Origin of the sequence: Streptomyces sp. NBC_01317 (genome assembly GCF_035961655.1) — a bacterium.
In the GTDB taxonomy this organism is placed as follows: Bacteria; Actinomycetota; Actinomycetes; order Streptomycetales; family Streptomycetaceae; genus Streptomyces.
Genome location: NZ_CP108393.1, coordinates 1,895,853 through 1,952,776, shown reverse-complemented (window position 1 = coordinate 1,952,776; position 56,924 = coordinate 1,895,853). Strand labels below are relative to the sequence as shown.

Here is a 56,924-nt window from a genome sequence, read left to right as displayed (position 1 = left end):
CGGTGGTGTTGGCCGCGAACGGCAGCACGGGCCGCCGCAGGGTGATCCCCGCGAGTGCGGCGGACAGCGGGGCGAGCGCGGGCTCGACCAGCGCCGAGTGAAAAGCGTGGCTCGTCCGCAGCCGCTTGGTGGGTACGTCCTCACCCAGCCAGGTACGGAACGCCTCGACGGCGTCCTCGGCGCCCGCCACGACACAGCTCTCCGGGGCGTTGTGCGCAGCGAGTTCAAGCTTCTGCCCGCTCTCCGCGAGCAGCGTACGGAGCGACGCCTCGTCGCAGCCCACCGCGAGCATCGCGCCCGGCGGGCAGTCGGCCATGGCCCGGCCGCGTACCGTCACCAGACGGGCCGCGTCGGCCAGGTCGAGCGCGCCGGCGACACAGGCCGCCGTGATCTCGCCGAGGCTGTGACCCGCCACGGCCGCCGGGGTGACACCGAGGGCGCGCAGCGCGGCCGAGGCCGCGTACTCCACGGCGAACAGGGCGGGTTGGGCCAGCTCGGTGGCCTCCAGTTCCGCCGTGGGGAACGACTCGTCCAGCAGCGCGCGGCGTACGACACAGGCCGTCGCGGGGTCGAACGCGGCGAGGCAGTCCCGCAGGGCGTCCTCGAAGCCGGGCAGCGCCTCGGCGAACGGCCGTGCCATGCCGGGGTATTGGGACCCCTGCCCGGGGAAGAGGAAGAGCGCCGGGGCCGGCAGGCCACCCGTGGTGGCCTCGTCCCGGACGACCCCCGCGCCGGACGCGAGGCGGTCGGCGATCTCCGCGCCGGTGCGCCCCGCCACGGCCAGTCGTACGGGCAGCTCGGCGCGCGCGGCGGCGAGGGTGAACGCCGCATCGGCCAGGGCCGGTTCCTCGCGTCGCAGATGCGCGCCGAGGCGCTGGGCGGAGCGCGCGAGGGCCTCGGGATCGGCGGCGGACAGCAGGACCAGACGACCCGTGTCCTCCTCGCCGCCGGTGTCAGCGGCCCGTACCGGCGGCGCCTGCTCGATCACCACATGCGCGTTCGTCCCGCCGACGCCGAACGAGCTGATCCCGGCCCTGCGCGGCAGCGGCCCCCGCCACTCCCGCGCCTCGGCGGGCACGTACAGCGGTGAATCCTCCGTCTCCAGCAGCGGGTTGAGCCGGGTGAAGCCCGCGACCGGCGGGACCACCCCCTCCTTGACGACCAGCAGGGCCTTGATGAGCGAGGCGACCCCGGCCGCGTTGTCCAGGTGGCCGGTGTTGGCCTTGAGGGCGCCGACCGCGATCGTGCCCGGGCCCGCCCCCGTACCACCGAGTGCCGCCGACGCGGCGGTCCACTCGATCGGGTCGCCCACACGCGTACCGGTGGCGTGTGCCTCCAGGTAGCCGAGCGATCCGCCGTCCACGTCCGCCGCAGCCAACGCCGCCCGGATGACGGCCTCCTGGCCGTCCACGGACGGCGCGTAGTAACCGGCCTTCGAGGCGCCGTCGTTGTTGATCGCCGTGCCGAGCACGACGCCGTACGGCTCCGGCCCGTCCTCCAGCGCGTCGGCCAGACGCCGCAGGACCACACAGGCGACCCCGGACCCGGCGACCACTCCGTCGGCGCTCTCGTCGAAGGGGCGGCACGCGCCGGTGGCCGAGTGGATGCCGCCCGGCACGTGGAGATGCCCGCCCTGCGGGTGCGCGATGCCCGCGCCGACGACGAGCGCCTGGTCGCAGTCCCCGTTCAACAGGGCCTGCACGGCCAGGTGGACGGCGACCAGCGAGGAGGAGCAGGCGGTCTGCACGGCCACCGCGGGCCCGGTCAGGCCGAGTTTGTACGAGAGGAGGCTTGCCATGAAGTCGGGCTCGGTGCCGTGCAGCGCGTCTTCGAGGGTGAGCGGGTCGAGCGCGCCTCCCGCCACCATGGCGCGCAGGTAGCCGCTGCTGCTCGCGGACGCGAAGACCCCGGTGACCGAGGTGTCCCCGGGCCGGCACCCGGCGTCCTCCAGCGCCCCCCACGCGACCTCCAGCATCAGGCGGTGCTGCGGGTCCATCATCTCCGCCTCACGGGGACTGACCCGGAAGAGCGTGTTCTCAAAGCGGTCCGCGTCGTCCAAGTGGCCATGGACGGGGACGAAGTCGGGGTCGTCCAGGAGGCTTCGCGGCATCCCGGCGTCGAGCAGTTCATCGCGGGTGTGACGCCGTGTCAGGACGCGCCCCGCCACCAGGGCGGACCACCACTCCGCGAGGTCCGTCGCGCCGGGAAACCGTGCGGCGAGGCCGGTGACGGCGATGTCGAGAGAACGGTCACGGGACATGCTTCCCCTTCGGTCGCTGGGCGGTGCCGTCCGCGCCGGGGCGTGTCCTGACAGCACTCTGTTGGCAACAGATTGCCTTGACTGTGACTCGTGTGGCAACCTATTGCCTCACATTGGACCGTACGTACCACGCGTCCCCAGGAGCCCTGTCATGACGGTCACCGTTGGCCTGAGGCCAGAACAGCTCGTGCCGGAGCAGCTCGTCGACCCCGGACTGCACGCCACCGGCGACCCCCACGAGGTGTGGCGCTGGATGCGGGCACACGCGCCCGTGCACCACCACGAGCCGGGGGACCTGCCCGCGTTCTGGTCGCTGACGCGGTACACCGACATCAGGTCCGTCTACCGCGATCCCGGTACGTTCAGCTCCGCGCGCGGCGTCCTGCTGCGGCCCGTGGCCATGGGCGAGGACCCGGGCGGCGGTACGACCCTGGCTCTCACCGACCCGCCGCGTCACAAGGCGCTGCGCGGACTCATGGCCGACTGGTTCAGCACGCGGGCCGTCCGCGAGCTGGAGGGGTACATGCGGGACGCGATCCGCGCGGTCCTGGCCCGCGCGGTCGAACAGGGCACCTGCGACTTCGTCCACGATGTCGCGGGACGCGTCTCGCTGTACGTCATCGGCCGCATCCTCGGCGTCCCCCCGGAGGACCACGAGGACCTGTTCCAATGGACCAACGAGGCCTTCCTCGCCCATACGTCCCTGGCGGCGCACCATCGCTTCATGGCGTACTTCGTCGACCTGATGGACCAGCGGTTGGAACACCCCACCGACGACCTGGTCACCTCCCTGGTCCACGGCACGATCGACGGCGAGCCGCTGACCGAGGAGGAGATCCTGCTCAACTGCGAGAACCTGGTCGGCGCCACGGAGAACGGCCGGCTGGCGCTCGCGGGCGGCATGCTCGCCCTCCTCGAACACCCCGGCGAGCTGCGGAGGTTGCGCGAGGACCGGAGCCTGCTGCCGGGCGCGGGGGAGGAGATCCTCCGCTGGACCTCCAGCGCGACCCACAGCATGCGTACCGTCACTACGCCCACCGTCATCCGGGGGCAGCGGATCGAGGCGGGCGAGCGGGTCGTCGTCTGGGTGCCGTCCGGCAACCGGGACGAGGAGATCTTCGACCACGCGGACCGCTTCGACATCGGCCGCGCCCCGAACCGGCACATCGCCCTCGCCGCCGGCGAACACTTCTGCATCGGCAGCACGCTGGCCCGCGCCGAGATGCGCATCCTGCTCACCGAGATCCTCGACAGCGTGGGCCGTATCGAACTGAACGGCCCGGTCGTACGGCTGCGTTCGATCCACGTCGCCGGTCCCGAGAGCATCCCGCTCTACATCGCCGCGCGCTGAACACCCGCATCCCTCATCCCGCATGGCGTCACGATCACCCGCAGATCTGCAGACCCGCAGACCCTCAACCCTCCCCAGGAGAAGCCCAGATGGCCCACCCGCACGTACTCCTGATCGGCTGGCGGCCCGACGCGGTGACCGCCCTCCACCGCCTGGGCGCCGAGGTGACCTGTGTCCTCGCGGCGAGCGAAGCCGACCGGCCCGGAGACCTGTTGGACGACGCGCACACCGTCGCCGTGCACGACCCGTCCGACACCGAGTCGACGCTGGCGGGACTGGTCCGCCACGGGCTGGACGCCCAGCGGTTCGACATTGTCACCAGCCAGTTCGAGTTCACCCTGGTGAACGCGGCGGTGCTCGGCGGCGACCGCAGCCCCATGACACCCGTGGACGCGCTGGCCCTGCGCGACAAGGACCTCCAGAAGCGCCGCATCCGGGCCGCCGGCATCCCCGTCGCCGACTCGCGGGTGATCGTCCGCCCGCGCGACCTGGCCGGCTTCCCCTCCGTGCGCGGGGTGCTCAAACCGCTGGCCGACTCCTCCACCCGGGGCGTACGGACCTGGAACAGCCGCCCGGAACGCGAGGAGATCGCCCGGCAGTTGGAGCAGGACAGCGTCGGCGCGCCCTGGCTCGCCGAGGAGTGGGTGGACGGCGGCGAACTGCACATCGACGGGGTCGTGCGCGGTGGCGAGGTCGTCTTCACTTCCGTGGGGCGCTACCTCCAGAACGTCATCGCGATCCGCGAGGGCGGGATCGTGGCGTCCGTGATGCAGCACCCCGAGGAGTGCCCCGACCTCTACGCCCGCGCGCACGCGGTCGCCGGTCGGGTGATGGCGGCGCTGGGACACCACGACGGGGTGTTCCATCTGGAGGTCTTCGAGCAGGGCGACACACTCGTCTTCGGTGAGTGCGGGGGCCGGATTCCGGGCGGGTCCTTCGACGAGATGATCCGTCTCCAGCACGGCGTCGACCTGCACGACGAGTGGGCCAGGTCGGTCCTCGGCCTCCCGTCCGCCGCGACTCCGACGACCGCCGCCACCTGGTTCGGTGACGTCTTCCTCGCCACCGCCCCCGGCCGGCTCGTGTCGCGCCCGGCCGATGACGAGGTGGCCGCACGGGACGGCGTACGGTACGTGTCGCTCCAGGCCCGGCCCGGGGACCTGCTGGCGGACGCGGCGCAGGCGTCGAGCGTCTTCGCCGGGACGGCGGTGGTGGAGGGCAAGGACGAGACGCACACGGCCGACCGTATCCGGCGGCTGGCGAGCTGGTTCGCGGAACAGAGCGTGCTCACCTCGCCCTGAGACCCCCGACTCCCCTTCCGCTCAACGGACTTGACTTCCGCCCGGCCCTCATTCAGGAGCACCTATGACCCCTCTCCCTCCCCACCTGCTCTTCGTCGGCGGGGCGAGCCCGCTGGCGTCCAGCCTGGACATCGTCACCGCCGCGCTGACCCAGGCGCGCGCCCGGGGGATCCGTACCCATGTGACCGGCAGGAGTGAGGTCCTGGCCGCGACCCCCGCCGTCACCGAACTGGCCGACGAGGTCTCCCCGGTCGACCCGGACGATCCGGTGCTGTCCGAGGCCTGGGCCCGTCAACGCCTCGCGGACGGGGACTCCTTCGACCTGGTCCTCGGGCTGCGGGACCCCGTACAGCTCAGTGTGGCGCGGTGTGCGGCGGTCGCCGGGGCCCCCGGCAACACACCGGAGGCTGTCCGGCGCGTACGGGACAAGGACGCCTGCCGGGCCGCCCTGGCCGCCGCCGGGTTCCGGCAGCCACGGGTGCGGTTGTGCGCCGGCCTCGGCCAGGCGGAGGCCTTCCTCGCGGAGTCGTACGGCCCCTGGGTGGTGAAGCCACGGGACGGCATGGGCAGTGTCGGGGTACGGAAGGTGACCGGCCCCGCCGACCTGCCGCGCGCCGTGGAGGAACTGCCCACCAGCGAGCCGTTCCTCGTGGAGGAGTTCGTGGAGGGACCGGAGTTCAGCGTGGAGGGCGTGCTCCTCAAGGACGGGCCCAAGGTGCTCGCGATCACCGCGAAGGAGAAGCTGCCGCCCCCGTACTTCGTCGAGATCGGCCACGTACTCCCCGCCGAACTGCCCGCCGCCGTACGGCGGGAGGTGGAGGACGAAGTCGTCCGGGCGCTGACGGCGCTGGACCTCCGCTTCGGTGTCTTCCACGCCGAACTGTGGGTGACGGACGCCGGGATCGTCCTCGGCGAGGTGCACACGCGCCCCGGCGGCGACTGGCTCCACCTGCTGCTGTCCCACGCCATCCCCGGGCTGGAACTGTTCGGCCTGCTCTACGACGACGCGCTGGGACGCGACCACGCCCAGGACCTCACCCCCACCCGCGCCGCCGCCGTCGCCTTCCTCGCCCCGGAGCCGGGGCGGCTGGTCGAGGTGACCGGCTGGGAGCGGGTCCTGGCCCATCCGGCCGTCCTGCGAGCGGAGTTGGGCGTGGTGCCGGGGGACGTCATCACTCCGGTACGGAACTCCGGCGACCGGGCCGGATTTGTGGTGGTCGGCGCGGCCACACCCCGGGAGGCACGGGAGCTGGCGGCGGAGGTGACGGCGTTGCTGTCGTTCGAGGTGGAGCCGGCCGCGGTGGCGGTGCCGGGCTGAGACCGGCGGGACCCTGCCTCAACCGCCGTGTGCGCGAACGCCCCGGGCGGTGCGCCGGTCCGTATTCCGTACGGAGGCGCACCGCCCGGGGCGGTGCGTTGCGGCGGAGGGCCTCCGGGTCAGCCCGCCTCCCGGCGGCCCGTCGCCGCCCGGGCCGCGTCGAATTCCACGTACTGCCGGCTCAGCGTCGCGGCCAGGTCCGCCCAGCCGGCGTAGTCCCCGTAGGCCAACGCGCAGCGCTGGAGGCCCAGTCGGGGATCGTCCACCACCAGACGGCCGTTGTTGGCCGCCACATGGTCCAGGAACGCCCGCGACTCATCGATGATCTTCGCGTTGTTGATGTGCCACTCCCCGGAGGAGTACGCGGCGACCCGCTTGGCCAGCCGCTCGCGCGCCGAGGCGGTCCACTTGAAGTGGTGCACCTGCGCGTACACACTCGCTGCCGGGGCGCCCCGGCCGGTCCAGCTGTTGTGCTGCCCGTACCCCAGCTCCACCCGGCCACGGGCCAGCGGCACCTTCGTCGGCCGCGCGCCCATGAGCCGCAGGGTCACCAGCCCGGCGAGCGGGTACTGCCGCCACAGCGGCGCCGAGCCGAACGGTTCGGGGTCGGGGAAGGAGCCGTCGGCGGCCACCCGGTCGAGGAACGCCCCTTCCACGTAGTCGAATCCGTGCCGCTCGCAGTGGGCGACCGTCTCCTTCAGGGAGTCCGGGTAGACCTGGAACTCGTCCAGGTCGGCCACCACCCACCAGTCGTCGGGGTGTTCGGCCATCGTCTCGCGGATCAGCCGCGGGTTGAGATGTTCGTGCCACGGCCCGACGCTGATCCGGGTGAAGTCGTGTCCCGCGCTCCGGGCGACGTCGACGGACGACGGGAGGGTGGGGTCCGCCCTGCTCTCCACATGGCGGATCACATGGAACGCCTCGATGCCGAGCCCTTCGTAGTGGGCCAGCATGTGGGGCAGGAGGGAGGTGTCCCCGCCGACGACGGACACCAGGCGGACGGTCACGAGGAACCGGTCAGGGCGAGCACGGAGGAGTACTCCTCGTACAGCCGGCGCAGCGCGTTGTCGGGGAACACGTCACCCCACGGCTTGTCACCGCCGATGAAGTGGATGATCCCCTCACGGCGCGTCAGGTAGTCGAGACGGCCGCTGCCGAAACGCCCGTGGACCGGGTGCTCGATGAGCTTGTTCCACTTGTCGGGCACGGGTGTCCAGCGTTCCGCGTAAAGGTAGTTGAGGATGTCCTGGTCGAGCGTCGGGATGTCCTTCCCGTACGTCCGGTAGATGTCCAGGGACCGTTCCGTGGTGTTCTCGGCCCGCCACCGGTCCATGTCGATCAGCAGCACTCCCGCGTTGAAGTAGCCGGGCGGCTTGGCGCCGGTCTGGCTCAGGCTCGCCCGGTCGCCCAGGGTCAGCACCCGGGCCGGTGCCACCTCGTTGATCACGGCGCCGATGGTGTTGCCCGCCAGGTCGTACCGGTAAAGCTCCGTCAGGTCGTCCAGGACCAGGGTGTCGACGTCGAGGTAGATGACCCGGCCGATGTCCCGGGGCACGACGTCACCGATGTGCAGCCGGTGCAGGGTGGCGGCCGTCCAGTGTTTGCGCGGGGTGGCCATCTCCAGGCGGTCGGGGACGGTGTAGAGGTCCACGTCCCCCACCCGGCCCAGGGCGTCGGCGAGGAACCGCCGGCCGTCGGCCCCGAGTCCCGAGTCGATGACGTGGAAGGCGGGGCGGCTGCTCGTGTCGCGCAGTCCGGCCCCGATCGAGTGGGCCACCACGGCGGCCGCGTCGACGTAGTTCTGGTCCACCGCGAACACCACGTGGAGATCCTGCTGTCCCATGACCGCTCCTCGGCTTCTCGGGGGTTCGTGATCGCCACTCTACGAGCCGCGTCATGTGCTGGCAATATTCTGCCTCAACTTGGCACAATGGGATCACTTCAGCGGCTCGATACCGTTGCCACGTTAGGCAATGGCTGGCAAACTTGCCGTCGGGCACCCCGCCCGCCCTTCCCGAAACCCGTTCAGAAAGGCGTGCACCGTGACCATGACCCAACTGCCCTTGACCGACGTGGGGATCGTCCCCCTGGCCGGTGGTATCGGCGCCGAACTCACCGGTGTGGACGCGGCAGGACCGCTCGCGGACGAGACAGCCGCGCAGGTGCGCCGCGCCCTCCTCGCCCACAAGGTGGTGTTCCTCCGCGGCCAGCGGCTCGACTACGACAGCCAGGCGGCGTTCGCCCGCCGGTTCGGCGACCTGACGCTGGGCCACCCCGTCTACAGTGCCCCCAAGGACCGCCCCGCCGTACGGGAGATCGACTCCCGCGCGGGCACCCGGGCCAACCACTGGCACACCGACCTCACCTTCGTCGAACGGCCGCCTGCCCTGGCCTTCCTCCACAACAAGGTCATCCCGCCGGTGGGCGGTGACACGATGTGGGCGAACACCGTCGCCGCGTACGAGAGCCTGCCCGAGCCCCTCCGCGCGCTGGCCGACCGCCTGCGGATCGTGCACAGCAACGACTCCGACTACACCGACGAGACGGTCGCGGCCCGCGCGGAGTACATCTCCACGCTGTACGAGACCGAGCACCCCGCCGTTCACGTGCACCCGGAGACCGGCGAACGGTCGCTGCTCCTCGGGGGCTTCGCGCGCCGCGCGGTGGGCTTCGGCCCGCAGGCCTCCCGCGACCTGATGCGGATCCTCCAGGAGTACGTGGTCCGGCCCGAGCACACCGTCCGGTGGACCTGGCGCGTCGGCGACCTGGCCATCTGGGACAACCGCGCGACCCAGCACTACGCGATCCACGACTACGGCACCGAGGCCCGCCGCGCCGAGCGCTGCACGGTCGTCGGCTCCGTCCCGGTCGGGATCGACGGCCGCCCGAGCGTGACCGTGAGCGGGGACGCCTCCACGTACAGCGCCGGTGTCGCCTGAGCCTCCGCCCGTCGAACCGAGAGGGTCCCATGACCACGACGATCCGCAGGGCTGTCATTCCCGCCGCCGGCCTGGGCTCGCGCCTGCTGCCGCTGACGAAGTCGACACCGAAGGAGATGCTGCCGATCGGTGACAAGCCCGTCATCGAACACACCGTCAGAGAGTTGGTGTCGTCCGGCATCACGGACATCACCATCGTGGTCTCCGGGGGCAAGGGGATGATCCAGGAGCACTTCCGGCCCAACCCCGCCCTGGCCGAACAGCTGCGTATCGACGGCAAGTCGGCCTACGCGGACGCGGTGGAGGACGTCGCCGAGCTGTCCCGGCTCGGGCACATCACGTACCTCGACCAGCACGGCCCGTACGGCAACGGCACCCCCGTCCTGAACGCGGCCCGCAACTTCGACGACGAGCCGATGCTCGTCCTGTGGCCCGACGACGTGTTCGTGGCGGAGGTCCCACGCGCCCAACAGCTCATCAGGGCCTACGAGATGACCAACAGCCCCGTCCTGGCCCTCATCCCGATGGACCCCGCCGACTCCCGCCGCTACGGCGTCCCGGTGGTCGCGGAGGACCTGGACGACGGGCTGCTGCGCATCACGGGCCTGGTCGAGAAGCCCAAGCCCGAGGACGCGCCCTCCGCGTACGCCGCCATCGGCGGGTACGTCATCACCCCCGCCATCATCGACGAACTGCGCGAACAGACGCGGTGCTGGCACGAACACCGCACCGGCGAGATCTACTTGACCGACGCCATCAACGCGTACGCGCGGCGTCACGCGGCGTACGGGCAGGTGATGCGCGGGACGTGGTACGACACCGGCAACCCGCTCGCGTACCTCACCGCGCAGTTCGCGGTGGCGCTCGCCGACCCCGAGTACGGCCCGCACCTGCGCCGGCTCGCGCGGGACCTGGGCGAGCCCGAGGGCGCAGTCTAGGCGCCTGTGCGTTCCGGGCGGCGGCGCACCGGGATTGGCCGGTTCCGGCCCGGCGCGTTCGGCCCCGTTGACCGTCCGAATCGGCACATGTCAGCTTGGGTGCCGCCCGGGGACGCACCCCGGGCACGACGTGTCGAGGGAGAACGATGAAGGCGGAGAGATCCCGTTCTGTGTCCGCTGTCACACTGGTCGCCGTCCTGGCGACGCTGTCCGTCGGTACGGCGGTCACGGCGCAGGCACACCCGTCGGCGTCCGGGGCCGCCGTGTCGGCCGTCGCCTTCGGGGCCGAGAGCGAGCCGACGCCCGAGGAGCAGGCGCACCTGCGGGAGGTGGCCGGGACGATCTGGACGCCCGAGCTGGCCGCCGGGTGGAACATGAACAGTGAGGTCGAGGCCGTGCTCTCGACCGTGACCAACGAGATCCTCGAATGCTCCCGCGCGTTCGCGCTGGTGCCGAGGCCTCCCGCGTTCTTCCCCGGTCCGAGCTACCTGCGGCAGTACTGGAAGCAGGTCAAGGACTACTTCCTGGCGGTGCGGGACAACCGCACGTACCGGGCGTGTGTGGTCACCGGGGCGGCGAACTACCGGTCCGCGATCGAGATGGCGTCCCAGGGCATCTGACAGCCGCTGACCTGAGGAAACATGCGCGTCGGCCCCTGTGCGGCACCCGCCGCCCAGGGGCCTCCGTACACCCCTTCCGTACAGCCGGCTACGCGACCGTGTCCGCCAGCGCGCCCGCGAGGCCGTCGACCACCGCGCGGGCGCCCTCGTCGTCGATCACCAGCGGGGGTACGGCCATGACGGACGGGCCCGCCTGCCGCAGCAGCAGCCCCTGTTCCCTGGCCCGGACCACCACGCTCGCGGCGGTCTCCGCCGACGAGGTCTCCACGACGAGGATGAGCCCGAGCCCCCGGACGTCGACCACCTGCTCGTGGCCGGCCAGCGGGGCCAGCCGGTCGAGCATGACACCCCCGAGGTGCTCGGCCCGCTCGACCAGACCGCCCTTCTCCACCACGTCCAGTGTGGCGAGGGCGGCCGCGCAGGCCACCGAGTGCCCGGAGGTGGTGTGGCCGTAGCGCAGGCCGCCGATGACCGGGTCCTGGCCGAACGTGTCATGGATGCGCTGCTGGACGTTGACCGCCGCGATCGGTACGTACCCGCCGCTCAGGCCCTTGCTCGACACGAGGATGTCCGGCGCGACGTCCTCGCGCAGCGAGGCGAACATCCGCCCGGAGCGGCCGTACGCCGTGAACACCTCGTCCACGATCAGCAACGTGCCGGTGGCGTCGCACAGTTCGTGCAGGCCCCGCAGGAAGCCGGGCGGCAGGACGATGGCGCCGCCGACGTTCAGGAACGGCTCGACCACCACGGCGGCGGGCGGGTCCTCCGGGTTCTCGTACAGGGCCCGCTCGAAGGCGGCGAGCAGCAGCGGCGCGGACTCCGGGCGACGCAACTCCTTCGGCGGCAAGGGCAGTTCGACCAGGGTGGCGTCCACGGGCGACCGGAGGAGGTGGCGGCTGCGCGGCAGGGTCGACATGCTGCGCGTGAGCAGGGTGGAGCCCTGGTAGCCGCGCGCGAACCCCACGACCCTCGATCGGGGGCGGCCGAGGTGGGACCAGTAGGCGGAGGCGATCATGAGGGCCGCCTCGAAGCCCTCGGAGCCGCTGTTGACGAACAGGGTCTTCGGCAACTCCGGGGGCAGGTAGGAGGCGAGGCGTTCGGCGAGCAGTCCCGCCGGCTCCTGGCTGGCGAGCGAGAGGTCGAAGTGGTGCAACCGGGCGGCCTGTTCTCCGATGGCCCTGATCACCTCGGGATGCGCGTACCCACAGGTGGAGTTGAGGGACGCGGCGTCGAGGTACTCCTTCCCGTCGACGTCCCACACGCGGTGGCCGGCGCCGTGCGAGATCATCAGCGCCGTACGGTCGGCCGCCAGGGGCGACCAGGTGTGCCACACGTGCCGCCGGTCCCGCGCCCGGGCCTGTTCGAGCCGGGATTCGGCGGTGAGGTGCGGACGGGGTGCGGGGGTGGTCCGGGTTGCGTCCATGGCGTTGCTGACTCCAAGGGATGTGGGGGCGTGTGGGGGAGTTCCTTCTGGGGCCGGGGTCCGGGATGCGGTCGGAGGAGCGGATCGGAGGGGGGCTACCAGGCCACGGGGCCCTGGTCGTCGAAGAATCCGCCCGTCGGTCCGTCGTCGGGCAGGGTGGCCAGGTCCACGATGACGCGCGCGCCCTCTTCGGCGGAGCGTGGCGCCTGGAAGTCGTTCATGCCCGTCGCGGTGTAGCCGGGCGACGCCGAGTTGATCTTGAGGTGGGCGAGGCCGGGATCGTGGGCGAAGGCCCTCGCGTACTGGAGGGTCAGCATGTTGAGCGCGGCCTTGGAGCTGGTGTAGGCGAAGCGCCGGTCCGCGTTGCCGGGCAGCTCGGCCCCGTCGCCCGTCAGGGTCAGCGAGGCCGTGGTGCTGGAGACGTTGACGATCCGGGGCGCGGGGGAGCGGCGTAACAGAGGCAGCGAGGCGTGGGTGACGGTCACGACGCCGAAGACGTTCACGTCGAACATGTCGCGCATCCGGTCGGGGGTCGTCTCCACCGCCGCCGAACCGACGAACAGACCCGCGTTGTTGACCAGGACGTCGAGCCGTCCGTGTTCGTTCCGTACGCGCTCCGCCGCCGCCTCCACCCCGGCGGGATCGGTGACGTCGAGCTGAAGAGCCGTCACTGGCAATCCCTCCCAGGCCAGTTCGCGTGCGGCCTCCTCGCCCCGGCCGAGACTGCGGCTGCCGAGCAGGACCGTCACGCCCCGCCGCGCCAGCGCACGCGCCGTCGCCTTGCCGATCCCCTTGTTCGCCCCCGTCACCAGGGCCACACGACCGGGACTCCTCATCGGTGAGGTCCTTTCGCGAGACGACATTGCCAGAGATGGCAACTATAGGGCAAGGTGTTGTCATCCTGACAGGCTTTCAAGTGCCGTAAGCCGCCCGTGCTTCGGCTGACAGTGAGGTGGGCCCGCGATGACCGTGCCTGAGGACGTGGTACCCGACCGGGCCACTTCGGTGAGCGAGGCGGACCGGGTGGAACAAGCGGCCCCGAGCGGAGGGGTGGTTCCGCCGAGCCGCGCCCGCTGGGCGGCGCCCGCGCCGTTCCTGATCGCCGGGCTGCTCTTCGCCAACTACTACCTGCGAATGCCGTCGTTGAAGACGGAATACGCGCTCTCCAACGGCCAGCTCGGCCTCTTCCTCCTCCTGCCGGTCGTCACCGGCCTGGTCACGCTCCAGACGGCCGGGGCGCTGGTCGCGCGCTTCGGCAGCGGCCCGATCGCACGGACCACCATGGTCGCGCTGCCCCTCTCCCTGGCCGGGATCGCGCTCGCCGGCGACCGGGTCCAGTTCGGTGCGGCCCTGCTGGTGTTCGGCGCGGTCAACGGCCTGGTGGACGTCTCCATGAACGCCCACGCCATCGCCGTCGAACGGGCCCTGGAACGCCCCATCATGAACAGCTGTCACGCGGCCTGGAGCATCGGGACGATGGTCGGCGCCGTCCTCGGCGGCATCGCCGTGAAGACCGGCCTCTCCTTCACCCAGCACTTCCTGCTGGTCAGCGTGGTGCTGGCGGTCATCGGGGCGGTGGCTGGCCGGTCGATGCTGCCGGGCTCCGCCGACCAGGGCAAGAAGGAGGCGGACGGCAAGCGCGAGCGCGTGGGCTGGCGGGACGGCTGGACACCCCGTGTGGTGGTGCTCGGGCTCACCGGGACCGTCGTGCTGGTGTCCGAGTCGGCGGTGGGGGACTGGAGCGGGATCTTCCTGCGCGACGAACTCGGCGCGACCCTGGCCACGGCGTCACTGGCGTACATCGCCTTCAGCTTCTGCCAGACCGGCGGCCGGCTGGTCGGGGACCGGCTGAACCAGAAATACGGTCCCTCCGTCCTGGTCCGGTGGGGGGGCGCGATCGCGGTGGCCGGCCTCACGGTCGTGGTGTTCAGCCCCACGCCCGCGGTCGCGGTGGCAGGGTTCGGGCTGCACGGCGCGGGGCTGTCGGTGATCGTGCCGATCATCTTCAGCGCGGTGGGACACGGCGCCGCCGACGGCGAGACCGGCAGCGCGACCGCCGCGCTGGCGAAGGTCAACACCCTGACGTACGGCGGGTTCCTCGCCGGTCCCATGCTGGTCGGCCTGTTCGCGGACGGGTTCGGGCTGACCATGACACTCGCCGGGCTGCTGGTGGTGCTGGCCGTGACGGTGAGTACGGGGCTGCGGCGCGTGTAGCCGGCCCGCGGGCGCCCGGAGTTGCCAAAAATGTGCCTGAGGTGCCCCTTTCCGATGCATGACGGACGACGGACGACGAGCCGTGGACGAACGAACGACGACCGAACGACGACCCGCTGAGGAGTTCTGATGTCGGATTCACTTGGAACGGACCTGCTGCCCAGCCGGACGGAGACCCGGGCGAGGGACCGGGAGGCCTTGACGGCGCTCGGACGGGGCGCCTCCCTGCCGCTGTCCGGGCGCACCCCGGTGCACGAACTCGTGGCGCACTACGCCCGTACGGAACCGGCCCGTACCGCCGTGCACAGCGGCGACACCGCCCTCAGCTACCGCGCCCTGGACGCGTGGGCCGGACGGATCGCGGCCCGACTCGCCGCGCGGGGAGTCGGCCTGGGCTCCCGGGTCGGTGTGGTCGCCGAGCCGTCGACGGCCATGGTGGCCTCCGTACTCGGCATCCTGCGCTCAGGGGCGGCGTACGTCCCCGTGGACCCGTCCCACCCCGAACGGCGTGTCGCCGACATCCTGGCCGACGCCCGGGTGAGCGCCGTCGTGGTCACCTCCGGGGTCGGGGCGCGCCTGGCCGGGATCGGGCTGCCGCTCGTGGACGCGGAGGGCGAGGCCGCCCGGCCCGGGGCCCACGCGGCGGACCCGCCCGCCCACCGGGTCGGCCCGCAGGACCCGGCGTATCTCATCTACACCTCCGGCAGCACGGGCGAGCCCAAGGGCGTCCTGGTCGAGCACGGCCAGCTGGCGGCCTCGACCCTCGCCCGCCGTACGGTCTACCCGGGCGAGCCCGTCTTCCTCCTGGTCTCGCCGCTGGCCTTCGACTCCTCCGTGGCCGGCCTGTGGGGCACCCTCACGGCGGGCGGACGCCTGGTGGTGGCCACGGCGGACGAGGTCCGTGACCCCGAGCGGCTCGTGAAGCTGGTCGAACGGCACCAGGTGACACAGATGTTGTGCGTCCCCTCGCTGTACCGGGTGGTGCTCGACGCCGCCGAGCGGCTGGGCGCGGAACGGCTGCGCTCGCTCCGCACCGTGATCGTGGCGGGCGAGCCGCTCCCCGCGGAACTGGTCACGCGCCACTTCGCGTCACACGGCGACCCGGTGTCCCTCGTCAACGAGTACGGCCCCACCGAGGCGACCGTGTGGGCCAGTTACCACCGCTTCGACAGCGCGGGCCCGGTGTCCGTCGGACGCCCGGTGCCGGGGGCCCGGCTCTACGTACTGGACGAGCTGATGCGGCCGGTGCCGCACGGCGCCGAGGGGGAGCTGTACGTCGGCGGCGCCGGCGTGGCCCGTGGCTACTTCGGCCGTCCCGACGCCACCGCCCGCGCCTTTGTCGGCGATCCGTTCGCGGGCGCGCCGGGCGCCCGCATGTACCGTACGGGCGACTTCGTCCGCTGGAACGACACCGGGACGCTCGACTTCGTCGGCCGCCGCGACCATCAGGTGAAGATACGGGGCCAACGCGTCGAACTCGGCTTTGTCGAGGCCCAGTTGTGCGCGCTTCCCGGAGTCCGCGAGGCGGTGGTCGTACCGGTCGGCGGGGACACCGGACTGGCCGCGTTCGTGCTCGCGCCGTCAGGTCCCGACGGCGGGGCGCTGCGGGAAGAGCTGGCGCTGCGGCTGCCTGCCGTGATGGTCCCGGCCCGGGTCACGGTGCTGGACGACCTTCCCCGTACGGTCAACGGCAAGGCGGACCGGGCGGCACTCGCCACGCGCGCGGCGGAAAACACCCACACCGCTGCCGCCGGCCCACATCACACCGACGCCATCCAGCACACCGACACCGACACCGACACCGACACGGGCACCGGCACCGACACCGGCACCGATCTGGCCACCCGCGTCTCGGCCGCCTGGGCCGAAGTGCTCCAGAGCGCCTCCGTCCCCACGGACGTCAACTTCTTCGACATGGGCGGCCACTCCCTCGCCATGTTCCAGCTCCAGGAGGCCCTGGAGCGCCACACCGGAAAGCGCCCCTCGGTCGTCGCGCTCTTCCGGCACACCACCGTCCTGGCCCAGGTCGCGCTGATCCGCGACAGCGGTACGGAGTCGGACGCGGTCCTCACGGCCTCCCGGCAGGCCACCGCCCGGCGCGCCCGCGTCCTGCGGGCCCAGCGGCAGCGTACGGAACAGGAGACAGCGAAGTGAGCGAAGCGACGCACCATCCCTCGACCTGGTTGCAGTGCGCGGTCCCGGTGGCGGACCCCCGGTGGCAGCTCATCTGCTTCCCCCACGCGGGCGGTTCGGCCTCCTTCTTCCGCGACTGGGGCCACCACCTGCCCGGCGTCCGCGTCCACGCCGTCCGCTACCCGGGGCGCGCCGAGCGCCTCGCCGAGCCCGTCCCCACCGACCTGCGGGACCTCGCCCGCGCGACCGCCGACGCCGTGGCGGCCCTCCCGGGCGTGCCCGACCTGCCGCTCGCGCTGTTCGGACACAGCATGGGCGCCGCCGTGGCCCTGGAGACGGCACGCGCGCTGGAGGCCCGTGGCATCACCCCCGCGCACCTCATCGCCTCCGGCTCCCGCGACGCCCCCTACCCGCCCCCCGAGCCCGCCGCCGAGATCGACGAGGACGACGCCGAGGTCGTCACCCGGCTGATCACCCTCGGCGGCACCGACCCCGAACTGGCCGCCGACCCCGTCTTCCAGGAGCTGGTCCTGCCGTACATCCGCGGCGACAGCCACATGTTCCACTCCTACATCCCGCGCCCGGAACCGCTCCTGCGCTGCCCGGTCACCACGATCGTCGGCGACGCCGACCCCGACGCCGACCGGCGCCCGTGGAGCGAACTGACCGGCGGCGGCTTCCGTGAACAGCGCGTGCCCGGCGACCACTTCTACCTGGTCCCCGAGCCCCCGTACGCCCTGGTCCTCAACTCCGTCGCAGCCCCCGCCGAGCACTGAGCGGCCCCATCCCGGAGGGCACCATGACCGCCGACGAACGGAACCCCGACCGGCCCCACGACCACCTCATCAGCATCGTCCTGCCCTGCTACAACGAGGAGGAGGTGCTCGACCGGACCCACCGACGTGTGACCGAGGCCGTACGGGACCTGCCGCACGAGATCATCTACGTGGACGACGGCAGCTCCGACTCCACCTGGTCCCTCATCGAGGCGTACGCCGCCCAGGACACCACCGTGCGGGCCGTCCGGTTCAGCCGGAACTTCGGACACCAGGCCGCGTGCCTGGCCGGCCTCGCGGAGTCCGCCGGGGACGCGGTGGTCCTGATGGACGCCGACCTCCAGGACCCGCCCGAACTCATCCCGCGCATGGCACGCGCGTGGCTCGACGGCTGGTCCGTGGTCTCCGCGCGCAGGACCGCCCGACACGGCGAGAGCCACCTCAAGAAGGCCACGGCGTACGCGTACTACCGGATCCTCGCCGGGCTCTCCGACCGCCCCGTCGCCCTGGACACCGGGGACTTCCGGCTGCTCGACCGGCAGGTGGTCGACTTCCTGACCGGCCTGTCGGGCGAGCGCGCCCTGTTCCTGCGCGGGGCGATCAGCTGGTCGGGCTTCGCCGAGACCAGCATCGAGTACGAACGTGACGCCCGGCTCGCCGGCGGGACCAAGTACACCCCGCGCAAGATGCTCGCGCTCTCCCGCAGCGGTCTGCTCGCCAGCGGGAGCGCGCTGCCCCTGCGCCTGCCCACCTACATCGGCGCCGCCTCGCTCCTCGGCGCGGTGGGAGTGGCGGCGGCCCGCCGGAGCGTCCGGCGGGCCGTGCCCCTGGGGGTGTTCGGGCTCCGGTCCCTGGCGAGCGGAGTGCTCGGCGAGTACCTCCTCGCGGCCTTCCAGCAGGTCCAGGGCCGGCCGCCCTATCTGGTCGCCCGGCGGACCCCCGAGGCGCGTACGGCGAACGGCAGCGAACCACGACGACCCATCAAGGAGTTCGTGTGAACGGCGAGTTGAGGAACCCCGCACACATCCAGGACGCCGGCCCGGACGCCACCGCGGACGTCATCGTCGTCGGCGCGGGCTTCACCGGCCTGTCCGCCGCCCTCGAACTGGCCACGAAGGGCCACCGGGTACGGATCGTCGAGCGGGACCCCGAGATCGGCGGACTGGCCGGCAGCTTCGACGTCGGCGGCGGCCGGCGCATCGAGCGCTTCTACCACCACTGGTTCGCCTCCGACGAGGAAATCCTGCACCTGTGCGCGGAGTTGGGGGTGTCCGACGCCGTCGAGGCGCACGTCACCCGTACCGGCATGTTCTACGCCAACTCCATCTACCGCCTCTCCCGGCCCACCGACCTGCTGCGCTTCGCCCCGCTGCCGCTCCGCGACCGGCTGCGGCTCGGCCTCCTGGCGCTGCGCGCCCAGCGCGTCAAGGACTGGCGCGAGCTGGAGCACCGTACCGCCGAGGAATGGCTCGTCTCGCTGGGCGGGCGCCGGGTGTACGACGTGGTGTGGCGCCCGCTCCTCGAAGGGAAGTTCGGCCACTACGCGGACCAGGTCGGCGCCACCTGGATGTGGACCAAGCTGCGCCTGCGCGGCGGCAGCCGCACCAAGTCGGGCAGCGAGACCCTCTACTACCTGCGCGGCGGCAGCGAGACCCTCCTGACCGCCCTGCACAAACGGCTGACCGCGCTCGGCGTCGACATGCTCACCGACACGCCCGTCGACTCTGTCACCTTCGAGGACGGCCGGGTCAGCGGCGTACGGACGGCGGCGGGCGAACTCCTTCCCGCCCGGCAGGTGTTGCTCACGGTGGCCCCCGAACAGGCAGCCGCCCTGCTGGAGTCGGGGCCGTCCGGCGCCGAACCCCACCCCGCCGCGCCCGCGCTGCTCCGGCAGCTGCGCCGCGTCCCGTATCTGGCCAACGTGTGCCTCGTCCTGGAGAACAACCGCCGCCTCTCCGACACCTACTGGCTCAACGTCAACGACCCGTCATTCCCGTACGTCGGGGTGATCGAGCACACCAACATGGACGACCCCGGCAGGTACGGAGGCAAGCACGTGGTCTACCTGTCCAAGTACCTCCCGCCCGACGCTGAGTTGTACCGCATGAGCGACGAGGAGGTCTTTGCCCACAGCCTTCCGCACCTGCGGCGGATGTTCCCGCGCTTCGACCGCTCCTGGGTGGACGACTACCACGTGTGGCGCGCCGAGCACGCCCAGCCCGTGATCACCCCCGGCTACCGCGAGGACATGCCCCCGCTGGAGACCCGGCTGCCCGGCCTCTACCTGGCGAGCATGGCCCAGGTGTTCCCCGAGGACCGCGGCACCAACTACGCCGTACGGGAAGGCCGGTCGGCCGGCCGGCTGATGGCCGACCGCCTGCGCACCCGGCCCGCCGCCCGTGCCACGGAGGCCTCCCGTGACTGAGCTGCTCACCCTCGACCAGGCCGAAGACCTCTCGATCGACCAGGTCCACGACCTCTACGGCCGGTACGTCAGCCGCAGCCAGGTCTCCCTCATTGGCGCGTTCGGCTTCGGCAAGGACCTCGCCGAGAGCGCCGAGGGCTGCTGGATCCGGCTCAAGGACGGGCGGCGCGTCCTCGACTTCACCGGCGGGGTGGGCGTCCTCAACCACGGCCACAACCACCCCCGCGTCCTCGCCGCCCGCGACCGGTTCCGCCGGCAGCAGCGGATGGAGGTGCACAAGAACTACTTCTCGCCTTACGTGGCCGCCCTCAGCCACAACCTCGCCGCGCTCCTCCCCGGCGACCTGAACATCTCCTACTTCCCCAACTCCGGTGCGGAGGCAGTCGAAGGAGCCCTGAAACTCGCGTACAAATACCACCGCGGACGCCGGGGCACCGTCCTGCACACGGACATCGCGTTCCACGGCAAACTGCTCGGCGCGGGCAGCCTCACCGCCTCGCCGGAGATCCACTTCGACTTCCCCCGGATCCCCGGGACCGACTCCTTCGCCTACGACGACCTCGCCTCCTTCGAACTGGCCCTGGAGCGGCACACCGGCACGCGCGGCGACAGCGACGTCTACGCGGTGGTCCTCGAACCGTTCAGCGCCTCCAGCCTGCGCGAATGCTCCGCCGGGTTCCTGCGGGAGGTGCGCCGGATCTGCACCGAGCGGGACATCGTCCTGATCTTCGACGAGGTGTACACCGGCTGGGGCAAGACCGGGGAGCTGTTCCACTTCATGCGCCACCCCGGACTGGTCCCCGACGTCGTGACCATGTCGAAGTCGTTCGGCGGCGGCAAAGCCTCCATCTCGGGGTACGTCACCCGCGAGCCGGTCTTCCGCGCGGCCTACGACAACCTCGGCGACGCCACCCTGCACAGCACCACCTACTACGGCTTCGGCGAGGAGACCGCGACGGCGCTGGAGGCCGTGGCGGTCGCGGTCGAGGAGGACTTCCCGGGCCGGGCGCGCAAGCTCGGCGACCTCCTGTCGGCCGGCCTCGCGGACCTCGCGGCCACGTACCCCGCGCTGATCACCGGGACGGCGGGACGGGGAGCGCTGCACGGCGTGTATCTGAGGCAAGGCCCGCAACTGCCCCCCGGGGTACGGGAGATCCTGCCCGGACCGCTGGCCGGGGACCCCCAGATCTTCGCCAAGCTGCTCACCGGCGCGGTGATCGCCGCGCTCTACCGGGACCACGACGTGCTCACCTTCTTCGGCTCCAACCGGCGCATCGCGCTGATGGTCTCGCCTCCGCTGGTGGCGGGGGAGGAGGAGGCCGCGATCTTCCTGCGGGCCCTGGACGCCGTCCTGGCCAGGGGGGCGCTGCGGCTGCTCACGGACTTCGTGGTGGAACGCTTCGTACCGGCCGCGGGGAAGGCACGTTGATGCCCGGCACACCGATGCGCGGCGCACTCCGGGCGAGTGGTCTCCGTACCTACTGGCTCAGGAACTACCCCTGCCTCGCCGAACCCGGCGCCCGCGCGGCGGCCGAGGACCACGTCCTTGGCACCCTGCGGACCCTGCCCCTGCCCTACCGCGCCGGATACGCCGTCGCCCTGCGCGCCCTGCCCGTGGCGTACCGGCTCAGGACCGGGCGCTCCCTGCGCCGCGCCTCCCCGGACCAGGCGCGCCGGGGCATGGCCGCCCTCACCGCGCTGCCCGGGTTCACCGAGGTGGTCCGGTCGAGTACGGCGCTGGCGCTGCTCGGCGCGCTCGACCGGCGTACGGGCGGCAGCGGAAGGAAAGCGGCATGAGAACGACAGGCCGTGGCGGGATGCGCGGGGCCCGTACCGTCGACACCGACGTCGTGGTCGTCGGCTCGGGCGCCGGGGGAAGTGTCGCCGCCCTCGAACTGGCCGCCGCCGGACTGGAGGTGACGGTCCTGGAGGAGGGCCCGAGGGTCGACACCGCCCGGCTCGCCGCCGCCGGACCCGCCGAGAACATGCGCGCGCTGTACCGCCACGGCGGGCTGATCCCCGTCGTGGGCACACCGACCTTCCCGTACGGCGAAGGACGCTGCGTGGGCGGCACCACCGTCGTCAACGGCGGCCTGCTGTGGGAACCCCCGCCCGCGCTCCTCCTGCGCTGGGCCGACCACTCCGGCATCGACGGCTACCGCGCCGCCGACCTGGCGGCCCATCTGCGGACCGTCACCGACCGCCTCGGCGTCACCGTCCAGCGGCACGGCGGCGGCAACCGCGACTCCTCGCTCCTGACCGAGGGCGCCGACCGGCTCGGCTGGCGCTGGAAGCACGCCCGGCGCGCGGTCCGTGGCTGCCTGCACAGCAACCGCTGCACCACCGGCTGCCCGAGCGGCGTCAAACAGAGCATGGCCGTCAGCTACCTGCCCCTGGCCGAGGCGCGAGGCGCCACCGTACGGCCCGACACCCGCGTCCTGCGCGTCCTGCACGACGGCGGCGCGGTCCGTGGTGTGCTGGCCGTGGACGCGGACGGCGGGCGTACGGTCCACCGGGCCCGCGCGGTGTTCCTCGCGGCGGGACCGCTGGGTACCCCCGCCCTCCTGCAACGCAGCCACATCCACCGGCGCCTGGCCGGACGGGAGTTGGCCCTCCACGTCAACCTGCGGACCGTGGCGCGGTTCCCCGAGGAGGTCCGCGCCGAGCGCGGTACCCTCTTCACCGCCCAGGTCCAGGAGTTCGACGACCGGGGCGTGCTGATCATGCCGTCCAACGTGTCCCGGGGCTCCCTGGCCGCCGCCGTGGCAGGACGAGGCCCGGCGGACACCGAACGCTTGCTCGCCGACTTCGGCCGCCTCGGTGTGTACACCACCCAGGTACGCATGGCCGGTACCGCACGCGTGCGGGCCACGCCCGGCGGGGGAGTGCTGCTGCGCCACGGCATGACCACCGGGGACCACACCGCCCTGCGCGACGCCTTCCGCGCCACGGCGAAGGTGCTGTTCGCCGCCGGTGCCACCGACTTGCTGCCCCCGGTGTCGTCGGCGCCACCGCTCCGCACCCCGGCCGACGCCGACACCTTCTGCGACCGCGTGCGGCCGGCCGACTGGGAGCTGGTGTCGGTGCACGGCATGGCGTCCGCGCGGATGGGCGCGGCGGACCGCGGCGGTGTGTGTGACACCGACGGCCGCCCCTACGGCTTCACCGGACTGCGGATCTGCGACGCCAGTGTGCTGCCGGGGGTCACGGGCATCAGCCCGCAGGGCACGATCATGGCTTTCGCCCACGAGATCGCCGCCCGTTACGCCGAGTTGTCAGGGAGGAACCATGACTGAGCCGCCGCTCACGAGCCGTACGGCACCCGAGGCCGACCGGCCCCAAGAGGGGCCAGGGGTACGGATGTTCAGCACGACCGCCCTGATCGCCTCGTGCGTCGGCTTCGCCCTGATCGGCGCGCTCCAGTCGCTGTACGGGCCCGCCATTCCCGCGCTGCGCCAGGAGTACGGGCTGACGCCCTCCGCCGCCGGGCTCGCCCTGAGCGCCCACTTCACCGGCGGGGTCGCCGGTGTCCTCGTCTTCAACCGGGTGCACGGCAGGGTGGGCAACCGCTCCCTGCTCGGGACCTCGTACGCGCTGATGGCGCTCGGCAGCCTGGGCTTCGCCCTCGCCCCGTCCTGGCCGGCCGCGCTCTTCGCCGCGCTCGTCTCCGGACTCGGCTTCGGCGGGATCGACTACGGCCTCAACCAGCTGTTCGCGGTGGGCTTCGGGAACCGGGGCGCCGCCATGCTCAACGTACTCAACGCGCACTTCGGCATCGGCGCGGTCGCGGGCCCCGCGCTCATCGGACTGCTGGGCCCCGGCCGCTACATGGTGGTCTTCGCCGCCTTCGGTGGGGTCTCGGCGCTGCTGCTGTTCTCGCTCCGGGGAGTCAGCGACAAGGGCGGCTCGCCCGTCACACCGGTCGAAGGGACAGGAGCGGACGCCATGGGCGCGGCGGTGCTGCGCCGCAGCATGGGCGGCGTCCTCGCCGCGTTTGTCGCGCTGTACGTCCTGCACGTGGCCGTCGAGGCCGGAGTGGGCGGCTGGGAGCCCACCCACCTGGAGACCGTCGGGTACGGCTCGGCCTTCGCCGCCTCCGCCACCTCCGTCTACTGGTTCATGATGACGGTGGGCCGCTTCCTCGTGGTGCCCCTCACCCTGCGCCTGTCGGAGCCCGTGATCGTGGCCGTCAGCTGCGTGGGCATGGTCGGCTGTCTCGGGCTGGCGGCCGTCCCGGCCGCGGCGCCCTACGCGTACGCGGGAGTCGGCCTGTTCATCGCCCCCATCTTCCCCACCGGCCTCACCTGGCTGAACCGGACCGTGCCCACGGCACGGCGGGCCGGCGCGTACGTGATCGCCGCGTCGATGATCGGGGGCGTCGCGGCGGGACCGGCGTTCGGCGGGGTGATCGAGTGGTCGGGGCCCCGGATGGTGCCGGTGCTGCTGTGCGCGACCGCGCTCGTCTGCCTGGCCCTCGTCCTGTGGATACACCGCGCGACCGGCCGCGCGAAGGCGGCTCTCTGACCTCCCTTCGACCTTCCTTCCTTGGCCTTCCCTTTCCTTGCCAAGTTGCTCCGGGTATCTGGCAAAAGAAGTCCGGCACCCCCGATCTACGTACCGAAGTCGGGCCCCGGAGCTGGGCCTACGCGGCCCAACTCCTGGGAAGTTTTGGCAAGATGATGGACGTGGAGTTGCCAGGTGCGTATCGTTCTGTGCGTCGGCAGAGGCCCGAACCACGGACCGGGAGGTCGCCCTGATGCGTATCGCTGGCGCAACTGTTCTGCTCACCGGCGTGACGGGCGGCATAGGCCGCGCCCTCGCGCTGAAACTGTCCGGCCGGGGCGCGCGCCTGGTGGTGACGGGCCGTCACGCCGGGACACTCGAACCCCTCGCGGCCCAGCTCGGTGCCCGTCCAGTGGTCGCCGACCTCGCGGACCCCGAGCAGGTCACCGCTCTCGCCGAGCAGTGTGCGGACGTCGACATCCTCCTCGCGAACGCGGCCCTGCCCGCCAGCGGTGACCTGCTCGACTACACCCCCGCGCAGATCGAGCGCGCCCTCACCGTCAATCTCAGCTCGCCCATCCTGCTCGCGCGGCTCCTCGCCCCGCGCATGGTGAGCGCGGGCAGCGGGCACCTCGCCTTTGTCGGCTCGCTGTCCGGCAAGGCCGCGACCCCGTACTCCTCCCTCTACACCGCGACCAAGTTCGGCCTGCGGGGCTTCTCCCACAGCCTCCGGCAGGACCTGCACGGCACCGGCGTCGGTGTGTCGCTCATCCAGCCGGGTTTTGTGCGCGAGGCCGGGATGTTCGCCGCGACGGGGGCCGCCGTGCCGAGCGGGGTCGGCACGGTCAGCCCCGACCAGGTGGCGGACGCCGTCCTGCGCGCGATCGAGGAGAACCGGTGCGAGGTCAATGTCGCGCCGGCCAAGCTGCGGCTGCGCTGTGCCGTGGCCGGCCAGTTCCCCGGTTACGCGGAGAGGTCGGCCGGCCGCGGCGGGGCGAATCCCGCCGTGGACCGGATCGTCGAGGCACAACGGGCGTCCCGGTGAGCGGAGGACCCGGGGACGGACGACAGTCGCCGCCCCGCGCCTCACCCCTCGGGGAACAGCGCCTCCAGAAAGCCGTTGGAGAACTTCCCCGCCGGGTCGTACTTCCGTGCCAACCGCCCGAACTCCACGGCCCGTTCGTACCCGGCGGCGATCTCGGAGGCGCTCAGCGACGTCAGCTTGCCCCAGTGGGGACGGGCCCCCAGCGGCACAAGAAGCTCCTCCACGGCGGCGATCAGCGGGGTGATGGCCGCCGCGTCCTTGACCCAGGTGAAGTGGAACGTGACCGAGTCCCTGCCGTGGGCGGGGCTCAGCCACAGGTCGTCCGCCCGGACCGTACGGACCTCCGCGATGTGCAGCGACGGTGCCAGCAGGTGCCCGATGCCGCGCAGGGCCGCGAAGGCGGCGGGAGCCGCCTCGCGGGGCAGGTAGTACTCGGACTGGAACTCCTCCCCGGCACCCGGCGTCAGCTCGGGCCTGAAGTGCGGCAGCCGCTCGAACCAGGGCCCCACGCTGCCCAGTTGCTCGGTACTGAACTCCGGAGGCATGCCGGGCACAGGATTCAGGGGTACGCGCGCGGGCTCCCCGCCGGCCCAGCCACCGGTCCGTTCACCCCCGCTCCGGTCGCCGTCGCTCCGGTCGAGCCGGTCCTTGAGCCACACCTGGGCCTCGTCACCGAGCCAGTCCGTGAACACACTGACGCTGTACGCGGCGGAGAACACGTCGTCGAACCGCTCCGCGACCTCCGTGAGCGGCACCCGGACGCGGACCCGCTGCGTCATGTCGTACGTCGGCTCCACGTCCAGGGTGACCTGGGTGACCACGCCCAGCGCGCCGAGCGCGACCACCGACCCCGCGAAGGTGTCCCGGTCGGTGTCCCGGCGCAGCTCCACCAGATCACCCTCCGGGCCCACGAGTCGGAGCCCGGCCACCGAGGCGGCGAGACAGCGCCGGCCGTCGCCCGAACCGTGCGTACCGGTCGCGCACGAACCGGCGACCGAGATGTGCGGCAGCGACGCCAGGTTGGCCAGGGCGAGCCCGGCCCGCTGCAACACGAACGCCAGGTCCGCGTAGCGCGTTCCGGCGGCGACGGTGACCGTCCCGTCCTGCCGGTCGAGTCGGACGGTGGGCGGCAGGCCGTCCAGGAGGACGCGGTCCCCCGGCGCCTCGGCGACGGCGCTGAAGGAGTGACCGCTGCCGAGCGCCCGTATCCTCGTGCGCTCCGCGACGAGCCGCCGCAACTCGTCCAGGGTGCGCGGCCGGTGGACCCGGCCGGGGTCGTAGGTCACGTTGCCGGCCCAGTTCGTCCGCGGCAGGTCTGTGGTGGCTTCGAGCTGTGTCATCGCTTCGACTCCAATGAGCGGGACGGACGGCGCCGGGGCGCGTGGCGCCGCATCGGGAAAAGGCCCGCGCCCGCCGGCCCGGTACGGAGCACCGGGCCGGCGGGAACACGGGTGACACCAGGAAACGTCCGTGGCGGGCGTGTGCGCGCACACCACGGCCCGGTCGTACGACTGCCAGGGACGGTGGTCACACCACCGCGGCCGGCACCATGTCGTCGACCAGGACGAAGCGGAAGCCCCGCTCCAGGAGGCCCTCGATGACGGCGGGCAGCGCGCCCACGGTCTGCGACCGGTCGCCGCCCCCGTCGTGCAGGAGGACCACCGATCCGGGACGCGCCTGGTCGAGGATGGTCGTGGCGATGAAATCCGCGCCGGGCATGGCCCAGTCGTCCGGCGCGACGTCCCACAGGACGGTCCTCGCGTCGGTCCCGGCCAGCCACCCCATCACCTCCGGCGTACGCGACCCGTACGGCGGCCGGAACAGGGTCGGCACGGCACCGCCCCCCACCTCGGCGATCCCCTCCCCGGTCCGGTCGATCTGCTCCACGAGCTGCGCCCGGGTCAGATCGGGCAGGAACGGGTGCGACCAGGTGTGGTTGGCGACCCCGTGCCCCTGCTCACGCATCCGGACGATCTCCTCGCCGTACGCACGGGCGTTCATCCCGACACAGAAGAACGTCGCGGGGACGCCGTACCGTTCGAGGACGTCGAGGATCTGCCCGGTGTACGGCGGCAGCGGACCGTCGTCGAAGGTCAGGGCGATCTCGCGCCGGTCGCGCGGGCCGTGGCTCAGACAGAGGCCCGCCGTGGTCATCGCCGCCAACTCGGTTTCCGCCGAGGCGATCCACTCCGCGAGCAGCTCCTCCCGGCCGGTCTGTGTACCGCGGCCTCTCTCCAGCCTGGCGAGGGAGGCCGTCCCGCGCCGTGCCGCCGCCCGCGCCAGCTCCCCGGCGTCCACCGAGCCGAACACCGGGCGTGGCGGCAGGAGATGGGGGTCCGCGCGGTACACGTCCAGCCCCGCGGCCATCATCCGGCCGTCGAGTATCCCGTTCGTACTGTCCACCACGGTGACGAGCCGGTGGTCCATTCCCCGTAGGTGGCCGATCAGTTCATCGGTGCGCCGGGCGTCGAACGACACCGGGGACGTCATCCGCCGGCCGTCCCCGTCGACCGTCTCGACCTCGTAGCCGGCGGCGCCCCAGGCGACTCCCGCGTACAGCATGCTGTTCCCCCTCGATGTCATCCGTTCAGGCGGGCTTGACGTATTCGGTGAAGTGCCGCTCGGCGAACAGCTCGGGCCACCCGCCGCCGTCGAGCCCCAACTCCTGTGCCCGGCGCAGCATGTGGCGCCAGTACGGCTTCACCGGCGGCCAGAGGGTCCCCGTCCGGCAGTACGAGGCGTCGACGAAATAGCGGGGCTTCCCGGGGCTGTCGGGCCGGGGACGGCGGGCGTGGAACAGCGCCGAGTGCAGGACGACCGTCGACCCGCTGGGCAGCCGGTCGATGACCACCTCACCGGGCAGCTCCCGGGTCCCCAGGTGACCGCGGGCCGTCTTCTCGGCCACCTCGTGGTGCGAGCCGGGCAGCACCACCAGCGAGGAGGTGTCGGGGGAGAGCCCGTCGAGGTAGTGCAGTGTGTGGATCATGCTGTGGGCACGGTCGGTCTGCGGTGTCTGCTCGTAGTCGTGGTGCCAGGGCTTTCCGGCGATGCCGGGGGCCTGGCGGTCGCTGTGCAGGTGGTGGAAGACGAACGAGGGACCCATCAACTGGGCGAGCAGCGACAGCAGGGGCCGGTGGTTGATCAGCTCACCGTGGCCCGGGAGTTCGAGCTCCATGACCGGGGGGACGCCGTGGATCTCCGGGTGGGTCGCGGAGGCGATGGACCGGGTCCGCAGGCCGTCGTCCACCCAGCTGTCGACTTCGGGTTTGACCTTGGACACCAGTTCGGTGGGGAGGAAACCGGGGAGGACCAGATAGCCCAGCCGTTCGAAGCGGTCGAGGTCGGCGCCGTCCAGAGCCGGCGCGGCGAGGGTCAGTGTCTCTAGCGTCATGAGGTCGGACTCCGCTCTGTCGTGATCTGTTGTGGTGCGTGGTGGCCGGGTGCGGGTCAGGTCGGTGCCCGCCGGACCGGGCCAGTGCCCGCCGGACCAGTTCAGTGCCAGCCGAACCAGGTCAGGTCGCAGCCCTCCCAGCGCAGGGACGGCTGGTCGGTCTCGTTGGCCTCCAGGATTCCGCCGGCCGCCACGAGGGAACGGAGCCGTGTCTGGCTCCCGTCGGGCGACACGACGACGAGCCGCTGCCCGTCCCCGGCCGTCGAGCTGCCGACGAGGACATGCCCGAGGTCGGTGTCCCTGCGGACCTGGAGGTGCTCGTTCTCGACCAGGCCGAGTGCGGCCAGGTCCACCGACGCCTCGGCGACCGTGGCCTTGTCGAGTTCCTCGACGTAGTCGATGCCCGCGCGCTGGAGGAACGCCAGCTTGGCGGTACGGCGGTGGGTCTCCGTCCCCGCGTCGAGGAAGCGCCGCAGGATCTCCAGGTCGGTGGCGCCGATGTCGATGTTCGTGGAGATGTTCTTGCTGTGCATGTTGTAGACGTACGTGGCTTCCGCCGGCAGCGAGATCGGGATGCCGGCGGCGGCGAACCGCAGCCACAGGTCCCAGTCCTCGGCGTAACGGCACGGCCGGTAGCCGCCGACGGCCTCGTAGTCCTTCCTGCTGTACAGGCAGCCGACGCCGATGTAGTTGCGTACCAGCATGTAGACGTACTGGTCCTCGGAGTCCGGCAGCCGCTCGACCACCGGGCGCGGGATGTTCTCGGTCTCGCCCTCCACCAGCAGGAACCGCCGGGGCGCGACGAGTCCGGGCTGCCGCGCGTACGCCTGGGTCATGCCGGCCACCGCGCCGGGCAGCAGGGTGTCGTCGGCGTCGAGCTGGAGGATGAACTCCGAATCGGTGGCCTCGATCGCGGTGCGGCGGGCGTGCCACGTGCCCTTGGGGTCGGAACGGATGACCTTGAGGGGCAGCAGGTCGGCCCACCGGCGCGCCCGGTGGTAGGTGTCGTCGTCCGAGCCGTCGTCGACGACGACGACCTCGTTCGGCGGGACCGTCTGGGTCACGAGGGAGGCGAGTGCGCGGTCGATGTACGCGGCGCCGTTACGGGCCGGGATGATCACCGCGACGGTGGGGGTGTTCACCGGGAGTTGCTGCTCAGCTGACATCGATGCTCCTTGATGGGTGGGCGGGTGAAGGGAGGAAAGGTGAGGCGAGGAGAAGGGAGGAGAAGGGAGGGCAGTGCGCCGCGATGGCCTCGTACGGCCGGGTCGGTGTGCGCGGTCGGCGCGGCACACCGGAAGAAGGGGGCGGCGACGCCGGAGAGTCCTCAACGGGTCGGCACCGGGGGAGCCGGGTGGTGCGAGGTGGTGCGGGGGAAAGCGGGGGAAACGGGCGGGGGGGTCCCGTCTCCCGGAGTGGGCCTTACGGCCAGTCGATGTCGTCCGTGCCGGGGCCGCCGGCCGGGTTGACCACCGGGTTCGGCCCCGGCCAGTCGATGCTGCCGGTCGTGTCGAAGGCGGAGGCGACCGTGAGGTTGTTCCCCGGCCAGTCGATGTCAGCCACGGCGGCGGCGAACGGCAGCGCCAAGAGAGCGGTGGCGGCCGGCAGTGTCAGTAAAAAAGCCGCGACGGCCGAGGCGGACGAGGTACCGGTGAACTTGCGCATGGGAACTCCAGTGGATCCGTTGACGGTTCGGGCGGCGCTGCGACGCCGGGTGCTGACGGAATAAAGCTAGTAACTGGAAAAGCCGTTTGGCAAGTACTTGCCTAGGATCTGCCAAAGTGTGACTCAGGGTGATCCCGCCCCGGAGAGATCAATTGCCAACCGGTCCGGAACTTTGTCAGCACGCAGTGTGGCCGCTACAGTGACCGTCAGGCATAATGGTGACTCTTCTGAGGTGTCTGAGACGCTGAGGCAGGAGGTCGACCGTCGGCCGAAAACTGGATCCGTGTGTATCTGGATCCCCGTGAATAGTGGGACCGCCATGATGGAACAGCCCTATTTCGGTCGTCGCCTCAAAGAGCTGAGGAGGGCGCGCCGGCTCTCCCAGGCCGCTCTCGCGGGTGAGGAAATCTCCACCGGATACCTGTCACGACTGGAGTCCGGTGCGCGACAACCCACCGAGCGGGTTGTCACATACCTTGTCAAGAAACTTGCCGTGGAGCGGTCGGCGTTCGACGTGCCGCCGAGCGGTGGTTCGCTGGCCCAGGCACTGTCCCTCGCGACCTCCTCCGACAGTGACGAGACGGTCGAACGCCTGATCATCGCGCTGGACCAGGCGGAGGACGAGGATCTCCTTCTGCGCTGGCAGGCCCTGTGGATCATCTCCAGGCACTGGCAGCGCCGCGGCGAGCACGCCGAGGAGCGGGAAGCCCTGGAGGAACTGGTCAGGATCGCCGACGAACTGGCGCTTCCCGAGTTGCAGTGCAGGGCCCAGTCCCAGCTCGCCCGGTTGCTGAGGGCGACGGGCGAGGTGACCCGTGCCATCGACATGGCCACCCACGCCTATCAGTTGGCCACGCAGGGCAAGCTGTCCGTCTCCGACGTCGGGACGGCGTTGCAGACGCTCGTCGCGGCCGAGGCCGAGGCGGGCCGGCTGCCCGACGCCAGGGCCCACGTGGACGAACTGGTCGCCCTGGTGGAGAACGGCGGCTCGGAGGTCATGCGCACCGAGGCGCTCTGGTCGGCGGCCACGGTGCGTTTCCGGCAGGGCGACCACGAGCGGGCCCGGGAGTTCCTCGAACGCGCGATGAACGAGCTGGACAGCCGGGTCGACCTCACTCTCTGGGTACGGCTCCGGCTGGCCACCGCCTCGCTCTGCCTCCAGACCGAGCCGCCGCTCACCGATCTCGGGCGGGCGTACCTCCAGGAGGTGGAGGGCGCGCTCGCCCTCGTCGGTACGTCGGTCATGCGGCAGGAGCTGTTGATGCTCCAGGCCTATCTCGCCTTCCACGAGGGCCGGTACGAGGACGCTCGCGCCGCGCACGACGAACTCAACTGCGACGACATGCGCATGACCTACCGTGACCGGATCAGGCTCAGCATCCTCGACAGCCAGCTGCTGCTCCTGGAGGGCGACGAGGAGCGGGGCCTGGGGCAGCTCAGGGAGCTGGGCGAGCAGGCCAGGCAGGCGTCGAACATCGACCTCGCGGCGGACATCTGGCGCATCCTCGCGGGCGCGCTGGAGACGTCCCGCCGGCGCAGGTCGGCGGCCGAGGGCTGAGGACGGCGCAGCCCCCGGGGCCGCCGTTGACAACAGATCCCCTCGTCCCCCACCGGGAACATCAGGGTGGGGGACGAGGGGATGAGTGTGTTTTCAGAGGGCCAGTACGCGCCTCAGCCAGCCGACCCGCGCGTGATGCGCCGTCCGGGAGACGACCGCGTCGGGGACCCACTCGTCGAAGCTGTGGAAGGCGCCCGCCCACACGTGCAGTTCCGCCTCGCCACCGGCCTGCCAGAGCCGGGACGCGTACGCGACGGCCGTGTCCCGCAGCGCCTCCACCGACCCGACCTCGATCCAGGCCGGCGGAAGTCCCGAGACGTCGTCCGCGCGGGCCGGCGCGGCGTAGCAGGAGACGTCGTCGGTGCCCCGCCGGTCGCCGAGCAGCGCCGTCCACCCCGCGGCGTCGGACTCGCCGTCCCAGAGCCCCACCCGGCCCATCTGCCGCGCCGAGAAGCTGTCGCACCGGTCGTCGAGCATCGGGAACTGGAGGAACTGCCCCAGCGGCGGCGGCCCTTGGCGGTCCCGGGCCAGCAGGGCGAGCCCGGCGGCGAGGGCGCCGCCCGCGCTGTTGCCGCTGACGACGGTACGGTCCGCCGGGAGCCCGAGCCGCTCGGCGTTCCCGGCCAGCCAGAGCAGACCGGCGTAACAGTCCTCCACCGGCGTCGGGTCCGGGTGCTCCGGGGCGAGCCGGTAGTCCACGGACAGCACGGCGAGTTGAAGCTCCTCGGCCCGGTTGAGCTCGCCGGTCAGCTCCGTACTGCGGTGGCTGCCGGCGACCATGCCACCGCCGTGCGTGTGGTAGATGACACCGCGCGGCGCGGCCGTCCCGGTCGGCCGGCAGAGCAGCAGGGGGATCTCGGGCCTGCCGGCCGTCGCGGGCACGGCCAGTTCCTCGATCGTGAACGCCCCGTCCCGGCGGATCGCGTCGTCGGAGAGCCGGCCGCGCAGGCTCCTGCGCCGCCGGTCGGCGACGAGTCCGGGGGTCAGCGGCATGGGCAGCTCCGCGAGGATGGCGCGCAGCGGCGCCCCCAACTCGCCGTCGAACGGGGGTATCTGCCCGGTACAGGGGTGTGGTCGTGGGGGTGTGGTGGCGGTCACGGTCATGGTCGTCGGTGCTCCTGTGGTCGAGGCGTGGGCGGTTTCCCGGATCAGCGGGCGTCGGCGTCGGCGGTGTCACCGACCAGCGCGAACGCGTCCACTTCGAGGAGCAGTTCGGGCCGGAACAGCGCCACGACCTGCACCACGGTGCTGGCCGGCGGGCGCGCGGTGTCGATGAACTCGTCCCGTACCGCAAGGACGGCCGGCACGAACGCCACGTCGGTGACGTAGTAGGTCAGCTTGATGACGTCGTCGAAGGTGGCCCCCGTGGCGGCCAGACAGGCCCGCATGTTCGTGAAGACCTGCCGTGCCTGGGCGGCCGGGTCACCCTCGCCGACGAGCGTGCCCTTCTCGTCGAACGGCATCTGTCCGGCGAGTGCGGCCAGCCGGCCCGGTCCCGTCACCACGTGGGTGTAGCCGGAACTCGGCTCGACGCCCTCCGGGGCCGAGATGTGCGTGAGCCGCCGTTGTTTCATGACCATGTCCTTCACCCTTCCGTTGTTCCTGACGTGTTCCTGACGTGTTCCTGGGGCCTGTGGTGCCGGGTCGCTCGTTGCCCCGGGGCCCCGTACCGTCACCCCACACGGCGTACCGTCACACCACGCCCGGCGACAGGCTGCGCAGACGGTCCGTGAAGCGCTTGGCGATCTCCTGGGCGGTGGTCTCCGCGACCGCCTCCGGGCGGAAGGAGACCTCCACCCGCAGCCCGCCCCGCTCGTCGGGCCACAGTTCGGTGTGCAGTTCGAGAGGGAGGTCCAGATACGGCTGGCGCAGAAAGTCGGTCCGTACGCCCGCCAGTTCGAGCCGGGGGACCGCGTTGTCCTGGAGCGCGAACAGCACCTGGTAGAGCGGCGGCCGGCCGGTGCGGGGCCGGCCCGTCAGGCTGAGGATGTCCCCGAGGGACACGTCCTGCGCGGCGAGGGCACGCGCGGTGATACGAGAGGCCTCGCGGACGGCGTCCGTACCCCCGCCCAGCGCGGCACCACGCAACCGCAGGCACAGCATGCCGATGTGGCAGCCCACCACACCGTCGAGCCGCGCGCCGTCGCGTTGTGCCACGGGGACGCCCACGGCGAAGTCACGCCGGCCGGTCACCTCCGCCAGGGCAGCGGCCCAGTTCGACAGCAGTACCGCGAAGCGGGTGACTCCCGCCTCGCGGGCCAGGTCGTCCACGCCCGCCAGTACGGCGGACGACAGTGGCGCGTCGACGCGGCCGGGTCCGCCGGTCGCCCGATCCGGAGGTCCGGCCGGCCACCGCAGATCCGGTACGCCAGTCAACTCGCCCCGTACGTAGTCCTCATGGGCGGCCGACGCGGTCTGCCGCCGGTAGCGTGCACGGTCCTGGTGGATCACCGCCAGCGAGGGAGGCGCGGGCTCGGCCGTCCGCCCGCCGCCCTTCGCCGCGTTGTACGCCGCCGCGAGGTCACGCGCGAGGACGGACTCCGACCAGCCGTCGAAGGCGATGTGATGCACCACGACCCCGAACACCGAGGCCCGCCCGCCGGCCACCGGGGCCAGCACGGTCCGCCACAACTCGCCCTGTTCCGGCTCCAGTTCACCGGAGAGCGCGGCGCGCGCAGCGGAAACCGCGCTGTCCACGGTGTTCTCACGGGGCAGGATCTCGACGAGGGGTGGGGGCGCGTCCACGAGCAGCGCGTACGGCGCGGGGTCCAGGACGTACGCGGCGCTCAGGGACTCGTGGCGCCGGTGGGTCTCGGCGACCGCCGTCTCCAGGGCCGCCGTGTCCAGGTCCCCCTCCACGAGCCAGGCCAGCACGCAGTGTGCCGTCAGGTCCGAGGGGGCGAGCAACTGCCGGGTCAGATAGACGGTTTGCAACGGGGTGAGGGGGGTGTCACCGGTCTCCGGCGGCGCCTCCGGCAGGTCGTCGGGCGGCGGTGTGGTGCGGAGCCAGTGGGCGAGAGCGGCGACGGTCGGCCGCTCGTACAGCGTGGCGACCGGGACCGGGCGGTGGAGCCGCGCGGCGAGCCGGGCACAGACCCGGCCGGCGCCGAGCGAGGTGCCGCCGAGCGCGACGAACGGTGTGTCGAGCGGGACATTCGCGCGCCCGAGCACGGCGGCGAACGTCTCGGCGACGGCCCGTACGGCCGGATCGGCGAGGTCACCGCTACCCACCGCGTCCCCGCCACCCACATCCGAGCCAGGCCCGATCGCCGGCCCGGCCGATGCCATCCCCAGCAGCGCCCGTTCGTCCAGCTTCCCCCGGGCCGTCAGCGGAAGGGCGTCCACCGCGACCACCCGGGAGGGCCGTTGGTACGAGACAAGAACCTCGGCCAGGGCGGCCGCCGCGCCCTCCAGCCGATCCCCCGGCTCGGCGGGCACGCAGAACGCCACCAACTCCTGCGCCGTACCGGCGGCATCCTTCCTGGCCAGGACGCGGCACGTCCGCACGGCCGGCAGGCACCGCTCCACCTGGCGCTCGACCTCCGCGGGCTCCACCCGGTGGCCCCGGATCTTCACCTGCCGGTCGGCCCGCCCCCGGAAGTGCAGCAGCCCGTCCGCGCCCCACACCCCCAGGTCGCCGGTCCGGTAGACCCGCAGGGTCTCGCCGTCGATCGTCACCCGGGTGAACGCGGCCTCGGTGAGGGCCGGATCGCCGAGGTAGCGCAGCGCCAGCCCCTCACCCGCGACACAGATCTCCCCCGTCTCGCCCACGGCGCACACCCGGGTGCCGTCCAGCACATGGACCCCCGTGCCGGGAACAGGTCGGCCCAGGGGAATGCCGCCGGGCAGGTCGCAGTCGGCCGGTGTGATGCGGTGGGTCGTGGCGAACACCGTGCTCTCGACCGGCCCGTAGCCGTTGAGCAGCACGATCCCCGGGTGCCGCAGCAGGAAGCGCCTGACGTGTGCGGTGGAGAGCCGTTCGCCGCCGATCATGACCTGGCGCACGCCCTCGAAGGCCGCCGGGTCCTCGTCGGTGATCATGTTGAAGAGGCTGCTGGTGAGCCAGACCGTGTCCGTCCCGTGGACCGACACCCCGTCGCGCAGCGCGGCGGGGGAGAGGTACGGCTCCTCGACCACCACCGAGCGCCCGCCGTTGAGCAGGGCGGACCACAGCTCCAGCGAGAACGCGTCCCACGGCGGCGGGGCCGCGAGAGGCGTCACCGTACCGGCGCCGAAGTGCGCGAAGGTGTCCGGCGCGAAGAGGCGGACCGTGGCCCGGTGGGGCGTCACCACCCCCTTGGGCCGGCCTGTTGTGCCCGAGGTGAAGAAGACACACGCGGCGTCGGAGCCCGCGACCTCGGCGGGCCGGAACCCGGGCGGCGCCGCCACCGGCCCGGTGGGCGGTGTCCACACGGGCAGGCCGTGGCCGTCAGGGGTCCCGGCGGCGGACCGGGCCACCACGAGGGGCGCCTCCAGGTCGGCCATCGCCTCGCGCAGACGGCGCGCGGGCCAGTCCGGGTCCAGCGGGGCGTAGGCCGCGCCCGCCTTGAGGACCGCGAGCAGCGCGACCACCAACTCCGGCCCCCTGGGCAGCAGTACGGGCACCAAGGAGCCCGGCCCGACCCCGGCGGCCATCAGCCGGGCCGCCCAGGCGTCGGCGGTACGGTCCAGCTCCCCGTACGTCATGTTCGGGCGGGCCGCCCCCGCCAGGGCGACGGCGTCCGGGCGGGCCCGTGCCGTTCGCGCGAACGTCTCGTGCAGGCCTTCGCCGGGGGTGGCGCCGGGCCGTCCCGCGGTCCATCTCGGGTCTGGTAGCACGCCGTCCCACTCCCCTGGATGCTGGCGGCGCACGGCCGGGAGGCCGTACGGATCTCAATGGGTGAGGTGATAGGTTGTCACGATGTTGCCTAGCTTGGCAATATCTGCTGAGCCCGGAGCGGACCCGGAGCCGAACCCGAACGGCGGCCTAGGCGAACCCAGTTGATGGGCGGCGCCCGCCCCGGCAGGATGAGGCCGCCCGACCTGCCCCCTACCGAGGAGATACGCGTGTCATCGACCAGTACGGACGAAGTGCCCATCGACGCGGCCCTCGTGCGCCGGCTGCTCGCCGCCCAGTTCCCCCAGTGGGCCGACCTGCCCCTGGCGACGATTCCCGTGCCCGGCATGGACAACGCGACGTTCCGGCTGGGTGACGACATGTCCGTACGGCTGCCGCGCTTCCCGCGCTGGGCGGGGCAGGTGGAGCGCGAGCACGAGTGGCTCCCGCGCATCGCGCCGCACCTCCCGCTGCCCGTCTCCGAGCCGCTGGCGATGGGCAAGCCTGCCGAGGGCTATCCCTTCTCCTGGTCGGTCTACCGGTGGCTGCCCGGGGAGAACGCGTCGGGCGCCGCCCTCGTGGACCCGGCCGGCGCCGCCACCGAGCTGGCCGCCTTCGTCTCCGCCCTCCGGGCGGTCGACGCCACGGGCGCCCCGGGACCGCAGTGGAGCAACGCGTTCCGCGGCGTGCCCATGGGGGACGAGCGGGACTCCCTGGCGTCCGAGGCGCGTGTCCTGCCCAAGATCGAGGCCATGAAGGGCCTGGTCGACACCGACGCGCTGACCGCCGTGTGGCAGGCGGCGCTCACGGCTCCCGCCTGGGAGGGGCCGCCGGTCTGGATCCACGGCGACCTCGGGACGGGGAACATCCTGCTCGCCGAGGGCCGGCTGAGCGCGGTCATCGACTTCGGGACGCTGGCCGCCGGCGATCCGGCCGTGGACCTGCTCCCCGCCTGGAACTTCCTGCCCGACGAGGTGCGCGGTGTCTACCGCGCGGCGCTCGGCGTGGACGACGCGACCTGGGCCCGTGGGCGCGGCTGGGCGCTGGCCGGCTCACTGCCCGTCCCCGGCGACCCGTACTACCAGGACCCGGTACGGGCCGCCTCCGCACTGCATGTCCTGGACCAACTGGTCGCGGATCTCGGGTAGATACGTTTCGACGCGGTGGGGCGACCCTGATTATTGCCTCACACTTGCCCAGCTTGGCAATATTGTGCCAAGCTGGTCCCGCCTCCCCACGGGAGATCTCCGGCAGCCACGCGAGGAGCAGAGATGGGTCGCCCCAAGTTCAGTGTCGTGATCCCTTACAAACAACGCCTGGACAACATCAGGCTGGTGTTCGCCGCGCTGGCGGAACAGACCATGGACCGCTCCGAGTTCGAGGTCGTCGTCGGCGCGCTGGAGTACTCGCGGGAGTACGTTGCCACCTGCCAGGAGTTCATGGACCGGCTCGACATCGTCACCGTCATGTCGGACGAGAAGTGGAACCTGAGCCGCGCCAGGAACCTGGCGATCAAGCAGGCCACGGGACAGGTGTACGTGTTCCTCGACGCGGACATGGTGCTGCCCCCCAACTGCCTGCGCAACCTGTACGACCGCCACTACGCACACGGTCAGAGCATCTGCGTCGTGGGCCAGATGATCGGCTACGACGAGGTGGTCGACAGCCAGGTGGACGCGGTCGAGGCACTGCCGTTTGGCCACTACCGCGAGGCGCTCGCCGTACTCGACGCGGGAACGACGGATGTCCTGGACGAACGCTGGTCGCCCGCCTACGAGTCGGCGATCGCCCGCTTCCCCTGGGTGTTCGCCCGGGGCGGCTTCCTCGCCCTGTCCGCCGACACGCTCCACCGCCACGACCTCCTCTTCGACGAGGGCTTCGACGGATGGGGGCCCGAGGATCAGGAGTGGGGATTCCGGGTCGCCTCGACCGGGACCCCGATCGTCCTGCGCGAGGACGTCGTCGGACTGCACCTGCCCCATGCGCGGGACCTCTCCGCCAACGGCGCCACGGCCCACGTCAACAACCGGTACTACCTGGGCAAGTGGCCGCGCCTCGACCTCGAACTGGCTCTTGTCTTCGGCTGGTTGGAGACGGACCGGATCTACCCGGACGTGGAGCGCGAACTCACCGCGGCCGCCGGGGGCGAAGGCCGCGCGCTCGGAGTCGTACGGGGCACGATCAACGGCAGGACCGGCCTGGTGGTCGGTGCCGTGACGGAAGGCGGGGCGCTCCGGCCCTCCCCGGAGACCGACGCGCTGTTCGACCCGCGCTCACCGCTCGACGTGGTGCCGCTGGCCGGATTCGCGCTGCCCTACGGGGACAAGAGCGTCGAGGAGTGCCGCGTCCTGCCGGCGGTCACCGCACTGAGCGAGCGGTACCGGGAGGCCGTCCTCCGCGAGGCGGAGCGCGTCGCGCACAAGGTCCTCACCCCGGCGGGCGACGAACGGGGCTGACAGGAGCGCACAGTTGCCGGAGTGGGATCGTGTGTCCCGCTGTCGCGTCTCCCGCTGCCGCCCGCCGGCGGCCGGACGAAGGAAGAGCCGGTTATGACCGCCGAACCCGAACCGACCCCTGAGCTCTCCCCGGACCCGTCCGCGTCCCCCGCCGCGAAGGGCGCCCGGCTGTCCTTCCTCCGTGAAGGCGCGATCGGCCGGCTCGTCGGGGTCACCGGAGCCGTCGGGGTGTCGGGTGCGATGGTCTCGACCTCGGCCAGTCTCTTCCTCGCCGACGAGGTGGGGGCGACCCCGCTGATGATCGGCCTGTTCTTCGCCGGACGGGCCGTCGGTGAGATCGGCGTCGACCTCGTGATCGGTGTGCTCTCCGACCGGGTACGGGACCGCCGGCGCCTGCTGGCGTTGTCCGCCCTCCTCTTCGCCGTCGGAGGGCTGTCCTACGCCGGTCTGCGCGACTACTACCTGCTCCTGGTCGCCGGGGTGTGCTGTTTCGGCGTCGGCAGTACGAGCCTCGCCCAGCTCTTCGCGTACAGCAGGCAACTGGCCGACACCCGCGGCCAGGGCGCGGCCTTCTTCACCGGCTTCCTCCGCTCGATCACCTCGCTGTCCTGGGTGATCGGGCCCCCGCTCGCCTTCACCCTGATCGCCCGGCAGGGCTTCACCGCGATGTACCTGGCCGCCGCCGCCCTGTCGCTGGCCGCCTCGGCGCTGAGCCGGTGGGGCCTGCCGTCCGCCTCGGGGCGGGCGCCGGGCGACGGCGCCGACCACGAGGCCCCCTCGGCCCCCACCGCCCGCAACCCGTTCGCCGGGCTAGACCGGGGAACGGCGGCCCTGCTCACGGCCGTTGTGCTGCTGCTGACGGCCAACATGATGTACCAGATCAACCTGGCGCTTTTTGTCACCCGCGACCTCGGCCTCGGCCAGGGCTTCGTGGGCTGGCTCCTCGGGCTGAGCGCCGCGCTGGAGATCCCCGCCCTGGTGTGGGTGGGGGCCCGGTCCGAGAAGCTCGGCAAGCGGCGTCTGGTCGTCGCGGCCTCGGCGCTGGCCACCGTCTTCTTCTGCCTGCTGCCCCTCGCGTCCGGCCGGACCGCCCTGCTCCTGCTCCAGATCCCCAACGCGCTCTGGACCGCCGTGGTCCTGAGCATCCCTGTCGTCATCCTCCAGGACCGCCTGCCCTCCCGGCTGGGCGTGGCCTCGTCCCTCTACTCCAGCGCGTTCAAGACCGGCACACTGCTCGGCGGCCTGGTCACCGGGACGGTGGCCACCTGGACGGGCTACACCCAGGTCTTCTGGGTCTGCGCCGCCCTGACCGGACTGGCCGCGGTGCTCCTCGCAGCCCGCGCGGGCGGGACCCGGCCCACCGGCTGACGGCCACGCCGGGCTCCTCCGTACAGCGCCTCGCCTCACACGCGACACACCGATCGAACCCATCACACCGACACACTCCTCACAGAAGGGCACCACCATGCTTTCCTTCAGCGCTCTCACCCGCCTCGGCACCCGGCGTCCCGGCCGGCCCGGCGCCCTGTCCGTCACGGCCACCGCCGCCCTCCTCCTCGCGGCGGGTGCCGGTACGGTCCAGGCGGCCCCGGCGAGCCAGTCGGCCCTGGCCGGCTCCTGCGAATTCAGCAACACACTGTGTCTGTTCGAGGGGGCCGGCTACGCCGGTGCCCGGTTCACGGTCCAGGCCCTCCCCCCGGCGACCAGCGCCTGCGTGAGCCTGGCGGAACACGGCTGGGCCGGCCGCGCCTTCTCGGCCGTCAACACCAACTCCCGTACCGCGACGCTCTACGCGGGCGAGAACTGCACGGGCGCCTCACTGAACGTCGAGGGAAGCCTCAGCCCCCTCACGGTCAGCGCGGTGAGCGTACGGGTCTACTGACGTCCCGTCACATGGGATGCGGCACCGGCCACGGTCCGGCTCAGTCCGGACCGTGGCCGCGCGGTGCCGTCCTTCACGCCGTGTCACCGGCCTGGTCCCCGCCGGCGGGCTCCCCCGCGCCGGGATGGCTGAAGGTGGCGATCAACCGGGGCGAACTGCCTCCCACCAGCTCCCACGCCCTGCTGATCCCCATGATGAACATGATGATCACCAGAATGGAGTGGGTCTTCACGTGCGTCGCGTCGGACGCGGTTCCGTTGATCTGGAGGGCGCTCGCCAACTGGACGATGTAGAGGCCGAGAAAAGCGCTGATCAGGAGCGACCAGCGGAAGAGGGCGCGGGCCGGGTCCCGGAGGACTCCCGCGCGCAGCCCCGTCACCGCGAGAGCGACGGTCGAGAAGATCCCCGCGATCGCCATGATCGACGAACCGGTGCCGAGGTTGTCCCCGGGCATCAGCGCCACCATGGACACCACCAGCGCGTCCAGGAAGGCCGACATCGCGGTGGCCGCCTTCAGCCGTTCCTTGTGGTGTTCCGACCTGCCGGTGACCGCTTTCGGGGTCACGGAGATCGCGACGAACAACAGGCCGATCAATGCCCCGACGGCACTCGCAGAGCCGAGGAAAAAATCGTGATAATTCTCGCCTACCATGAGCGCGGAGTGTACAGGGAGCCGTGAATCACGCCGTTTCGCCGGCGACGACCCGCGGCCTCGCTCCCCAGGTGGCGCGGGACCGGCGGTGGTGTACTGGATCCATGGAAAGAGCTGCTTCCGGTGCCGCCGCGGTCGCGGGCATCGCCCATGGCTCCGCGGTCGCGATCGGCGGCGAGGACGCCGACACCCTGCCGTGGGCGCTGGTCGACGCCGTCCGGGAGGCCGGCCTGACCGGTCTGCACGTGGTGTGTTCCGAGGCCGTGCTGCTCAGCGAGCCCGTACGGACCCTGCTGGCGGCCGGTGGCGTGGCACGCCTGACCTGCGCCGGGGACGGCGGGCGGGCGGGAGGGCTCCCGGGGGAGATCGCCGTACGGTGGCTGCCTCCGGCGGACCTGAACGAGCGGCTGGAGGCGGCGGACGCCAGCATCGCCGCGTTCCTCGCCCCGATCGCCCCGGTTGCCCCGGCCGGCCCTGTCGGCCCGGACGACGACGCGTCACAGCCGTCACAGCCGTCACAGGGGCGCGCGAAATACCGGCGCGAGGAGGCGCTGCGCTGTGACGCCGCGCTGATCAGGGCCGTACGGGTGGACAGCGCGGGCAACCTCGTCCTCGGCTCCGGACCGGCGGGGACCGACGCCAGGATGGCCAAGGCCGGCGGTCTGACCCTGGTCCAGACGCCCGCGATGGACAGGCGGCCTCTGCACAGCTCGGAGGTCGACGTCCCGGGCATCCACGTGGACCGCGTCCTCCCGGCCCACGCCTATCCCTAGGGCGTTGCTCCCCGCTCAACGGCCGGCGGCGCGTCATCATCCTCAAAGGAGGGGGCGGCCGTACGAACCTGAGGAGCGTCAGTGGACAGTCGAAGAGTGCTCGGGACCGGCGTGGCGGGAGTGCTGGCCGTCGCTCTGGCCGCGGGCTGCTCGTCGTCGGACAACGACGGCGGCAGCGGGGACTCGTCCGCCTCCGTCCTCACCGGTGAGCCGGGCGGCGCGGGCCGGGTGCTCGCCGTGAAGATCGACAACGTGGCGGCGGCCCGCCCACAGGTCGGTCTCAACAGCGCGGACCTGGTGTACGGCATCGAGGTGGAGGGCGGGCTCTCGCGGCTCATGGCCGTCTTCGACAGCGACCATCTGCCGGACACGATCGGCCCGGTACGGAGCGCCCGCGAGACGGACCTCCAGATCCTCGCCGAGTACAACCGGCCGGCACTCGCGTTCTCCGGGGCGCAGAGCCAGTTGCTGCCCGTGCTGGAGGATTCGGACATCGTCGCCAGGACGGGGACGAGCGCGTTCTTCCGTGACCGTGACCGGCCCGTTCCGCACAACGAGTTCATCCATCCCAAGGGCCTCACCGACGGTGCCGGAGAGGCGAAGGACATCGGGCTGCGCTTCTCCGGGAAGACGCCGTCCGGCGGGACGGCCAACACCACGACCACGGCGTCGATGCCGCACTCCCGCTTCACCTTCACCTGGGACGGGTCGCGGTACACGGTCGCCCTGGACGGTACGAAGTCCCCGTGGACGGCCGACAACGTGATCGTGCAGCGCGTGAAGGTCAAGCAGTCGCGGTTCCGGAGCCGTACCGGATTTGTGCCGTTCTCCGAGACCGTGGGAAGCGGTTCCGGTGTGGTGCTGCGCGACGGCCGGTCGTACACCGTGCGGTGGAGCAGGCCCTCGGAGGGCGCGGGTACGACGTACACGCGGGACGGCGGGTCCGGGAGCGGTACGACGATGCGGCTGCGTCCCGGCAGGACGTGGATCGTGCTCGAACCGGCCTGACCCGCCGACCACTTGATCCCCGCGGAGCGCCGTAGCGCCGTACCGCCGGAAAGCGGTGGCCGAAGACCGTACCTTGACGGGTTCATGCCATAGTCCCACGATGCGTCGCATGGGGAGACCCCCAGACTTCCCCCCGCGAGCAGGAGAGAGCATGCGACTACGCATCCACGGCAGAAGGACCGCCACCCTCGCGGCGTTGGTGGCGCTCGCCGTCGCGGCGCCGCTCACCGCCACCGCGACGTCCTCCGGCGCGCCCGGCGCGAAGGACCTCGCCTCGGCCGCCGCCACCGAGGAGGTGATCCGGCAGTACACCATCAACGGGCCGTCCACCGTGGCCGACCGGACCGCCCTCCTCGCGACCGGTGTGTCGATCGACGAGGTCGGCGACCACATGGTGGTCGTCAGCGCCGACACCACGCAGGCCAAGCGCCTCCGCGCCCTCGGCCACCGGCTCACCGCGCTCCCCGCGCCGCCCGCCAGGAGCGGCGGATCGGCCGTCGCGCCCTTCGACTTCCCCTCCGCGGACTCCCGGTACCACAACTACGCGGAGATGAACACGGAGATCGACCAGCGGATCCAGCAGTACCCGAACCTCATGTCCAAGCGGGTGATCGGCAGGACCTACGAGGGCCGGAACATCATCGCCGTCAAGATCAGCGACAACGTCGCGACGGACGAGGCCGAGCCCGAGATCCTGTTCACCCACCACCAGCACGCCCGTGAACACCTCACGGTCGAGATGGCGTTGTACCTGATACGGGAACTGGGCGCCGGGTACGGCTCCGACTCGCGCATCACGAGCGCCGTCAACAACCGCGAGATCTGGATCGTGCCGGACCTCAACCCCGACGGCGGCGAGTACGACGTGGCCTCCGGCTCGTACCGCAGCTGGCGCAAGAACCGGCAGCCCAACACCGGTTCGACGGCGATCGGCACCGACCTCAACCGCAACTGGGACTACAAGTTCGGCTGCTGCGGCGGCTCTTCGGGCACGGCCAGCTCCGAGACGTACCGCGGCCGCGCCGCCGAGTCCGCCCCCGAGGTGAAGGTCGTCGCCGACTTCGTCCGTTCGCGCGTGGTTGGAGGCAAGCAGCAGATCAAGGCGGCCATCGACTTCCACACGTACAGCCAGCTGGTGCTCTGGCCGTTCGGCTGGACCAACGCCGACACCGCGCCGGGACTGACCCAGGACGACCGCGACGCCTTCGCCGCCGTCGGCCGGAAGATGGGCACGAGCAACGGGTACACGGCGGAGCAGTCGAGCGACCTCTACATCACGGACGGCTCGATCGACGACTGGCTGTGGGGCACCCAGAAGATCTTCAGCTACACCTTCGAGATGTACCCGGCCGGTTCCTCGGGCGGCGGCTTCTACCCGCCCGACGAGGTGATCGAACGCGAGACGTCCCGCAACCGTGACGCGGTCCTCCAACTCATCGAGAACGCGGACTGCATGTATCGCTCCATCGGCAAACAGGCCCAGTACTGCGCCTGATCGGGCTCTGATCCTCACCTGATCCGCGCCTGATCCACCCCTGTTCCCCGGCCGCCGCGCCACGGTCTCTCCCCGCCGTGTCGCGGCGGCCGCGTGCGTCCGGCGCGCAGGGCGGTTCCACGGAGCGGTGCGCCTCCAGCGGCCTTCGGGCTCGCCGCCGTCCTTTCCGTGCCGGTTCAGGAAGCGACGCGTACAGCCACGGAACGAACAGCTGTGTCACCTATTGCGTGGGAATTCTACGCAAGGGTGATGCCGATATACCCGTCGGCAGAGCCGGAGCCGCGAGACTGTCCAAGACGTCGAGAGAAATGGGGAACTGATGCTTGACGGGGAAGAGCACCCGAACGCGGTCCTGGCAGACATTCTGGTGAGCCGTAAAGTCGGCCCGATCCATGGGAAGTTGGTGGGTGATCTCGTTTCGGTCACCGGTCAGCTGGACATGGCCGCTTCGAAGAATCGCCGACCGGGCGTCGAGTTGGACACCGTTATCGCATACGACGAGAAGATCAGTCCGCTGGAGGAGGCCTATCGGGCCGCATGGCGGGCGGTGGAGGCCGCGCCTGACAAGGAACGGCGTGCCCCCGAGCTACAGAGGCTCACGGCTGCGCTGACGGCCGCGGTCGAGGGCATGGTGGACTTCGCCCGTCAGCAGGGCGTCACGGTGCGGCTGTACCGATTCGGCGACTCCGGGTCGTAGGCCCGTGGGGTCCGGTCCGATTTGCCGGACCGGACCCCACGGCGCTATATGGACGTTTTGTCGGCGTTCTCGCAGGGGTTGATATGCGTCGCATTCGGGCGACTTGGTCGTTTCTGTCAGGTGTGGTGGAGCGCGAAACCTCGCGCAAGCGGTGATGTGTGTCACGTCACGCCCCAAGTGGGTTTCTCCGCCCGTCCGCCATTTCCCTCACGTCCAGGGAAAGTTGGGTTCCCCGGTGGCGGACAAGAGCGCCCGAGTTGGGCCGGCCTGAATCGCGGATGAGATCTCGGTGTGAATTCAGGACTTGTTTCGGCCCGGCGTTCTCGCTTACGTTCACCCCACTCCGGGTGGATCGCCGAATCCTGCCGCTGTCCGGATACACACTCACCCACTCACGTACGGCAGGAGCGGGGGACCCAGGTAAGTCGCCGATCCGTCACAGGACCGGCTCGGGGTGAAGTCGCACTGATAATGCGGCCGGGCATCTCCAGCTCGAACCCGACAGCTCACCTCGCAGGCGACGGAGAGGATTTCGTCATGCCCATAAAGGGTAAGCACCGCCGTTCCAGGATCAGCCCGCTCGCCCGGCGTCTTGTCGCCGTGGGGACCGGAGGTGTCGCGCTCGCCCTTCCGCTGGTGGCCGCGCACACCGCGAGCGCCGCCACCGCCGCGACCACTGTCACCGCGGAGAAGAAGAGCGTCACCACCTACTCCGTGGTCGCCGGGGACTCCCTCGCCAAGATCGCCCGTACCCACTCCCTGAGCGGCGGCTGGAAGAAGCTCTACCAGGACAACCGGAAGGCCGTCGGCGCCGACCCGTCAGTGATTCACCCCGGTCTCAAGCTGACCCTCGGCGGCAAGGCCGCGACGCCCGCCGCCACCACTGCCAAGACCGCCGCCCCCGCCCCCGCCGTACAGGCCGCGGCGAAGACGTACGCCGACAACCTGGACGGCTGGATCAGGGAGTCGCTGGACGTCATGGCCGCGCACGGCATCCCCGGCACTTACGACGGCATCTACCGCAACATCATGCGGGAGTCCTCGGGCAACCCGAACGCCATCAACAACTGGGACTCGAACGCCGCCGCTGGCATCCCGTCCAAGGGGCTGCTCCAGGTCATCGACCCGACCTTCCAGGCCTACCACGTGTCCGGTACGTCGATGAACAGCTACGACCCGGTCGCCAACATCACCGCCGCGTGCAACTACGCCGCGGACAAGTACGGCTCGATCGACAATGTGAACGGTCCGTACTGATCCACTTCGCACACCCGCACCCGTCGGGCCCGCTCCGCACCCTGGAGCGGGCCCGTTCGCGTGTCCGCTACCTCCTGCTCGGATGAGCGAAAATCTACTATGGTCACAGTAGACATTATCTCCTGGTGTGGTTAGAGTCCACCGTGTGAACAAGCCCCAGGGCGAGCCCGGGAACGAGAGCCGGAACCAGAAGAGCCGGAGTCTCACCGACAGCCTGGACAACGACGACTACCCCGCGTACACGATGGGCCGGGCCGCCGAGATGCTCGGCACCACCCCCGCGTTCCTGCGCGCCCTCGGTGAGGCGCGGCTGATCGCCCCGCTGCGCTCCGAAGGGGGCCACCGCCGCTACTCCCGGTACCAGCTGCGCCTCGCCGCCCGCGTCCGGGAGCTGGTCGACGGCGGCACCGCGATCGACGCCGCGTGCCGCATCGTGATCCTGGAGGACCAGCTCGAAGAGGCCCGGCGCATCAACGAGGAGCTGCGCGCCTCCGCGTCCGGGTCGTAGAAATCGTAGGGGTCATAGGGGGGCGTAGGGGGTCGTAGGGGTCCTCCCCCTGACACCGTTCCGTGTTCTCCTCCGGTCCTGACATCATGCGCGGGGAAGGTGGGGGTCATGGGAACCGTCGTACACGTACCGCAGACGCGGGACATGATCGGGGAAGAGCTGTCCGGCGACGAGGCGCTGATGGCGCTGCGCCGCTACGGGGGCCGCAAGCTGCTGCTGGACGCCTTCGCCCGCTTCCGGTACGCCGACGGGTTCAGCCAGGCCCGGTCGCTCGGCTTCCAGGTGGTCCTCGGCATGGTCCCGTTCACCATCGCGCTGGTCGGTGTGACGGCGACGGTCCACACCGAGAGCATCGGGCGGATCATCGAGCTGACCCTCGCCCGGATCGTCCCCGGAGCCAGCGCGGACGTCGTCCAGGAAGCCCTGGACGGCACCCGCCGCAGCGCGGGCGCCGATGTCTCGGGCGCCGTCGCGATCTGGATGGGGCTCGGGTTCGCCGTACTGAACCTCGCGTCCGCCATGGGCCAGATAGAGCGGGGCTGCAACCGGATCTACGGCGTGGAGCGCGACCGCCCCTTCCCGGCGAAGTACGCCCGGGGCCTGCTGCTGGCGCTGGGCGCCGGGGTGCCGATGGCCCTGGGCTTCCTGGTGCTGGTCGCGGGGGAGGCGGTGGGCGACTCCGTCGTGGAGGCGCTGGGCTGGTCGCGGCAGTGGCTCGACTGGTGGGGTCCGCTGGAGGTGCCCGTCGGGGTGACCCTCGCCGGGGTCGCCTCGGCGGTGATCTTCCGCTGGTCACCCCGCAGGGACCAGCCCGGCTACACGTGGCTGGCCTTCGGCTCGGCGGTCCATCTGGTGCTCTGGGTCGTGGCCACCTGGCTGCTCGCCTTCTACGTCGAGCGGAGCGGATCGTTCGGAGCGGTGTACGGCCCCCTCACCGCCTTTGTCGCCCTCCTGCTCTGGGCCAATCTCACCGGGATCGCGCTCTTCCTGGGGGTGGCCTTCGCCGCCCAGCTGGAGGCCGCGAGGGCGGGGATGGTGGACCCGGTCCACCCGGACCCGGGCTCCGGACCCTGAGACCAGGGCGAGTCCGCGGGACCTGGGCGTGTTCACGGGGGGCCCGGCGTTCCCTCGCACAGGTTCGTCGGCCATACTGCGCCCGTGGACCAGCGCATCGATCCGAACAGCCAGCCCGTACACGCCGCGGGGACTGATCCGGGATTTATCCCTGGGCTCATGATCCCCCGCCCTGTTGAGGACGAGGAGAGTGCTCCGGAGCACGAAGCGAAGAAGCCCCAGAAGCAGACGGCCCCTCAGAAGGCCGAGGAGGCCCCCGAGCGGTCGGACGAGCAGTCCGGTGAGCCGGCGGCCGAGTCCGCGTCCGTGGCCGCGTCCGGCGACACGGCGTCCGCGGGTGCGGAGCCGGCCGCGGAGCCCGAGGACGCGCCCGGCGGCGAGACCGTCGGCCAGCACGCCCTGGACGACGACGCGGACGCCCCCGACGGCCCCGCCTTCGAGGTCAGCGACCGCCGCGCCTCCATCACCGCCGACCGTGACGGTGTCCGCTTCACCCTGGACGACGAGGCGGCGGACTTCCGCTGGGACGAGATCGGCGCGGTCGAGGTAGGGGTTCCCCGCTTCGGACGCCGGTTCACCGTCACCGTTCACACGATCACCCGCCGCCAGTACCACGTGGACGTCGACGCTCCCGCCCGCAGTGGGCTCAAGGAGTGGACCACGGAGCTGGACGAAGTGCTGGACGCCTACTTCGAGGAAGCCTGATCCTCCGCGAAGTGACGGATCGTCAGGTATCCGCCCCCGCACCGGAGTTCGGGCGATACGGCGATCGAGGTGCCGGGGCGGGTAATAGGATTCTTGATGCCGTCGGCCGCCCGGCCACCGAACCGGGCCGCGAGCAGGGCACGATCTGGGAGACGTGAGTGAGCAACATACCGGAGACGGGACGGACTCCCCGGGTCCAGGTCCGTCTCGTCGTCATTCAGCTGCTTGTCTTCTCGCTGCTGCTCACGCTCGGCGGCCGTCTCTGGTATCTCCAGATCCGCAACGGCCAGGAATACACGGACGAGGCGAAGAACAACCACACCCAGCGGGTGGTCCAGCCGGCCGTACGGGGCTCGATCCTGGACACCCGCGGGGTGCCGCTCGCCGACAACGAGACCCGGCTCGTCGTCTCGGCCAGCCGCACCGACCTGATGAAGATGCCGGACGACGGCAAGGCCGTACTGACCCGGCTCGCGGGCGTCCTGGGCCTGAAGGCCCAGGACCTCGTGGACAAGGTCAGGCTGTGCGACGCGAAGACGCCGCAGCCGTGTTGGAACGGTTCGCCCTACCAGCCGATCCCGGTCACCGACGAGGCCACCACCCAGCAGGCCCTCCAGATCCGCGAGCGCACGGAGGACTTCCCCGGCATCACCGCCGAGCCCACCGCCGTACGGCGCTACGCCGCCCCCGGCAAGGCCAACACCTCCCAGGTGCTGGGGTATCTCTCGCCCGTCACGGACCAGGAGATCACGGCGGCGCAGGACACCAGCTCGCCGTACCTGCGCTCGGACCAGGTGGGCCGCTCGGGCCTGGAGCGTACGTACGACGAGCAGTTGCGCGGCAAGGCGGGCGTGACCCGGTACGAGGTCGACAACCTGGGGCGCGTCCTGGGACAGGCGAAGACCGAGAAGGCCCGTCCCGGGGACAACGTCATCACTTCGATCGACGCGCGGGTGCAGGCCGTCGCGGAGTACGAGCTCAACAACGCGATGAAGACGGCCCGCAAGCAGTTCGACACCGTCACCGGCTCGAAATACAAGGCGGATTCGGGCGCGGTGGTGGTGATGGAGGCGAAGACCGGCCGGGTGGTGGCGATGGCCTCGCAGCCGACGTACGACCCGAACGCGTGGGTCGGTGGGATCTCGGCGAAGGACTACGCCAAGTTGACCGGCAAGAAGTCCAACTTCCCGCTGCTGAACCGGGCGATCCAGGGCCAGGCGGCCCCCGGGTCCATCTTCAAGGTCGTCTCCTCGACGGCCGCCGTCAACGCGGGCTACAGCTTCAACGGCAGCTATCCGTGCCCCAGTTCGTACTCGATCGGCAACCAGGTCTTCAAGAACTTCGAGTCCCAGGGGTACGGGAACATCACCATCGGCAAGGCGCTCGAAGTCTCGTGCGACACCGTCTACTACGGCCTGGCCCACCAGGAGTGGCAGAAGGACGGCGGCAACAACCCCAGGAAGAAGCCCGCCGACTGGTTCTACAAGACGGCCCACCAGTTCGGTCTGGGCAAGGAGACCGGGATCGACCTCCCCAACGAGGTCACCGGGCGGGTCCCGGACCGGCAGTGGAAGCAGGACTTCTGGAAGGCCAACAAGTCGGCCTGGTGCAAGCAGGGGAAGAAGAACGGCACGTACGTGGAGCGGATCGCGTACGAGGGCTGCCTCGAAGGCAACAAGATGCGTGCCGGTGACGCCGTCAACTACTCGATCGGCCAGGGCGACACGCTCGTCACCCCGATCCAGATGGCCGCCATCTACGGGGCGATCTCCAACGGCGGGACCCTCTACACCCCCACCGTGGGCAAGGCGATCGTCAGCGCCGACGGCAGGAGCGTGAAGAAGATCGCCCCCAAGGCGGACGGCAAGCTGCCGATGAACAAGGCGACCCGGGACAACATCGACGAGGCGCTGGCGGGCGTGGCGACGCGTGGTTCGGCCGCGTGGCGGTTCGGCGGCTGGCCGCAGGACAAGATCCCGATGCACGCCAAGACCGGTACCGCCGAGGTCCACGGGAAGCAGACCACGTCGTGGTTCGCCTCGTACACCAAGGACTACACGATCGTGATGACGATCTCCCAGGGTGGTACGGGATCCGGCGCCTCCGGACCCGCCGTCCGCAAGATCTACGAGGCGATGTACGGCCTGGACGCGAAGGGCAACCAGGACCTCAAGAAGGCCCTGATGCCCAAGCCCCGTACCGCGCTGCCGAAGATCGGCCCCGACGGCGCGATCGACGCCCCCAAGACGGAGCCGTACAAACCGTAAAACAGCAGGCCAGAAGGGTGTTGAGGACAGGTGTTCGTTTGTTGAGTTCTTGACAAGTCTAGACCAATGCCGGTTGACTCCCGTCGCAAGCTTCGCGTGTGGCGGCTCGTTGCGCCATGACGGCTTCTCTACAAGTAACGGTTCGGCCCCGAACCGTACTTAATGGCGTGAAGGGATACATCCAGTCGAGATGATAAGAAAATCGCTCAGGGGTCTCACCCTTGCCCGTACCGCCGTCGCGCTTGCCGTGGCGGCTCTCTTCTCGGTCACTCTCACCGTGCCGGCGTCCGCCGCCGACCCGGTCGGCAGCATCACCGGCATCGCCGGCAAGTGCTTGGATGTCGCGGCCGCGAGCAGCGCGAACGGCACCGCCGTACAGCTCTACGACTGCAACGGCAGCGCGGCACAGCAGTGGACCGTCGCCGGCGACGGAACCCTGCGCGCCCTGGGCAAGTGTCTGGACCTCGTCGAGCGCGGCACCGCCGACGGCACCAAGCTCCAGATCTGGGACTGCGCCGGCAGCGCGAACCAGAAGTGGGCGATCTCCGGCGCCAAGGACATCGTCAACCCGACGGCGAACAAGTGCCTCGACGTCACGGGCAACACCTCAGCCAACGGCGCGCGCATCCAGATCTGGACCTGCACCGGCGCCGCCAACCAGAAGTGGAACACGCCCTCCGGCGGCTCCACGCCCCCTCCCACCGGCGGCTTCGTCGTCAGTGAAGCCCAGTTCAACCAGATGTTCCCGAACCGGAACTCGTTCTACTCCTACAGCGGTCTGACCAACGCGCTCAGCGCCTACCCGGGCTTCACCAAGACGGGCAGCACCACGACCCAGCGCCAGGAGGCCGCGGCCTTCCTCGCCAACGTCAACCACGAGACCGGCGGTCTCGTGTACGTGGTGGAGATCAACCAGGCCAACTACCCCCACTACTGCGACCCGAACCAGTCCTACGGCTGCCCCGCCGGCCAGGCCGCGTACTACGGCCGTGGCCCGATCCAGCTGAGCTGGAACTTCAACTACAAGGCCGCGGGCGACGCGCTCGGCATCGACCTGCTCAACAACCCGTGGCTCGTCCAGAACGACTCCGCCGTCGCCTGGAAGACCGGTCTCTGGTACTGGAACACCCAGAGCGGCCCGGGCACGATGACCCCGCACAACGCGATGGTCAACGGCGCCGGTTTCGGCCAGACGATCCGCAGCATCAACGGCTCGCTGGAGTGCGACGGCAGGAACCCGGCGCAGGTCCAGAGCCGGGTCGACGCCTACAACCGCTTCACCCAGATCCTGGGTGTCGCGCCGGGCGCCAACCTGTACTGCTGACGCCCGACCCCTGAAGTACCCCGAGAGTGCGCGGCCCCCGGAACCCCGGGAGCCGCGCACTCTCCGCGTCGTCCTGGGCGGCATCCACGGCCGTCACCCCGACTCCGCGTGTCCTCCTGGCGTCCCGCGCGTTGTATCGATCATGAACGTACGTCGAATCCTCACCGCCGCCGCGGCGGGCTCCGCCCTCCTCGCCGCCGTCGCCGCCGTCGCCCCCGCCGCCCAGGCCGCGCAGAGCGCGCAGGCCGCGCAGTCGGCCGACTTCGGCACCACCCTGAGCAGCGCGGCGCAGACCGCCGCCACCGTCGGCGAAAAGGCCAAGCCGGTGGCGGACGGGCTCCTCGGCAAGAAGGTCGGCGCGGTCAAGGGCGTCGTGAAGGGCGGCTCGGACGTGGTCAAGCACGGTCAGGTCCTGCTCAGCTGACCCGTTCCGTACGAGCATCGCCCCCCAGCACCCCAGCCCCCCACCACCGCACAGGCCGGTCGGCCCCCGCCGACCGGCCTGTCACGCGGAAGGCACCCCCGCGGGGGACCGCCCGGGGCCTCTCACTCCTTCACGGCCCCCGCGTTCGCCCCGCTCACGAAGTAGCGCTGGAAGCAGAAGAACAGCGCGGCCACCGGAAGGGTGGACAGCAGCGCCGCCGCCAGCTTGAGCGGGTACTGCGTACCGCCGCCCAGGCCACCCGAGACAAACCGGGCCAGACCCGTGGTGAGGGTCTCGTACTGACCGGACTGCGTGGCGACCAGGAAGTGCGTGAACTCGTTCCACGACCCCTGGAACGACAGGATCGTCAGGGTGATCAGCGCCGGCCGCGCCATCGGCAGCACGACGGACCAGAAGATCCGGAACACCCCCGCCCCGTCGACCTTCGCGGCCTCCTCCACCTCACGCGGCACCGACTCGAAGAACTGCTTCATGATGAAGATGCCCGCCGCGTCCACCATCAGCGGCAGGATCATGCCGGTGTACGTGTCGAAGATCCCGAACGTGTTCAGCACCAGGAACTTCGGGATGAGCAGCGCCACTCCGGGCACCGCCATCACCGCGAGGACAAACGTGAACAGCACCGAACGGCCCCGGAAGCGCAGCCGCGCCAGCGCGTACCCCGCCATCGAGTCGAACAGCACCCGGCCCCCGGTCACCACCACGGCGACAAACGCCGAGTTGCCGAGCCAGCGCAGGAACGGCACCCCGTCCGCGGCCTCGCTCAGCCCGAACAGCCGCTGGTAGGCGGCCGTCGTCGGAGTCGTGGGCAGCAGCGACAGCGGATTCGCGGCAGCGTCCGGATCCGTCTTGAAGCCGGTCACCAACTGGAGCACGAACGGCAGCAGATAGAGCAGCGCCACCCCCACCACCAGCGCGTATCCCAGCACCCGCAGCGCTACGGGGAACCGCCCGAGCACGGGCCGTCCCTGCTTCTCGCTCGTGGTACTCATCGCTTCCTCCCGGTGCGTACGCCGCGCTCCCGCAGCGCCCAGCGCTGGAAGCCGGTCAGCACGAGGATCAGGGCGAGCAGGACAAACGCGATCGCCGAGCCCTGGCCGAAGTCGGCGTTGTCGAAGCCCGCGGAGTACGACAGGAACGCGGGCGTGAGCGTGGTGTTGCCCGGGGCGCCCTGACCCATCACGTACACCTGGTCGAAGACCTGCCAGGTGGAGATCAGGCCCAGGGTGAGCACCAGGAACAGCACGGGACGCAGCGCGGGCAGGGTCACGTACCGCAGCAGCTGGCGGCGGTTGACCCCTTCCAGGGCCGCCGTCTCCTCCAGCTCACGCGGGATGTCCTGGAGCGCCGCGAGGAAGATCAGCATGAACGTGCCCGACGTCGTCCACACGGCCAGCAGGATGATCGTGCACATCGCGATCGAAGGACCCGACAGCCACTCGAACCACGACAGTCCCATCACGGAGTGCTCGGCCAGCAGCCCGGTGGGGTGCTCGGGATCGATGACGCCGAGCCCGCCGAGGACCAGCGAGAGCACCCCGCGCGGATCGGCGAACCAGTTCGGCCCCTTCACCCCGATCCACGACAGCAGGGCGTTGACGGCCCCGCTTCCCTGGAAGAGGAAGAGAAACACCGTCGCGACGGCGATCGAGCTGGTGACGGACGGGAAGAAGAAGATCGTACGGAGCGGCCCGCGGCCGCGCAGCATCCGCTGGTTGACGATCAGGGCCAGGCCCAGCGCCAGTCCGGTCTGCAACGGCACCGTCAGCAGGACGTAGTACGCGTTGTTGCGCAGGGCGGTCGCGAAGAGCGTGCGGTCGAGACCGTCCTGGGTGAAGAGCGTGCGGTAGTTGTCCAGGCCCACGAAATCGGCCTGGCCGGAGAACGGGTTGGACTGCCCGTCCCAGTGCAGCAGGCTCACCCAGAGCGCCATGAGGATCGGCAGCACCAGGAACGAGCCGAGGACGAGCACCATGGGGCTGACGAAGAGCCAGCCCCATGCGCCGTCCCGGTCGCGCCCGCCGCGCCGCGAGCTTGTCGGGCGGAGGGACATCGGGCTCAGTTGCCCTTCGCTATGGCCTGTTCGCCGTTGCGCTGGAGGTCGGCCAGGATCTTCTTCGGATCGGCCGTGCGCAGGGACTGGAGCTCGGTGTTGAACTGGCTGAGCACCTTGTCGAAGCCCGCGATCGTGACCGGGCCCTGCGCGTACGCGCTGCCGTCGACCCACGCCTTGGCCTGGGGGTGCTGCTCGGCGAAGGACGTGAGCGCGCTCGTACGGCTCGGCATCACACCGAACGCGTCGGCGAAGGCCAGCTGCTGCTTCGCCGAGCTGAGCGACTTGACCAGGTCGACACTCGCCTCGTGGTGCGCGCTGTCGGCGGCGACACCCCAGCAGGTGCTGAAGGCGAGGGTGCCCTTCCCGGCGGGACCGGCGGGCAGCGGCAGGATCTGGTAGTCGACGTCCGGGTAGTCGAGCTTCATGCCGCCTTCGAGCCAGTTGCCCTCGATGGTCATCGCGGCCTTGCCCTTGCCGAGCGCCTCACCGCCCCAGCTGGTGTCGACCGCCTTGGCGAACTTCATCGAACCGGACTTGAGGAGGTCCTGTACGAAGCTCAGCCCCTCGGCGTTCTCCGCCGTGTCGGCGGTCATCTTCGTCTGGCCCGCGTCGGTGACCCAGCCGCCCGCCTGCCGCATGAAGACACCGAGACGCTGGTACTCGTCACTGGTCACCAGGCCGGTGACGCCGTCGCCCGTGAGCTTGTCCGCGACGGTCCGCAGCTGCTCCCAGGTGGTCGGGTAGTCCTTCTCGGTCAGCCCGGCCTTCTTCCACAGGTCGGAGTTGATCGCCAGGCCGAGGGTCGAGGTGTCCTTGGGCAGACACATCAGCTTGTTGTCGTACGAGAACGACGAGCGCAGCTGCTCCGAGAAGTCGTCCGCGTCGGAGATCTGGTCGCCGTACGGGTAGAGCGAGCCGCCCTTGGCGTAGTTGGCGAACTGGTCGGAGTTGACGTAGAAGACGTCCGGCGGCTTGTTCCCGGCGAAGGACTGGGCCAGCTGCTGGTTCATGTCCTTGGCGACCTCGACGGTCACGGAGTTGCCGGACTTCTTCGCGTACGCGGCGGCGGCGGTCTTGACGGCCTGGGTCTCGGCGTCCCCCGAGGTGGCGATCAGGACGGTCAGTTTCTGCTTCTCGGACTTCTCCTGTGCGGGCTCCTTGCCGCTGTCGAAACCGGACGAACATCCTGTCGCGGTCAGCAGCGCCGCGCAGGCGGCGAGGGCGGCGAAGGCCGTGTGGCGGGCCATGAATTCCTCCATAGGGGGATGAAACGTGCGGCTCAGCTGCCCTGAAGGCGCGCTGTGAGAGAGGGGGGTGGCGTTCGAGGGGCCCGGAGGGCATGGGTGAGCAGGGGCGCCGGGGCCCCGTGGCTCAGTGGTGGCGGCTCGGCGTGGCGGCTGCTCAGTCGCGTAACGCCGGCGTGCTGTGCCGTACGACGAGTGACGGTTCGAGCAGAACCCGCTCGGGTGCCCGGCCGGGCTCTCCCATCCGGGCCAGCAGCAGCCGTACACACTCGCGGCCGACAGCCTCCAGCGGCTGGGCGACGGTGGACAGGCCCGGCGAGAGGAGCGCGGCCGTCGGGGAGTCGTCGAAGCCGACGACGGCGACGTCCGCTCCCGGTACGGCCCCGCGCTCCCGCAGCGCGTGGT

General features: G+C 71.2%; 50 protein-coding genes and 1 riboswitch (2 of these 51 cut by a window edge). Of the genes, 32 read left to right on the top strand and 18 right to left on the bottom strand.

Annotated elements, in window-relative coordinates; translation table 11 throughout:
* Positions 1 to 2,260, bottom strand: partial view of a type I polyketide synthase gene (locus OG349_RS08185; RefSeq protein ID WP_327233983.1) — the 5' portion only. 722 nt of this gene lie to the left of the window's left edge; only the first 2,260 of its 2,982 coding nucleotides appear in the window; the start codon lies at positions 2,258 to 2,260; the stop codon falls past the left edge of the window.
* A gap of 151 nt (positions 2,261 to 2,411) precedes the next feature.
* Here OG349_RS08185 and OG349_RS08180 point away from each other — a divergent pair, with 151 nt between their 5' ends.
* From OG349_RS08180 to OG349_RS08170, 3 genes are all read left to right on the top strand, one after another.
* Complete coding sequence (locus OG349_RS08180; RefSeq protein WP_327233982.1) at positions 2,412 to 3,611, top strand: cytochrome P450; 1,200 nt, start codon at positions 2,412 to 2,414, stop codon at positions 3,609 to 3,611.
* Between the two features lie 89 nt (positions 3,612 to 3,700).
* Positions 3,701 to 4,912 carry an ATP-grasp domain-containing protein gene (locus OG349_RS08175; protein ID WP_327233981.1) on the top strand — a complete coding sequence of 404 codons (1,212 nt, stop codon included), beginning with the start codon at positions 3,701 to 3,703 and terminating at the stop codon, positions 4,910 to 4,912.
* A 64-nt stretch (positions 4,913 to 4,976) separates the two neighbouring features.
* Positions 4,977 to 6,230, top strand: a complete 1,254-nt coding sequence (locus OG349_RS08170) for an ATP-grasp domain-containing protein (RefSeq protein WP_327233980.1) — start codon at positions 4,977 to 4,979, stop codon at positions 6,228 to 6,230.
* A gap of 119 nt (positions 6,231 to 6,349) precedes the next feature.
* Here the strand turns inward: OG349_RS08170 and OG349_RS08165 are convergent, their stop codons facing one another.
* Positions 6,350 to 7,237: a glycosyltransferase family 2 protein gene (locus OG349_RS08165; protein ID WP_327233979.1), complete on the bottom strand. Its 888-nt coding sequence runs from the start codon at positions 7,235 to 7,237 to the stop codon at positions 6,350 to 6,352.
* Entirely contained in the window at positions 7,234 to 8,073 is an 840-nt protein-coding gene (locus tag OG349_RS08160) for a glycosyltransferase family 8 protein (protein WP_327233978.1), read from the bottom strand. Before OG349_RS08160 ends, OG349_RS08165 begins: the two co-directional genes overlap by 4 nt.
* Before the next feature lie 205 nt (positions 8,074 to 8,278).
* Here OG349_RS08160 and OG349_RS08155 point away from each other — a divergent pair, with 205 nt between their 5' ends.
* The 3 genes from OG349_RS08155 to OG349_RS08145 all read left to right on the top strand — a co-directional run bounded on the left by OG349_RS08155 (position 8,279) and on the right by OG349_RS08145 (position 10,727).
* The gene (locus tag OG349_RS08155) at positions 8,279 to 9,169 is read left to right on the top strand and encodes a TauD/TfdA dioxygenase family protein (RefSeq protein ID WP_327238493.1); all 891 of its coding nucleotides are present in this window, start codon (positions 8,279 to 8,281) and stop codon (positions 9,167 to 9,169) included.
* Between the two features lie 29 nt (positions 9,170 to 9,198).
* Positions 9,199 to 10,107 (top strand): UTP--glucose-1-phosphate uridylyltransferase, encoded by a 909-nt coding sequence (locus OG349_RS08150; RefSeq protein WP_327233977.1) that lies wholly within the window; start codon positions 9,199 to 9,201, stop codon positions 10,105 to 10,107.
* A gap of 170 nt (positions 10,108 to 10,277) precedes the next feature.
* Positions 10,278 to 10,727, top strand: coding sequence for a hypothetical protein (locus tag OG349_RS08145; protein WP_327233976.1), 450 nt, complete (start codon positions 10,278 to 10,280; stop codon positions 10,725 to 10,727).
* Positions 10,728 to 10,815: 88 nt separating this feature from the next.
* Here the strand turns inward: OG349_RS08145 and OG349_RS08140 are convergent, their stop codons facing one another.
* On the bottom strand, positions 10,816 to 12,150 hold the full coding sequence (locus tag OG349_RS08140; protein WP_327233975.1) for an aminotransferase family protein: 1,335 nt from the start codon (positions 12,148 to 12,150) through the stop codon (positions 10,816 to 10,818).
* 95 nt (positions 12,151 to 12,245) lie between these two features.
* A complete protein-coding gene (locus tag OG349_RS08135) occupies positions 12,246 to 12,986 on the bottom strand; it encodes an SDR family oxidoreductase (protein WP_327233974.1) in 741 nt (246 codons plus the stop codon).
* A 127-nt stretch (positions 12,987 to 13,113) separates the two neighbouring features.
* Here OG349_RS08135 and OG349_RS08130 point away from each other — a divergent pair, with 127 nt between their 5' ends.
* From OG349_RS08130 to OG349_RS08085, 10 genes are all read left to right on the top strand, one after another.
* Positions 13,114 to 14,364 carry an MFS transporter gene (locus tag OG349_RS08130; protein ID WP_327233973.1) on the top strand — a complete coding sequence of 417 codons (1,251 nt, stop codon included), beginning with the start codon at positions 13,114 to 13,116 and terminating at the stop codon, positions 14,362 to 14,364.
* A 129-nt stretch (positions 14,365 to 14,493) separates the two neighbouring features.
* A complete protein-coding gene (locus OG349_RS08125) occupies positions 14,494 to 16,518 on the top strand; it encodes a non-ribosomal peptide synthetase (RefSeq protein WP_327233972.1) in 2,025 nt (674 codons plus the stop codon).
* A complete protein-coding gene (locus tag OG349_RS08120) occupies positions 16,515 to 17,273 on the top strand; it encodes a thioesterase II family protein (RefSeq protein WP_327233971.1) in 759 nt (252 codons plus the stop codon). The genes OG349_RS08125 and OG349_RS08120 overlap by 4 nt, the downstream gene beginning before the upstream one ends.
* A 23-nt stretch (positions 17,274 to 17,296) precedes the next feature.
* Positions 17,297 to 18,271, top strand: coding sequence for a glycosyltransferase family 2 protein (locus OG349_RS08115; RefSeq protein ID WP_327233970.1), 975 nt, complete (start codon positions 17,297 to 17,299; stop codon positions 18,269 to 18,271).
* Positions 18,268 to 19,698: an NAD(P)/FAD-dependent oxidoreductase gene (locus tag OG349_RS08110; RefSeq protein WP_327233969.1), complete on the top strand. Its 1,431-nt coding sequence runs from the start codon at positions 18,268 to 18,270 to the stop codon at positions 19,696 to 19,698. The genes OG349_RS08115 and OG349_RS08110 overlap by 4 nt, the downstream gene beginning before the upstream one ends.
* Positions 19,691 to 21,127, top strand: a complete 1,437-nt coding sequence (locus OG349_RS08105; protein WP_327233968.1) for an aspartate aminotransferase family protein — start codon at positions 19,691 to 19,693, stop codon at positions 21,125 to 21,127. The genes OG349_RS08110 and OG349_RS08105 overlap by 8 nt, the downstream gene beginning before the upstream one ends.
* Positions 21,127 to 21,495 carry a hypothetical protein gene (locus OG349_RS08100; protein ID WP_327233967.1) on the top strand — a complete coding sequence of 123 codons (369 nt, stop codon included), beginning with the start codon at positions 21,127 to 21,129 and terminating at the stop codon, positions 21,493 to 21,495. Before OG349_RS08105 ends, OG349_RS08100 begins: the two co-directional genes overlap by 1 nt.
* The gene (locus tag OG349_RS08095; RefSeq protein WP_327233966.1) at positions 21,492 to 22,994 is read left to right on the top strand and encodes an FAD-dependent oxidoreductase; all 1,503 of its coding nucleotides are present in this window, start codon (positions 21,492 to 21,494) and stop codon (positions 22,992 to 22,994) included. The genes OG349_RS08100 and OG349_RS08095 overlap by 4 nt, the downstream gene beginning before the upstream one ends.
* Positions 22,987 to 24,222, top strand: a complete 1,236-nt coding sequence (locus tag OG349_RS08090) for an MFS transporter (protein ID WP_442806218.1) — start codon at positions 22,987 to 22,989, stop codon at positions 24,220 to 24,222. Before OG349_RS08095 ends, OG349_RS08090 begins: the two co-directional genes overlap by 8 nt.
* Before the next feature lie 232 nt (positions 24,223 to 24,454).
* On the top strand, positions 24,455 to 25,246 hold the full coding sequence (locus tag OG349_RS08085; RefSeq protein WP_327233965.1) for an SDR family NAD(P)-dependent oxidoreductase: 792 nt from the start codon (positions 24,455 to 24,457) through the stop codon (positions 25,244 to 25,246).
* Positions 25,247 to 25,287: 41 nt separating this feature from the next.
* On the opposite strand, the gene OG349_RS08080 is transcribed toward OG349_RS08085, so the two are convergent.
* From OG349_RS08080 to OG349_RS08060, 5 genes are all read right to left on the bottom strand, one after another.
* Positions 25,288 to 26,586 (bottom strand): D-arabinono-1,4-lactone oxidase, encoded by a 1,299-nt coding sequence (locus OG349_RS08080; protein ID WP_327233964.1) that lies wholly within the window; start codon positions 26,584 to 26,586, stop codon positions 25,288 to 25,290.
* Positions 26,587 to 26,773: 187 nt separating this feature from the next.
* The gene (locus tag OG349_RS08075) at positions 26,774 to 27,808 is read right to left on the bottom strand and encodes a polysaccharide deacetylase family protein (RefSeq protein WP_327233963.1); all 1,035 of its coding nucleotides are present in this window, start codon (positions 27,806 to 27,808) and stop codon (positions 26,774 to 26,776) included.
* 25 nt (positions 27,809 to 27,833) lie between these two features.
* Entirely contained in the window at positions 27,834 to 28,637 is an 804-nt protein-coding gene (locus OG349_RS08070) for a phytanoyl-CoA dioxygenase family protein (RefSeq protein WP_327233962.1), read from the bottom strand.
* A gap of 101 nt (positions 28,638 to 28,738) precedes the next feature.
* Positions 28,739 to 29,803, bottom strand: coding sequence for a glycosyltransferase (locus OG349_RS08065; protein ID WP_327233961.1), 1,065 nt, complete (start codon positions 29,801 to 29,803; stop codon positions 28,739 to 28,741).
* 256 nt (positions 29,804 to 30,059) lie between these two features.
* Entirely contained in the window at positions 30,060 to 30,302 is a 243-nt protein-coding gene (locus OG349_RS08060) for a hypothetical protein (RefSeq protein WP_327233960.1), read from the bottom strand.
* Positions 30,303 to 30,621: 319 nt separating this feature from the next.
* Here OG349_RS08060 and OG349_RS08055 point away from each other — a divergent pair, with 319 nt between their 5' ends.
* Positions 30,622 to 31,860, top strand: coding sequence for a helix-turn-helix domain-containing protein (locus OG349_RS08055; protein WP_327238491.1), 1,239 nt, complete (start codon positions 30,622 to 30,624; stop codon positions 31,858 to 31,860).
* Between the two features lie 93 nt (positions 31,861 to 31,953).
* Here OG349_RS08055 and OG349_RS08050 read toward each other — a convergent pair whose 3' ends face one another.
* The 3 genes from OG349_RS08050 to OG349_RS08040 form a co-directional block, all read right to left on the bottom strand.
* Positions 31,954 to 32,964: an alpha/beta hydrolase gene (locus OG349_RS08050; RefSeq protein ID WP_327233959.1), complete on the bottom strand. Its 1,011-nt coding sequence runs from the start codon at positions 32,962 to 32,964 to the stop codon at positions 31,954 to 31,956.
* Between the two features lie 44 nt (positions 32,965 to 33,008).
* Complete coding sequence (locus OG349_RS08045) at positions 33,009 to 33,434, bottom strand: RidA family protein (protein ID WP_327233958.1); 426 nt, start codon at positions 33,432 to 33,434, stop codon at positions 33,009 to 33,011.
* A gap of 118 nt (positions 33,435 to 33,552) precedes the next feature.
* On the bottom strand, positions 33,553 to 36,678 hold the full coding sequence (locus tag OG349_RS08040) for an amino acid adenylation domain-containing protein (RefSeq protein ID WP_327233957.1): 3,126 nt from the start codon (positions 36,676 to 36,678) through the stop codon (positions 33,553 to 33,555).
* Positions 36,679 to 36,906: 228 nt separating this feature from the next.
* Between OG349_RS08040 and OG349_RS08035 the strand changes: the two genes are divergently transcribed.
* The 4 genes from OG349_RS08035 (at position 36,907) to OG349_RS08020 (ending at position 41,014) form a co-directional block, all read left to right on the top strand.
* Positions 36,907 to 37,824, top strand: a complete 918-nt coding sequence (locus tag OG349_RS08035) for an aminoglycoside phosphotransferase family protein (RefSeq protein ID WP_327233956.1) — start codon at positions 36,907 to 36,909, stop codon at positions 37,822 to 37,824.
* 123 nt (positions 37,825 to 37,947) lie between these two features.
* The gene (locus OG349_RS08030; RefSeq protein ID WP_327233955.1) at positions 37,948 to 39,132 is read left to right on the top strand and encodes a glycosyltransferase family 2 protein; all 1,185 of its coding nucleotides are present in this window, start codon (positions 37,948 to 37,950) and stop codon (positions 39,130 to 39,132) included.
* A 93-nt stretch (positions 39,133 to 39,225) separates the two neighbouring features.
* Positions 39,226 to 40,500 carry an MFS transporter gene (locus tag OG349_RS08025; protein WP_327233954.1) on the top strand — a complete coding sequence of 425 codons (1,275 nt, stop codon included), beginning with the start codon at positions 39,226 to 39,228 and terminating at the stop codon, positions 40,498 to 40,500.
* 97 nt (positions 40,501 to 40,597) lie between these two features.
* Positions 40,598 to 41,014, top strand: coding sequence for a peptidase inhibitor family I36 protein (locus tag OG349_RS08020; protein WP_327233953.1), 417 nt, complete (start codon positions 40,598 to 40,600; stop codon positions 41,012 to 41,014).
* A gap of 73 nt (positions 41,015 to 41,087) precedes the next feature.
* Here the strand turns inward: OG349_RS08020 and OG349_RS08015 are convergent, their stop codons facing one another.
* Positions 41,088 to 41,609 (bottom strand): hypothetical protein, encoded by a 522-nt coding sequence (locus tag OG349_RS08015; RefSeq protein WP_327233952.1) that lies wholly within the window; start codon positions 41,607 to 41,609, stop codon positions 41,088 to 41,090.
* A 161-nt stretch (positions 41,610 to 41,770) separates the two neighbouring features.
* Between OG349_RS08015 and OG349_RS08010 the strand changes: the two genes are divergently transcribed.
* The 11 genes from OG349_RS08010 (at position 41,771) to OG349_RS07960 (ending at position 53,198) form a co-directional block, all read left to right on the top strand.
* Positions 41,771 to 42,439 carry a CoA-transferase gene (locus tag OG349_RS08010; protein ID WP_327233951.1) on the top strand — a complete coding sequence of 223 codons (669 nt, stop codon included), beginning with the start codon at positions 41,771 to 41,773 and terminating at the stop codon, positions 42,437 to 42,439.
* 81 nt (positions 42,440 to 42,520) lie between these two features.
* The gene (locus tag OG349_RS08005; RefSeq protein WP_327233950.1) at positions 42,521 to 43,447 is read left to right on the top strand and encodes a DUF3048 domain-containing protein; all 927 of its coding nucleotides are present in this window, start codon (positions 42,521 to 42,523) and stop codon (positions 43,445 to 43,447) included.
* 151 nt (positions 43,448 to 43,598) lie between these two features.
* On the top strand, positions 43,599 to 44,942 hold the full coding sequence (locus tag OG349_RS08000) for a M14 family metallopeptidase (protein ID WP_327233949.1): 1,344 nt from the start codon (positions 43,599 to 43,601) through the stop codon (positions 44,940 to 44,942).
* A gap of 319 nt (positions 44,943 to 45,261) precedes the next feature.
* The gene (locus OG349_RS07995; RefSeq protein ID WP_327233948.1) at positions 45,262 to 45,639 is read left to right on the top strand and encodes a hypothetical protein; all 378 of its coding nucleotides are present in this window, start codon (positions 45,262 to 45,264) and stop codon (positions 45,637 to 45,639) included.
* A 375-nt stretch (positions 45,640 to 46,014) separates the two neighbouring features.
* Positions 46,015 to 46,172: riboswitch (cyclic di-AMP (ydaO/yuaA leader) on the top strand.
* A 4-nt stretch (positions 46,173 to 46,176) separates the two neighbouring features.
* A complete protein-coding gene (locus tag OG349_RS07990) occupies positions 46,177 to 46,896 on the top strand; it encodes a LysM peptidoglycan-binding domain-containing protein (protein ID WP_327233947.1) in 720 nt (239 codons plus the stop codon).
* Positions 46,897 to 47,140: 244 nt separating this feature from the next.
* Positions 47,141 to 47,404, top strand: coding sequence for a helix-turn-helix domain-containing protein (locus tag OG349_RS07985; protein ID WP_327238490.1), 264 nt, complete (start codon positions 47,141 to 47,143; stop codon positions 47,402 to 47,404).
* A 108-nt stretch (positions 47,405 to 47,512) separates the two neighbouring features.
* Complete coding sequence (locus OG349_RS07980; protein WP_327233946.1) at positions 47,513 to 48,478, top strand: YihY/virulence factor BrkB family protein; 966 nt, start codon at positions 47,513 to 47,515, stop codon at positions 48,476 to 48,478.
* Between the two features lie 84 nt (positions 48,479 to 48,562).
* Positions 48,563 to 49,183 (top strand): hypothetical protein, encoded by a 621-nt coding sequence (locus tag OG349_RS07975; RefSeq protein WP_327233945.1) that lies wholly within the window; start codon positions 48,563 to 48,565, stop codon positions 49,181 to 49,183.
* 158 nt (positions 49,184 to 49,341) lie between these two features.
* Positions 49,342 to 51,450, top strand: a complete 2,109-nt coding sequence (mrdA, locus tag OG349_RS07970) for a penicillin-binding protein 2 (RefSeq protein WP_327233944.1) — start codon at positions 49,342 to 49,344, stop codon at positions 51,448 to 51,450.
* Positions 51,451 to 51,640: 190 nt separating this feature from the next.
* The gene (locus tag OG349_RS07965) at positions 51,641 to 52,774 is read left to right on the top strand and encodes a glycoside hydrolase family 19 protein (protein ID WP_327233943.1); all 1,134 of its coding nucleotides are present in this window, start codon (positions 51,641 to 51,643) and stop codon (positions 52,772 to 52,774) included.
* A 142-nt stretch (positions 52,775 to 52,916) separates the two neighbouring features.
* Positions 52,917 to 53,198 carry a hypothetical protein gene (locus OG349_RS07960; protein ID WP_327233942.1) on the top strand — a complete coding sequence of 94 codons (282 nt, stop codon included), beginning with the start codon at positions 52,917 to 52,919 and terminating at the stop codon, positions 53,196 to 53,198.
* Positions 53,199 to 53,320: 122 nt separating this feature from the next.
* On the opposite strand, the gene OG349_RS07955 is transcribed toward OG349_RS07960, so the two are convergent.
* The 4 genes from OG349_RS07955 to OG349_RS07940 all read right to left on the bottom strand — a co-directional run.
* On the bottom strand, positions 53,321 to 54,211 hold the full coding sequence (locus tag OG349_RS07955; RefSeq protein WP_327233941.1) for a carbohydrate ABC transporter permease: 891 nt from the start codon (positions 54,209 to 54,211) through the stop codon (positions 53,321 to 53,323).
* Positions 54,208 to 55,272 carry a carbohydrate ABC transporter permease gene (locus OG349_RS07950; RefSeq protein WP_327233940.1) on the bottom strand — a complete coding sequence of 355 codons (1,065 nt, stop codon included), beginning with the start codon at positions 55,270 to 55,272 and terminating at the stop codon, positions 54,208 to 54,210. Before OG349_RS07950 ends, OG349_RS07955 begins: the two co-directional genes overlap by 4 nt.
* Before the next feature lie 5 nt (positions 55,273 to 55,277).
* A complete protein-coding gene (locus OG349_RS07945) occupies positions 55,278 to 56,522 on the bottom strand; it encodes a sugar ABC transporter substrate-binding protein (protein ID WP_327233939.1) in 1,245 nt (414 codons plus the stop codon).
* Positions 56,523 to 56,676: 154 nt separating this feature from the next.
* Positions 56,677 to 56,924, bottom strand: partial view of a LacI family DNA-binding transcriptional regulator gene (locus OG349_RS07940; RefSeq protein ID WP_327233938.1) — the 3' end only. It continues 808 nt past the right edge of the window; 248 of the gene's 1,056 nt are visible here — the last part of the coding sequence; its start codon lies off the right edge, out of view; it ends in the stop codon at positions 56,677 to 56,679.

What these genes read in the sequence shown, in the direction of transcription:
- OG349_RS08180 (WP_327233982.1), top strand. Translation starts at nt 2,412, where the DNA reads ATGACGGTCACCGTTGGCCTGAGGCCAGAACAGCTCGTGCCGGAGCAG.
- OG349_RS08175 (WP_327233981.1), top strand. Translation starts at nt 3,701, where the DNA reads ATGGCCCACCCGCACGTACTCCTGATCGGCTGGCGGCCCGACGCGGTG.
- OG349_RS08170 (WP_327233980.1), top strand. Translation starts at nt 4,977, where the DNA reads ATGACCCCTCTCCCTCCCCACCTGCTCTTCGTCGGCGGGGCGAGCCCG.
- OG349_RS08160 (WP_327233978.1), bottom strand. Translation starts at nt 8,073, where the DNA reads ATGGGACAGCAGGATCTCCACGTGGTGTTCGCGGTGGACCAGAACTAC.
- OG349_RS08155 (WP_327238493.1), top strand. Translation starts at nt 8,279, where the DNA reads ATGACCCAACTGCCCTTGACCGACGTGGGGATCGTCCCCCTGGCCGGT.
- OG349_RS08150 (WP_327233977.1), top strand. Translation starts at nt 9,199, where the DNA reads ATGACCACGACGATCCGCAGGGCTGTCATTCCCGCCGCCGGCCTGGGC.
- OG349_RS08140 (WP_327233975.1), bottom strand. Translation starts at nt 12,150, where the DNA reads ATGGACGCAACCCGGACCACCCCCGCACCCCGTCCGCACCTCACCGCC.
- OG349_RS08135 (WP_327233974.1), bottom strand. Translation starts at nt 12,986, where the DNA reads ATGAGGAGTCCCGGTCGTGTGGCCCTGGTGACGGGGGCGAACAAGGGG.
- OG349_RS08130 (WP_327233973.1), top strand. Translation starts at nt 13,114, where the DNA reads ATGACCGTGCCTGAGGACGTGGTACCCGACCGGGCCACTTCGGTGAGC.
- OG349_RS08125 (WP_327233972.1), top strand. Translation starts at nt 14,494, where the DNA reads ATGTCGGATTCACTTGGAACGGACCTGCTGCCCAGCCGGACGGAGACC.
- OG349_RS08115 (WP_327233970.1), top strand. Translation starts at nt 17,297, where the DNA reads ATGACCGCCGACGAACGGAACCCCGACCGGCCCCACGACCACCTCATC.
- OG349_RS08100 (WP_327233967.1), top strand. Translation starts at nt 21,127, where the DNA reads ATGCCCGGCACACCGATGCGCGGCGCACTCCGGGCGAGTGGTCTCCGT.
- OG349_RS08095 (WP_327233966.1), top strand. Translation starts at nt 21,492, where the DNA reads ATGAGAACGACAGGCCGTGGCGGGATGCGCGGGGCCCGTACCGTCGAC.
- OG349_RS08090 (WP_442806218.1), top strand. Translation starts at nt 22,987, where the DNA reads ATGACTGAGCCGCCGCTCACGAGCCGTACGGCACCCGAGGCCGACCGG.
- OG349_RS08085 (WP_327233965.1), top strand. Translation starts at nt 24,455, where the DNA reads ATGCGTATCGCTGGCGCAACTGTTCTGCTCACCGGCGTGACGGGCGGC.
- OG349_RS08080 (WP_327233964.1), bottom strand. Translation starts at nt 26,586, where the DNA reads ATGACACAGCTCGAAGCCACCACAGACCTGCCGCGGACGAACTGGGCC.
- OG349_RS08075 (WP_327233963.1), bottom strand. Translation starts at nt 27,808, where the DNA reads ATGCTGTACGCGGGAGTCGCCTGGGGCGCCGCCGGCTACGAGGTCGAG.
- OG349_RS08070 (WP_327233962.1), bottom strand. Translation starts at nt 28,637, where the DNA reads ATGACGCTAGAGACACTGACCCTCGCCGCGCCGGCTCTGGACGGCGCC.
- OG349_RS08065 (WP_327233961.1), bottom strand. Translation starts at nt 29,803, where the DNA reads ATGTCAGCTGAGCAGCAACTCCCGGTGAACACCCCCACCGTCGCGGTG.
- OG349_RS08060 (WP_327233960.1), bottom strand. Translation starts at nt 30,302, where the DNA reads ATGCGCAAGTTCACCGGTACCTCGTCCGCCTCGGCCGTCGCGGCTTTT.
- OG349_RS08055 (WP_327238491.1), top strand. Translation starts at nt 30,622, where the DNA reads ATGATGGAACAGCCCTATTTCGGTCGTCGCCTCAAAGAGCTGAGGAGG.
- OG349_RS08050 (WP_327233959.1), bottom strand. Translation starts at nt 32,964, where the DNA reads ATGACCGTGACCGCCACCACACCCCCACGACCACACCCCTGTACCGGG.
- OG349_RS08045 (WP_327233958.1), bottom strand. Translation starts at nt 33,434, where the DNA reads ATGAAACAACGGCGGCTCACGCACATCTCGGCCCCGGAGGGCGTCGAG.
- OG349_RS08030 (WP_327233955.1), top strand. Translation starts at nt 37,948, where the DNA reads ATGGGTCGCCCCAAGTTCAGTGTCGTGATCCCTTACAAACAACGCCTG.
- OG349_RS08025 (WP_327233954.1), top strand. Translation starts at nt 39,226, where the DNA reads ATGACCGCCGAACCCGAACCGACCCCTGAGCTCTCCCCGGACCCGTCC.
- OG349_RS08020 (WP_327233953.1), top strand. Translation starts at nt 40,598, where the DNA reads ATGCTTTCCTTCAGCGCTCTCACCCGCCTCGGCACCCGGCGTCCCGGC.
- OG349_RS08010 (WP_327233951.1), top strand. Translation starts at nt 41,771, where the DNA reads ATGGAAAGAGCTGCTTCCGGTGCCGCCGCGGTCGCGGGCATCGCCCAT.
- OG349_RS08000 (WP_327233949.1), top strand. Translation starts at nt 43,599, where the DNA reads ATGCGACTACGCATCCACGGCAGAAGGACCGCCACCCTCGCGGCGTTG.
- OG349_RS07995 (WP_327233948.1), top strand. Translation starts at nt 45,262, where the DNA reads ATGCTTGACGGGGAAGAGCACCCGAACGCGGTCCTGGCAGACATTCTG.
- OG349_RS07990 (WP_327233947.1), top strand. Translation starts at nt 46,177, where the DNA reads ATGCCCATAAAGGGTAAGCACCGCCGTTCCAGGATCAGCCCGCTCGCC.
- OG349_RS07985 (WP_327238490.1), top strand. Translation starts at nt 47,141, where the DNA reads ATGGGCCGGGCCGCCGAGATGCTCGGCACCACCCCCGCGTTCCTGCGC.
- OG349_RS07980 (WP_327233946.1), top strand. Translation starts at nt 47,513, where the DNA reads ATGGGAACCGTCGTACACGTACCGCAGACGCGGGACATGATCGGGGAA.
- OG349_RS07965 (WP_327233943.1), top strand. Translation starts at nt 51,641, where the DNA reads ATGATAAGAAAATCGCTCAGGGGTCTCACCCTTGCCCGTACCGCCGTC.
- OG349_RS07960 (WP_327233942.1), top strand. Translation starts at nt 52,917, where the DNA reads ATGAACGTACGTCGAATCCTCACCGCCGCCGCGGCGGGCTCCGCCCTC.
- OG349_RS07955 (WP_327233941.1), bottom strand. Translation starts at nt 54,211, where the DNA reads ATGAGTACCACGAGCGAGAAGCAGGGACGGCCCGTGCTCGGGCGGTTC.
- OG349_RS07950 (WP_327233940.1), bottom strand. Translation starts at nt 55,272, where the DNA reads ATGTCCCTCCGCCCGACAAGCTCGCGGCGCGGCGGGCGCGACCGGGAC.
- OG349_RS07945 (WP_327233939.1), bottom strand. Translation starts at nt 56,522, where the DNA reads ATGGCCCGCCACACGGCCTTCGCCGCCCTCGCCGCCTGCGCGGCGCTG.